The 56,464-nt window shown below is 56.1% G+C and carries 54 protein-coding genes, 18 tRNA genes, 2 rRNA genes and 3 pseudogenes (1 of these 77 cut by a window edge); 74 read left to right on the plus strand and 3 right to left on the minus strand.

Annotated features, from left to right (window positions below):
• The 20 genes from SD70_RS13715 to SD70_RS13810 all read left to right on the plus strand — a co-directional run.
• Positions 1-84: ribosomal RNA gene (locus SD70_RS13715) — 23S ribosomal RNA — on the plus strand; the annotation flags it as partial.
• A 61-nt stretch (positions 85-145) separates the two neighbouring features.
• Positions 146-262: ribosomal RNA gene (rrf, locus tag SD70_RS13720) — 5S ribosomal RNA — on the plus strand.
• Positions 263-308: 46 nt separating this feature from the next.
• A tRNA-Ile gene (locus SD70_RS13725) sits at positions 309-378 on the plus strand.
• 16 nt (positions 379-394) lie between these two features.
• A tRNA-Ala gene (locus SD70_RS13730) sits at positions 395-470 on the plus strand.
• 4 nt (positions 471-474) lie between these two features.
• Positions 475-550: transfer RNA gene (locus SD70_RS13735), tRNA-Asn, on the plus strand.
• Positions 551-558: 8 nt separating this feature from the next.
• Positions 559-634: transfer RNA gene (locus SD70_RS13740), tRNA-Val, on the plus strand.
• Between the two features lie 17 nt (positions 635-651).
• Positions 652-740, plus strand: a tRNA-Ser gene (locus SD70_RS13745).
• Between the two features lie 8 nt (positions 741-748).
• A tRNA-Ser gene (locus SD70_RS13750) sits at positions 749-840 on the plus strand.
• A 7-nt stretch (positions 841-847) separates the two neighbouring features.
• Positions 848-919 (plus strand) — tRNA-Glu (locus tag SD70_RS13755).
• A gap of 6 nt (positions 920-925) precedes the next feature.
• Positions 926-1,001, plus strand: a tRNA-Val gene (locus SD70_RS13760).
• Between the two features lie 3 nt (positions 1,002-1,004).
• Positions 1,005-1,081 (plus strand) — tRNA-Asp (locus SD70_RS13765).
• 8 nt (positions 1,082-1,089) lie between these two features.
• A tRNA-Phe gene (locus SD70_RS13770) sits at positions 1,090-1,162 on the plus strand.
• A gap of 5 nt (positions 1,163-1,167) precedes the next feature.
• Positions 1,168-1,242, plus strand: a tRNA-Thr gene (locus SD70_RS13775).
• Positions 1,243-1,246: 4 nt separating this feature from the next.
• Positions 1,247-1,329, plus strand: a tRNA-Tyr gene (locus SD70_RS13780).
• Between the two features lie 6 nt (positions 1,330-1,335).
• A tRNA-His gene (locus SD70_RS13785) sits at positions 1,336-1,408 on the plus strand.
• Positions 1,409-1,428: 20 nt separating this feature from the next.
• Positions 1,429-1,500: transfer RNA gene (locus tag SD70_RS13790), tRNA-Gln, on the plus strand.
• Between the two features lie 5 nt (positions 1,501-1,505).
• A tRNA-Lys gene (locus SD70_RS13795) sits at positions 1,506-1,578 on the plus strand.
• A gap of 17 nt (positions 1,579-1,595) precedes the next feature.
• Positions 1,596-1,678: transfer RNA gene (locus SD70_RS13800), tRNA-Leu, on the plus strand.
• 14 nt (positions 1,679-1,692) lie between these two features.
• Positions 1,693-1,776, plus strand: a tRNA-Leu gene (locus SD70_RS13805).
• 4 nt (positions 1,777-1,780) lie between these two features.
• Positions 1,781-1,852 (plus strand) — tRNA-Gly (locus SD70_RS13810).
• Between the two features lie 294 nt (positions 1,853-2,146).
• Here SD70_RS13810 and SD70_RS40360 read toward each other — a convergent pair.
• The 3 genes from SD70_RS40360 to SD70_RS13830 form a co-directional block, all read right to left on the minus strand.
• Positions 2,147-2,341, minus strand: a complete 195-nt coding sequence (locus SD70_RS40360; protein ID WP_197081036.1) for a hypothetical protein — start codon at positions 2,339-2,341, stop codon at positions 2,147-2,149.
• Positions 2,342-2,437: 96 nt separating this feature from the next.
• Entirely contained in the window at positions 2,438-2,848 is a 411-nt protein-coding gene (locus SD70_RS13825) for a VOC family protein (RefSeq protein ID WP_041048126.1), read from the minus strand.
• Positions 2,849-2,975: 127 nt separating this feature from the next.
• Positions 2,976-3,785 (minus strand): DUF6597 domain-containing transcriptional factor, encoded by an 810-nt coding sequence (locus SD70_RS13830; RefSeq protein ID WP_052487413.1) that lies wholly within the window; start codon positions 3,783-3,785, stop codon positions 2,976-2,978.
• Between the two features lie 709 nt (positions 3,786-4,494).
• Between SD70_RS13830 and SD70_RS13835 the strand changes: the two genes are divergently transcribed.
• From SD70_RS13835 to SD70_RS14085, 54 genes and pseudogenes are all read left to right on the plus strand, one after another.
• Positions 4,495-5,643, plus strand: a complete 1,149-nt coding sequence (locus SD70_RS13835) for an N-acetylglucosamine-6-phosphate deacetylase (RefSeq protein ID WP_041048127.1) — start codon at positions 4,495-4,497, stop codon at positions 5,641-5,643.
• Between the two features lie 122 nt (positions 5,644-5,765).
• A complete protein-coding gene (locus tag SD70_RS13840; RefSeq protein ID WP_052487414.1) occupies positions 5,766-6,866 on the plus strand; it encodes an alanine racemase in 1,101 nt (366 codons plus the stop codon).
• Between the two features lie 32 nt (positions 6,867-6,898).
• Positions 6,899-7,291, plus strand: a complete 393-nt coding sequence (locus SD70_RS13845) for a RidA family protein (RefSeq protein WP_041048128.1) — start codon at positions 6,899-6,901, stop codon at positions 7,289-7,291.
• Positions 7,292-7,314: 23 nt separating this feature from the next.
• Positions 7,315-8,787 (plus strand): M81 family metallopeptidase, encoded by a 1,473-nt coding sequence (locus tag SD70_RS13850; RefSeq protein ID WP_041048129.1) that lies wholly within the window; start codon positions 7,315-7,317, stop codon positions 8,785-8,787.
• A 26-nt stretch (positions 8,788-8,813) separates the two neighbouring features.
• Entirely contained in the window at positions 8,814-10,139 is a 1,326-nt protein-coding gene (locus SD70_RS13855; protein WP_041048130.1) for an aspartate aminotransferase family protein, read from the plus strand.
• A gap of 41 nt (positions 10,140-10,180) precedes the next feature.
• Positions 10,181-10,933: an SDR family NAD(P)-dependent oxidoreductase gene (locus SD70_RS13860; RefSeq protein WP_041048131.1), complete on the plus strand. Its 753-nt coding sequence runs from the start codon at positions 10,181-10,183 to the stop codon at positions 10,931-10,933.
• A 28-nt stretch (positions 10,934-10,961) separates the two neighbouring features.
• Positions 10,962-11,927, plus strand: a complete 966-nt coding sequence (locus tag SD70_RS13865; protein ID WP_041048133.1) for a Gfo/Idh/MocA family oxidoreductase — start codon at positions 10,962-10,964, stop codon at positions 11,925-11,927.
• 38 nt (positions 11,928-11,965) lie between these two features.
• Positions 11,966-12,799 carry an HpcH/HpaI aldolase family protein gene (locus SD70_RS13870; protein ID WP_156158019.1) on the plus strand — a complete coding sequence of 278 codons (834 nt, stop codon included), beginning with the start codon at positions 11,966-11,968 and terminating at the stop codon, positions 12,797-12,799.
• Complete coding sequence (locus SD70_RS13875) at positions 12,796-13,587, plus strand: SDR family oxidoreductase (protein WP_052487415.1); 792 nt, start codon at positions 12,796-12,798, stop codon at positions 13,585-13,587. The genes SD70_RS13870 and SD70_RS13875 overlap by 4 nt, the downstream gene beginning before the upstream one ends.
• Before the next feature lie 12 nt (positions 13,588-13,599).
• The gene (locus SD70_RS39240; RefSeq protein WP_269432469.1) at positions 13,600-13,935 is read left to right on the plus strand and encodes an SDR family NAD(P)-dependent oxidoreductase; all 336 of its coding nucleotides are present in this window, start codon (positions 13,600-13,602) and stop codon (positions 13,933-13,935) included.
• Complete coding sequence (locus tag SD70_RS39245) at positions 13,893-14,363, plus strand: SDR family oxidoreductase (protein WP_269432470.1); 471 nt, start codon at positions 13,893-13,895, stop codon at positions 14,361-14,363. The genes SD70_RS39240 and SD70_RS39245 overlap by 43 nt, the downstream gene beginning before the upstream one ends.
• A 57-nt stretch (positions 14,364-14,420) precedes the next feature.
• Entirely contained in the window at positions 14,421-14,855 is a 435-nt protein-coding gene (locus tag SD70_RS39250; protein WP_052487416.1) for an aldo/keto reductase, read from the plus strand.
• Positions 14,804-15,370, plus strand: a complete 567-nt coding sequence (locus SD70_RS13890) for an aldo/keto reductase (RefSeq protein ID WP_156158020.1) — start codon at positions 14,804-14,806, stop codon at positions 15,368-15,370. The genes SD70_RS39250 and SD70_RS13890 overlap by 52 nt, the downstream gene beginning before the upstream one ends.
• 188 nt (positions 15,371-15,558) lie before the next feature.
• Positions 15,559-16,616: pseudogene (locus tag SD70_RS13895) on the plus strand (threonine synthase); the annotation flags it as partial.
• A gap of 199 nt (positions 16,617-16,815) precedes the next feature.
• Positions 16,816-17,844 (plus strand): Gfo/Idh/MocA family protein, encoded by a 1,029-nt coding sequence (locus SD70_RS13900; RefSeq protein ID WP_041048137.1) that lies wholly within the window; start codon positions 16,816-16,818, stop codon positions 17,842-17,844.
• Entirely contained in the window at positions 17,841-18,572 is a 732-nt protein-coding gene (locus SD70_RS33305) for an MBL fold metallo-hydrolase (protein ID WP_052487418.1), read from the plus strand. Before SD70_RS13900 ends, SD70_RS33305 begins: the two co-directional genes overlap by 4 nt.
• 28 nt (positions 18,573-18,600) lie before the next feature.
• Positions 18,601-18,984 carry a succinylglutamate desuccinylase/aspartoacylase family protein gene (locus tag SD70_RS13910; RefSeq protein WP_041048138.1) on the plus strand — a complete coding sequence of 128 codons (384 nt, stop codon included), beginning with the start codon at positions 18,601-18,603 and terminating at the stop codon, positions 18,982-18,984.
• Positions 18,885-19,184, plus strand: coding sequence for a succinylglutamate desuccinylase/aspartoacylase domain-containing protein (locus tag SD70_RS40365; protein ID WP_082053345.1), 300 nt, complete (start codon positions 18,885-18,887; stop codon positions 19,182-19,184). Before SD70_RS13910 ends, SD70_RS40365 begins: the two co-directional genes overlap by 100 nt.
• Positions 19,069-19,623 carry a succinylglutamate desuccinylase/aspartoacylase family protein gene (locus SD70_RS13920; protein ID WP_082053346.1) on the plus strand — a complete coding sequence of 185 codons (555 nt, stop codon included), beginning with the start codon at positions 19,069-19,071 and terminating at the stop codon, positions 19,621-19,623. The genes SD70_RS40365 and SD70_RS13920 overlap by 116 nt, the downstream gene beginning before the upstream one ends.
• A 100-nt stretch (positions 19,624-19,723) precedes the next feature.
• Positions 19,724-20,662, plus strand: coding sequence for a dihydrodipicolinate synthase family protein (locus tag SD70_RS13925; RefSeq protein ID WP_041048141.1), 939 nt, complete (start codon positions 19,724-19,726; stop codon positions 20,660-20,662).
• Positions 20,663-20,910: 248 nt separating this feature from the next.
• A complete protein-coding gene (locus SD70_RS13930) occupies positions 20,911-21,723 on the plus strand; it encodes an IclR family transcriptional regulator (protein WP_041048142.1) in 813 nt (270 codons plus the stop codon).
• 503 nt (positions 21,724-22,226) lie between these two features.
• Positions 22,227-22,763 carry an ABC transporter substrate-binding protein gene (locus SD70_RS13935; RefSeq protein WP_041048143.1) on the plus strand — a complete coding sequence of 179 codons (537 nt, stop codon included), beginning with the start codon at positions 22,227-22,229 and terminating at the stop codon, positions 22,761-22,763.
• Positions 22,652-23,920, plus strand: a complete 1,269-nt coding sequence (locus tag SD70_RS13940) for an ABC transporter substrate-binding protein (RefSeq protein WP_041048144.1) — start codon at positions 22,652-22,654, stop codon at positions 23,918-23,920. Before SD70_RS13935 ends, SD70_RS13940 begins: the two co-directional genes overlap by 112 nt.
• Before the next feature lie 142 nt (positions 23,921-24,062).
• The gene (locus tag SD70_RS13945; RefSeq protein ID WP_041048145.1) at positions 24,063-25,019 is read left to right on the plus strand and encodes an ABC transporter permease; all 957 of its coding nucleotides are present in this window, start codon (positions 24,063-24,065) and stop codon (positions 25,017-25,019) included.
• A gap of 29 nt (positions 25,020-25,048) precedes the next feature.
• Positions 25,049-25,909: an ABC transporter permease gene (locus tag SD70_RS13950; protein ID WP_082053347.1), complete on the plus strand. Its 861-nt coding sequence runs from the start codon at positions 25,049-25,051 to the stop codon at positions 25,907-25,909.
• 28 nt (positions 25,910-25,937) lie between these two features.
• The gene (locus SD70_RS13955; RefSeq protein ID WP_041048146.1) at positions 25,938-26,945 is read left to right on the plus strand and encodes an ABC transporter ATP-binding protein; all 1,008 of its coding nucleotides are present in this window, start codon (positions 25,938-25,940) and stop codon (positions 26,943-26,945) included.
• Positions 26,946-26,974: 29 nt separating this feature from the next.
• Positions 26,975-28,000 carry an ABC transporter ATP-binding protein gene (locus tag SD70_RS13960; protein WP_041048198.1) on the plus strand — a complete coding sequence of 342 codons (1,026 nt, stop codon included), beginning with the start codon at positions 26,975-26,977 and terminating at the stop codon, positions 27,998-28,000.
• Entirely contained in the window at positions 27,997-28,935 is a 939-nt protein-coding gene (locus SD70_RS13965) for a hypothetical protein (protein ID WP_052487420.1), read from the plus strand. Before SD70_RS13960 ends, SD70_RS13965 begins: the two co-directional genes overlap by 4 nt.
• Positions 28,932-29,411 carry a hypothetical protein gene (locus tag SD70_RS13970; RefSeq protein ID WP_041048147.1) on the plus strand — a complete coding sequence of 160 codons (480 nt, stop codon included), beginning with the start codon at positions 28,932-28,934 and terminating at the stop codon, positions 29,409-29,411. The genes SD70_RS13965 and SD70_RS13970 overlap by 4 nt, the downstream gene beginning before the upstream one ends.
• A gap of 37 nt (positions 29,412-29,448) precedes the next feature.
• The gene (locus tag SD70_RS13975; RefSeq protein WP_041048148.1) at positions 29,449-30,912 is read left to right on the plus strand and encodes a hypothetical protein; all 1,464 of its coding nucleotides are present in this window, start codon (positions 29,449-29,451) and stop codon (positions 30,910-30,912) included.
• Positions 30,913-31,033: 121 nt separating this feature from the next.
• Positions 31,034-31,384, plus strand: a pseudogene (locus SD70_RS38020) (Gfo/Idh/MocA family protein); the annotation flags it as partial.
• A gap of 197 nt (positions 31,385-31,581) precedes the next feature.
• Positions 31,582-32,124, plus strand: coding sequence for a Gfo/Idh/MocA family oxidoreductase (locus tag SD70_RS38025; protein ID WP_231571213.1), 543 nt, complete (start codon positions 31,582-31,584; stop codon positions 32,122-32,124).
• 18 nt (positions 32,125-32,142) lie between these two features.
• Positions 32,143-32,940 carry an SDR family NAD(P)-dependent oxidoreductase gene (locus tag SD70_RS13985; RefSeq protein ID WP_082053351.1) on the plus strand — a complete coding sequence of 266 codons (798 nt, stop codon included), beginning with the start codon at positions 32,143-32,145 and terminating at the stop codon, positions 32,938-32,940.
• 63 nt (positions 32,941-33,003) lie between these two features.
• Positions 33,004-34,068 (plus strand): Gfo/Idh/MocA family protein, encoded by a 1,065-nt coding sequence (locus tag SD70_RS13990; RefSeq protein WP_041048150.1) that lies wholly within the window; start codon positions 33,004-33,006, stop codon positions 34,066-34,068.
• Positions 34,069-34,104: 36 nt separating this feature from the next.
• Positions 34,105-35,559, plus strand: a complete 1,455-nt coding sequence (locus SD70_RS13995) for a hypothetical protein (RefSeq protein ID WP_041048151.1) — start codon at positions 34,105-34,107, stop codon at positions 35,557-35,559.
• A 123-nt stretch (positions 35,560-35,682) separates the two neighbouring features.
• Positions 35,683-37,026, plus strand: coding sequence for an amidohydrolase family protein (locus SD70_RS36020; RefSeq protein WP_197081040.1), 1,344 nt, complete (start codon positions 35,683-35,685; stop codon positions 37,024-37,026).
• Complete coding sequence (locus SD70_RS36025; RefSeq protein WP_231571211.1) at positions 36,923-37,993, plus strand: aminotransferase class III-fold pyridoxal phosphate-dependent enzyme; 1,071 nt, start codon at positions 36,923-36,925, stop codon at positions 37,991-37,993. Before SD70_RS36020 ends, SD70_RS36025 begins: the two co-directional genes overlap by 104 nt.
• Before the next feature lie 437 nt (positions 37,994-38,430).
• Complete coding sequence (locus SD70_RS14005; protein ID WP_041048152.1) at positions 38,431-39,138, plus strand: GntR family transcriptional regulator; 708 nt, start codon at positions 38,431-38,433, stop codon at positions 39,136-39,138.
• Between the two features lie 12 nt (positions 39,139-39,150).
• Positions 39,151-40,653, plus strand: coding sequence for a sugar ABC transporter ATP-binding protein (locus SD70_RS14010; RefSeq protein ID WP_082053352.1), 1,503 nt, complete (start codon positions 39,151-39,153; stop codon positions 40,651-40,653).
• Positions 40,646-41,632, plus strand: a complete 987-nt coding sequence (locus SD70_RS14015; protein WP_041048153.1) for an ABC transporter permease — start codon at positions 40,646-40,648, stop codon at positions 41,630-41,632. The genes SD70_RS14010 and SD70_RS14015 overlap by 8 nt, the downstream gene beginning before the upstream one ends.
• Positions 41,633-41,711: 79 nt before the next feature.
• On the plus strand, positions 41,712-42,767 hold the full coding sequence (locus SD70_RS14020; protein ID WP_041048154.1) for a substrate-binding domain-containing protein: 1,056 nt from the start codon (positions 41,712-41,714) through the stop codon (positions 42,765-42,767).
• A gap of 114 nt (positions 42,768-42,881) precedes the next feature.
• On the plus strand, positions 42,882-44,597 hold the full coding sequence (locus SD70_RS14025) for a glycoside hydrolase family 20 zincin-like fold domain-containing protein (protein WP_041048155.1): 1,716 nt from the start codon (positions 42,882-42,884) through the stop codon (positions 44,595-44,597).
• Positions 44,594-45,088 (plus strand): hypothetical protein, encoded by a 495-nt coding sequence (locus SD70_RS14030; RefSeq protein ID WP_041048156.1) that lies wholly within the window; start codon positions 44,594-44,596, stop codon positions 45,086-45,088. The genes SD70_RS14025 and SD70_RS14030 overlap by 4 nt, the downstream gene beginning before the upstream one ends.
• Before the next feature lie 40 nt (positions 45,089-45,128).
• A complete protein-coding gene (locus SD70_RS14035; protein ID WP_041048157.1) occupies positions 45,129-46,280 on the plus strand; it encodes a M20 family metallopeptidase in 1,152 nt (383 codons plus the stop codon).
• A 47-nt stretch (positions 46,281-46,327) separates the two neighbouring features.
• Positions 46,328-47,065: an MBL fold metallo-hydrolase gene (locus tag SD70_RS14040; RefSeq protein ID WP_041048158.1), complete on the plus strand. Its 738-nt coding sequence runs from the start codon at positions 46,328-46,330 to the stop codon at positions 47,063-47,065.
• A gap of 36 nt (positions 47,066-47,101) precedes the next feature.
• Positions 47,102-48,229, plus strand: coding sequence for an aminotransferase class V-fold PLP-dependent enzyme (locus SD70_RS14045; protein ID WP_041048159.1), 1,128 nt, complete (start codon positions 47,102-47,104; stop codon positions 48,227-48,229).
• 22 nt (positions 48,230-48,251) lie between these two features.
• Positions 48,252-49,274, plus strand: coding sequence for a zinc-dependent alcohol dehydrogenase (locus SD70_RS14050; protein WP_041048160.1), 1,023 nt, complete (start codon positions 48,252-48,254; stop codon positions 49,272-49,274).
• Between the two features lie 14 nt (positions 49,275-49,288).
• A complete protein-coding gene (locus SD70_RS14055; RefSeq protein WP_041048162.1) occupies positions 49,289-50,299 on the plus strand; it encodes a Gfo/Idh/MocA family protein in 1,011 nt (336 codons plus the stop codon).
• A gap of 578 nt (positions 50,300-50,877) precedes the next feature.
• A complete protein-coding gene (locus tag SD70_RS14060) occupies positions 50,878-51,546 on the plus strand; it encodes a M15 family metallopeptidase (RefSeq protein WP_052487421.1) in 669 nt (222 codons plus the stop codon).
• Between the two features lie 268 nt (positions 51,547-51,814).
• Positions 51,815-53,214: pseudogene (locus tag SD70_RS14065) on the plus strand (ABC transporter substrate-binding protein).
• A 23-nt stretch (positions 53,215-53,237) separates the two neighbouring features.
• Positions 53,238-54,242, plus strand: coding sequence for an ABC transporter permease (locus SD70_RS14070; RefSeq protein WP_041048164.1), 1,005 nt, complete (start codon positions 53,238-53,240; stop codon positions 54,240-54,242).
• Between the two features lie 9 nt (positions 54,243-54,251).
• The gene (locus SD70_RS14075) at positions 54,252-55,127 is read left to right on the plus strand and encodes an ABC transporter permease (protein ID WP_041048165.1); all 876 of its coding nucleotides are present in this window, start codon (positions 54,252-54,254) and stop codon (positions 55,125-55,127) included.
• A 15-nt stretch (positions 55,128-55,142) separates the two neighbouring features.
• Positions 55,143-56,114 carry an ABC transporter ATP-binding protein gene (locus SD70_RS14080; RefSeq protein WP_041048167.1) on the plus strand — a complete coding sequence of 324 codons (972 nt, stop codon included), beginning with the start codon at positions 55,143-55,145 and terminating at the stop codon, positions 56,112-56,114.
• Positions 56,107-56,464, plus strand: partial view of an oligopeptide/dipeptide ABC transporter ATP-binding protein gene (locus tag SD70_RS14085; RefSeq protein ID WP_082053359.1) — the 5' portion only. 593 nt of this gene lie beyond the right edge of the window; 358 of the gene's 951 nt are visible here — the first part of the coding sequence; it begins with the start codon at positions 56,107-56,109; the stop codon falls past the right edge of the window. The genes SD70_RS14080 and SD70_RS14085 overlap by 8 nt, the downstream gene beginning before the upstream one ends.

Genomic DNA, 56,464 nt, shown 5'->3' on the forward strand with positions numbered 1-56,464 from the left:
TAGACGACGAGGTTGATAGGTTCGAGGTGGAAGCGCAGCAATGCGTGGAGCTGACGAATACTAATCGGTCGAGGGCTTATCCAAAACATAGAGCTTCTACTGCGCAACGTTTCGTATCTAGTTTTCAGGGAATAGCCCTGAATCGTTTGGTGACAATGGCGGAGGGGAACCACGCGTACCCATCCCGAACACGACCGTTAAGCCCTCCAGCGCCGATGGTACTTAGACCGCAGGGTCTTGGGAGAGTAGGACGTCGCCAAGCGGAGCCCACTCTGTGGGCTATTTTTATGTCATTTTACCCGGTTTAAGGGCCCTTAGCCCAGCTGGTTAGGGCTCACCCCTGATAAGAGGTCGGTGGTTCGGATCCACTAGAGCCCATCATCATAGAAATTATGGGGCTATAGCTCAGCTGGGAGAGCACCTGCCTTGCAAGCGGGGGGTCAGAGGTTCGATTCCGATTTGCTCCACCATTATTCCCTGATAGCTCAGTTGGTAGAGCACTCGACTGTTAATCGAGTTGTCACAGGTTCGAGTCCTGTTCGGGGAGCCATTTCCTATGGACGCTTAGCTCAGCTGGGAGAGCATCTGCCTTACAAGCAGAGGGTCGGCGGTTCGATCCCGTCAGCGTCCACCATTTACGTTTAAAAATACGGAGAGGTGTCCGAGCTGGCCGAAGGGGCACGATTGGAAATCGTGTAGGCGTCACAAGCGTCTCGAGGGTTCGAATCCCTCTTTATCCGTTGCGACTGGAAAGGTACCCAAGAGGCCCAAGGGGGCTGACTCGAAATCAGCTAGGCGGGTAACTCCCGTGCGTGGGTTCGAATCCCACTCTTTCCGCCATACATAAGGCCCGTTGGTCAAGGGGTTAAGACACCTCCCTTTCACGGAGGTAACAGGGGTTCGAATCCCCTACGGGTCATATTATGAACGCTTAGCTCAGCTGGGAGAGCATTACCTTGACAGGGTAAGGGTCAGCGGTTCGATCCCGTCAGCGTTCACCATGCGGAGCCGTGGTGTAGAGGCCTAACATGCCTGCCTGTCACGCAGGAGACCGCGGGTTCGAATCCCGTCGGACCCGCCATTATTTATGGCTCGGTAGCTCAGTTGGTAGAGCAGAGGACTGAAAATCCTCGTGTCGGCGGTTCGATTCCGTCCCGAGCCATGTTAGCCGTTGTGGCTCAATGGTAGAGCAGCTGAATCGTAATCAGCAGGTTGGGGGTTCGATTCCCTTCAACGGCACCATTTTGGAGGCTTAGCGAAGTGGCCAAACGCAGCAGACTGTAAATCTGTTCTCTGACGAGTTCGGTGGTTCGAATCCATCAGCCTCCATCTATGGCGGTCGTGGCGAAGTGGCTAACGCATCGGATTGTGGCTCCGACATTCGGGGGTTCAATTCCCCTCGATCGCCCTTAGTTTGACCAAACCTATTGGGAATTAACCAAGCGGTAAGGCAACGGACTTTGACTCCGTCATGCCTAGGTTCGAATCCTAGATCCTCAGTGTGGGAGCCATTAGCTCAGTCGGTAGAGCACCTGACTTTTAATCAGGGTGTCGAAGGTTCGAGTCCTTCATGGCTCACTTTAAAACCTAAATATGCGGTCGTGGTGGAACGGCAGACACACCATCTTGAGGGGGTGGCGGGCGCAAGCCCGTGTGGGTTCAAATCCCACCGACCGCATGATTTATTCATTTGCAGTCGTGGCGGAATTGGCAGACGCGCTAGATTCAGGTTCTAGTGGTGTAACAGCCGTGGAGGTTCGAGTCCTCTCGACTGCATCATGCGGAAGTGGCTCAGGGGTAGAGCATCGCCTTGCCAAGGCGAGGGTCGCGGGTTCGAATCCCGTCTTCCGCTTTTTTCTTTTTGGGGCTAAAGCCAAGTGGTAAGGCGAAGCTCTTCAAAAGCTTTATGCCCCAGTTCGAATCTGGGTAGCGCCTTAAGCCGGAGTTGCGGAATCGGCAGACGCACCGGACTTATAATCCTGCGGTAGGCGACTGCCGTACCGGTAAAGGCGAAAAGCACTAAGACCCACAGCACCTTGGCTGTGGGTCTCTTCCTGCTCAATTTGTACGATTTTATTTACCGCGGCCTTTTGCTAGCTAGTTTAAGCGGGTGATGGGAATCGAACCCACGCTACCAGCTTGGCGTTTAGAACCGGGCGCCAGGCGCGGACGAGGATGAGCGAAATTCGTCCTTACGAATGCGCTTCGTATTGACGGTCATGTAATGCAGTCGATGAAAATTCCGAGGGACGCTATAAATTTCCGGTTCAAATGTGGTTAACGCTTCACGCTCGTCTCTTGTCGTTTTGACGACAACAGATACCCCGTCCTTTTGAACCACGGCATAGATTTTCCCGTTGACCCGAAAAAAGACGGTTTGTCCCAATGTTCTGCTTCTTCCGTTTTCGGTAGGGAGAGCGCGATTTGGCGCACGCCGTCAATCGTAATAGCCACGCCCTTCACCACTTTGAAACGTTGCAATAAACCAACTGTTTCCGAATTCATCTTTGATACCGCCGTTTCTTTCTCCATACGGCATGTCCGCCGGTTCATACAGAGAAACCGCTCCTGCCTCCAATGCTCGCCTGTAGCACTCATCCGTGTTGCGAACAAAAACATGCAGTGAAGTTTCATTGGCCGGCCACATCTCATTAGCATCCGATACTTCGATGATCCCATGTCCGATACGCACCTCGGCATGCGTAATCGTTCCCTTTTCATCCGTCGTGCGGTGAAGCACTTCCGCATCGAAAACGGCTTGCAAAAAATCCAACAATCGATCGGCGTGTTCCGCACGCAGTGTCGGAACAACTGAAGAATAATTTTTAGGGGTCCACTCGTTTCCCATTCCTAATGTCCTCCTCGCGTTAAAGTGTGAAACGCATTCAGCGATAAGCTGCGTTTTTGTTATGTGCTTGTTCCTCAAATTTTACAGCAAAAATCACACACCGTATTGTAAATAATTGACCCTTTCGTCATAAGCGAACATGATTGTAATGCCTCCCGGGAATCGTCTCATAATCAGTCGGGTTCAATCCGGAAAAAGCGCGAAAATCCTTAATAAAGTGAGACTGATCGTAATACCCGCAATCGACTGCGATATCTGACCAATCTAAAATGTTTTGTCGTTCATTCATTTTCCTTAGCACCCCTTGAAATCTTCGGATGCGGCTGTAACGTTTTGGGGTATAGCCGGTTTCCCTCTGGAATAGTTCGATAAATCTTCTGTGACTGATACCGATTTGGCCAACAATGTGTCGAACGTGATCCGTCCGTTCGCTTTTCCTACCGAAATGCTCGATCGCATACTGAACAGCCGGATGGATATCAAGCGGTTTAACCGCCAACTGCAGCAATCGGTTGGTAAGCACACGAAACATTTGCTCGACAGTTGGCAAATCGATCAGTTCCTCACGCAGTTTTCCGGCTAAATGCCCCCAAATCGCATCCATCGATTGCATGACATTATGTAATTGATTTAGTGGGTAACCAAGAAACGGATATGCGCCGCCCGGTTTAAAATGGATTCCAATCACTCTCGTTTCAAGCGAATTGCAGATCACGAAATGTCTCGAATGAGGCCCGCAGACAAATACATTGTTGAGCCGCAATGTCTCGTTCGATGCAGTTGCCATGAGGACTTTATCCGCAGTTAAATCAATAATGAGATCAACGGAACCGTCCGGTATTGACAGCTCATTTTGACTTGCAGTATTTTGGCTTTCCATGTACCAAAAATAATCCACGAATGCCGATAATTGCCTAGTCGGTTTGCAGGTGAGCATGATTATACCGAAACTTCTCCTTTTCGTAACAGTTTTTTAACAGTCTTCAAATCGAACTTTCGTCTGTGAACTCCGATTTATAGCTTAATTATACCGTACATGGGAGTGCATATTATGGATGGAATGGAGGGGCGAGCCTAAATAGGCTACGCTCCGTTTTTAAGTGGGTTTTGGAAGTTGTAACTGAATTTGATAGAACCGTCTGCGTGAACATCTACACGATTAATTTTTTTATGAATCCTGTCACTCTGGATTTCCTTGTTATTTAAGTCTTGCGCGGCGAATTTCGTTAGCTCCGTCTTAAACTCCGATACTCGCGATTCAATCTGAAGTCGAGACGTTCGTATATAAATCAAATATTAGCCGAACAGAGGGTGTGTTGACAGGATTGGGATCTAATTTCCCCCGCTTTACTTTGTCGTAGCCAAATGGCGGCGTACCGTGAAATATTCCTTCACGTGATCGAAACTACTATAAAACAAGACCATAACCCACAGCACCCCGGAGGAAAGCCAACGGGGTCTTTTTTACGTTGTACGCCGCGGTACAAAGCGATGATTCTCGCGAAAAAAAATGGAAAAAAATCGGTTTACAAACAGGTTGAAATCATCTAGTATTGAAGTGAAACAATGGTTTCATTTTAATAAATGAACGGATTGCATTCTAACAATTGGCGGACACAAAAACGTGATTGAGGAAGGTGCGCAGAATGGGGAATGTGCTTCTCAAGAACGGAACGGTTGTGACTTCTGAACGGCTCATCGCGAACGGCTATGTATGGGTTCGAGATGGGCGTATTGCCGCTTATGGAACATGGGACGCGGAGGTGGAGAAAGCAACTGCCGGCGCTCCGGAGATCGATGCGGACGGTGCCTACATTGCACCAGGCTTCGTCGACATTCATTGCCACGGAGGAGGTGGTGTTTGGGCGTTCAGGCAGCCGTATGAATGTGCGATCGCTCACCTGCAGCATGGCACGACGAGTCTTCTCCCTACTTTATCGTACAACGAGAGCCGGGAGGAGACTCGTCAGGGCGTCATCGACATCGTTGCGGCGATGAATTCCGATGCATCTTACCGTGCGGCTATTGCAGGCATTCATATGGAGGGCCCTTATATTAATAAGAAGTACGGTGCGATTACGTCGCCGATACGTCCGGTTGATCCTGAGGAGTACAACGAAATTTTGAGTTTGGCCGGAGACCAGATCAAGCTGTGGACTTTGGCGCCGGAACTTGAGGGGCAGTACGAGTTTGCCGAAGCGGCCTCGCATTACGGCATCACGCTGTCCGTCGGGCACTCCGAGGCGAGTGCGGAGCAAATTTTCGCATTGGTCCCGAAGGGGTTGCGGGTCGGCTGCCACTGTACAAACGCTAGCGGTGCGACGCCGTCGCCAAGCCGCTACGGGGGTACTCGCGAGGTCGGTGTAGACGAGGCCGTTCTCGTGCATGACGATATTTATGCGGAAGTTATTCCCGACAAACAAGGCGTTCATGTCCGGCCGCTTATGCTTAAACTTATCCTGAAAGCAAAGGGAGCAGGACGTGTAATTATAATTACGGACGGCATGCCCGATTCCGGGTTGGCCGGATCCGACGAGCCGGACGTGAACTATAATCATAAGGGTGATCTTGCCGGCAGCAAGCTGACGATGGACGCCGCCGTACGCAACATGATGCTCCATACCGGTGCCGGTATCGTGGACGCCTTCAGGATGGCCTCATTAAATCCGGCGAAGGCGATTCGGATGGACCGGGAGATCGGAAGCATTGAGGTCGGCAAGTGGGGCAATCTGATCGTTTTGGATTCCGATATCAGGGTGCGTACGGTCGTGCTGCGCGGGATTCACGTAAAATGATGCGCCGGGGCAAAAAAAGCATTTACAAAACGGCGTGTATGGTTTATTTTAGTAATTAATAATAAAACCAAAGTATCAATAGATGAAACCTTCTCGTGAATTTTACAGATCGGAGATGGCCTATGTCGATAATGAACGACTTGCTGGAAACGCCAGCCGTCGTCGTGGATTGGGACGCGGTACTGGCCAATCTGCGGCGTACCGCGGACCGGGCCCGAAGGGCGGGCGTAAAGCTTCGTCCTCATACGAAGACGCACAAGAGCGTGGTCATCGCGCAGGAGCAAATCCGCAGCGGTGCGCACGGGATTACGGTGGCAAAGCTCGGTGAGGCCGAGGTGATGGCGGACGGCGGCATCGAAGATATTCTCGTCGCCTTCCCGATTGTCGGCAAAGCCAAGCTGGAGCGGCTCGGCAAGCTGATGCAGAGGGCGCGTATTACGGTAAGCACTGACGATTACGACGTCGCCCGCGGATTGTCCGATTTGGGCGAAACCCTGCGGCGGCGTGTGCCGCTTTACGTCGATGTCAATTCCGGCCTGAACCGCTGCGGCCGGGAGCCCGGTCAGGAGACGGGGGAAATGATTGAACAGCTCATCACGCTGCCCGGAGTTGAGGTCGTCGGCCTGATGACGCATGCCGGCCATGCTTACGGCGGACATTCGGACGACGACATTCGTCGCATCGCCGTCGGCGAAGCGGAGAGTCTGCTGCTAACGAAGGGATGGTTGAAGCGCCACAAGGGGATTGAGATCGCCGAGATCAGCGTGGGCTCGACGCCGACTGCAACATTCGTGGAAGCGCTGCCCGGAGTGACTGAAATTCGCCCGGGTGCCTATGTATTCGGAGACGTGTCGCAAATCGTGACCGGGACGGTCACAGCTGCCGATTGCGCACTGCGGGTTTATGCGACGGTAGTGAGCACGCCTCGCCCCGGGACGGCAATTATCGACGCCGGATCGAAGACGCTAACGAACGACGTCAATGGTTTTCGCAAAGGTTATGGGCTGTTGCCGGCATATCCGGACGTCATTGTCGAGCGGCTGAGCGAGGAGCACGGCATCCTTCGCTTGCCGGACGGCGTGTCGCTGAAAGTCGGGGATGTGGTCGAACTGATACCGAATCATTGCTGCACCGTCGTCAACCTTCACGACCGGCTGCTGCTCGCGAGAGGCGGCCGAATTGAATCGCAGCTGACGGTCGATGCGCGCGGCAAGATCCAATAACTTTCATCCTTTTAAACGCAGGAGGGGCCCTGATGTCCAAAGCTTATCATGTCAGCAATGCTCCCGAATTTCCGCTGCCTTTCTCGCACGCTGTCGTAGCCGGCGATTTTGTCTACGTCTCCGGTCAGGTCGGCGTCGATCCCCAGACCCGGGAAGTCGCGGGTACGACAATCGAAGCGCAAACCGAGCAATGCTTCCGCAATTTGGAAACCATTTTGCAAGGCGTTGGTCTGACTCTCGATCATGTCGTCAAAACGAACGCTTACTTGCTCCACCAATCCGACATTCCGGCGTACAACCAGCTGTACGCGAAAATCATGAATCAGCCTTATCCGGCGCGCACGACGATCCAATGCGGTATCGCCCCTTATCTGATCGAGGTGGATGTGGTCGCTTACATCGGCTCCACGCGCGAGCGAGCTTAATATCGGAAGCGGAGGAAGTCGGGATGAATGAGCACGGTCAGGAAGTTAGCTTAAAAGTAGCGGTCGTGGGCATTTTGCATGAGACGAATACGTTCGCTCCCGGACTTACTGGACTTGATGATTTTACCGGAGAGTGGATAGCCGGTAAAGAGGCGTTCTACGCTCGTTACGAAGGCACCCGCACCTCCATGGGAGGTGTAATCGCCAAAGCGCGGGAGCTGGGCATCGAGCTCATTCCCGGCTTGTACGCTGCAGCTACGCCGAGCGGCATGGTGGCGGCCGGGGCAATGGAGACGCTGATGGGCGAAGTGCTCCGCTCCGTGGACCGTACCGCCGACGCCGTCATTGTCATTATGCACGGAGCGATGGTCGCCGAGCATATACCCGATGTCGAAGGGGAGTTCCTCGAGCGTCTGCGCGGAATGGTCGGTTACGGCTTGCCCGTCGCAATGACGCTCGATCTGCATGGAAACATCAGCCGCCGTATGGTGGAGCTGGCCGATATCATCGTCGGCTACGATACGTACCCGCATGTTGACATGTTTGAGCGGGCGGAAGAAGCGCTGGAGCTGCTGTGGCGGACAGCAAGGGGCCAGATTCGCCCGGTGCGCGCGCTCGCTCAGCCGGCCATGCTGGTAGTGCCGCAGGCGATGTTAACGGAACAAGGCGCCATGCGCGAGCTGATGGAGGAGGCATTCGCGCTCGAGAAGCTGCCGGGCGTGCTGAACGTGACGGTAGCCGGCGGCTTCCCTTACAGCGACGTACCCGATGCGGGCATGGCCTTCGTCGTAACGACGGATAACGATCTGCCGTTGGCCGAGCGTTCGGCGGAGTGGCTCTCGGAGTTGGCCAGAAGCCGTAAGGAGAAATTCGCCGTTCGCTTCGTAACGCCGGAAGATGCCGTGCGGCTGGCGCTCGCCGAGCAGGAAGGTCCAATCGTGCTAACCGAAGGCTCGGACAATGTCGGCGGCGGCTCGCCGGGCGACGCCACACACTTGCTTGCGCTTCTCGTCGATCCGCAAGTGCCCGCCCTGGTCGTCATCCGCGACGTAGAGGCGGTGGCAGCAGCGTTCCGTGCCGGAATCGGCGGCATGTTTGAGACCGATGTCGGCGGCAAAAGCGATACGTTGCACGGATGCCCCGTCCGCCTTCACGGCAAGGTAAGAACGCTGTTCGACGGTATTTATCGCCATGTCGGGCCTTACATGACCGGGCAACTGGCGGATATGGGCCATACGGCGGTCGTCGAGTGCGGCAAGCTCACCGTCGTTTTGACGGAGAAGCGGCAAGCGCCTTGGGACCTGGGGCACGTCCGCTCCGTCGGCCTTTGGCCGGCCGATTTCCACATCATCGTGGTCAAGTCGGCCATAGCGTGGCAGACGGCATTCGGTCCGTTCGCAAAAAAGGTAATTCACGTCGAATCCCCGGGCTGCTGCACCTCCAACTTGCACCTCTTGACATATCGTCTTGTCCGGCGTCCGGTATATCCGCTGTGAAATCCATCTGGATGGGAGAAGGTAACATGACGATGACTTATCAGTACGAGCAATCGAAAATCAAATTCGAGGCATCGCGCAAGTACCTTGCTCAGGGTGTCGCCAGTTCGCTCAGAGCAGCGATGAAACCGGTTCCACTGTTTGTCGAGTCCGCTTCCGGCTCCCGTCTTCGGGACGTTGACGGCAACGAATACATTGATTATATGCTCGGCTACGGCCCGCTCATTCTCGGCCACTCGCACCCGGCTCTCGTGGAGAGCGTTCACGAAGCGATGCTCAAAGGCTCGACTTACGGACTGCAGCACGACGGGGAGATTACGCTTGCGCGCCGCCTCACGGAGCTGCTGCCTTGCGCCGAATCGGTGGCTTTGAGCGGCTCGGGCACGGAGGCAGTCATGCTGGCGCTGCGGCTGGCCCGGGCCTATACGGCCAAACGCAAGATCGTACGCTTCCACGGCCATTATCACGGGTGGTCGGATACGATTTTCACTTCGTTCCCGAGTTCGGACATGAAGCCCTCGGGTGCACAGGGACAGGCGCAGGCCGAAACGCGTCCGCTGCCCGGTACGGGAGGGCAGAGCGAGATCGCGCTGTCGGAGGTGATCTTGCTGCCATGGAATGATCCGGACTTGCTGGAGCGAACGCTGCGGGCCGGCAAGGACGAGATCGCGGTGGTCATTACCGAGCCGGTGATGTGCAATTCCGGGTGCATTTTGCCTCTGCCGGGCTATCTGGAACGAATGCGCGGGCTGACGAAGGAGCTCGGCATCGTTATGGTGATGGACGAGGTCATAACCGGCTTCCGCATTGGCATCGGCGGCGCGCACGGCCATTTCGGTCTAATGCCGGATCTCGTCACGGTCGGCAAAGCGCTCGGCGGCGGCGTCGCAGTCAGCGCCGTGGCCGGCAAATCGGAGATTATGAAGCTGCTGGACAATGGCGCCGTCAGCCACCTCGGCACGCTTAACGGCAACTGCATCGCGACCTCTGCGGCGCTTGCCACCCTGGACGTGCTGACGGCGAACGGCGGCGCGGTATACGGTTCGATGAACCGTGTCGCGGGCAGGCTTGTGCAAGGTCTGCGGGACGCGATGGCGAAGCAGGGGAAGAAGGGCATTGTTAACCAATTCGGTCCCGTTTTCCACATGATGTTTACCGCCGAGGAGCGGGTGGACAATTTTGCTTCCTTTAATAAAAGGGACGCCGGCGCCTATGGTTTGTTCGCCGAACGCATGCTGGAGGAAGGAGTCCTGCTGCGGCCGAACGGCTTGTGGTACGTATCCGTCGTCCATAATGACGAGGATGTGCGGCAGACGGTGGCGGCCGCCGAACGCGCAATGGCGCGAATGTAAATGCGGAAGAAGCCGGTAACGGATGAATGGGGGAACGAGCGATGAGATTGGCGGGGAAAGTGGCGCTTGTGACGGGCGGAACGACGGGGATCGGCGAAGCCATTGCGGACCGCTTTGTCCGGGAGGGAGCCAGGGTGGCGGTTACCGGGCGCGATCGGACGCGCCTCCATCAAGCGCTGCAGCGATTGAACGAAAACGGCGAAGCGATCGGCGTAGTCGGCGACGTGCAGTACGCCGCCGACGCCCGGCGTATGGCGGAGGAGACGCTCGGGCGCTGGGGCCGGATCGACGTGCTCGTGAGCAACGCTGGCATTTGCAGCCCGGCCCCGTTCCTGGAGCTGACCGAGGAAGAATGGGACCGCCACATGGCGATCAATTTGAAGGGCACGTTCCTGATAGGCCAGCTCGCAGCCCGGGAGATGGCCAAACAAGGCAGCGGCTCCATCATCAACATGTCCAGCGTCAACGGGCTTGCGGCGGAAGCCGACCAAGCCCATTACAATGCGACCAAGGGCGGCATCAATCTGCTCACCATGTCGATGGCGCTCGAGCTGGCGCCGCTCGGCATCCGCGTTAACGCGCTGTGTCCGGGCTTCATCGAAACGCGGCTGACGAAGTCTCTGATCGACAATCCGGCGGCGATCGGCCCGTATTTACGGACCATTCCGATGGGGCGCGTCGGAACGCCGGAGGACATCGCTTCGGCAGCGCTGTTCCTCGCCTCCGACGACTCCGTCTATATGACCGGCCATTGTCTGGTCGTCGACGGAGGACAGTTGATCAAATTATCTTGAAACGAATCCCGGAAGCGAGGTGCCGGCGATGGGCAAGCCCATAGTCGCGAAAGATCATATCCGCCTGGCCATGATCGGCTGGGTGGACGGCAACGGCCATCCTTATTCCTGGAGCGCAATATTTAACGGTTACGATCCCGAAGCGATGCGCCGCAACTGTCCGTACCCGGGCATACCGGCTTACCTCGACAAAGAGCCGAAAGATACGCTGCGCATTCAGGGAGCAAATGTAACCCACATTTGGACCGACGATCCGGAGGAAGCGCCCAAAATTTGCGAGGCGTCGCTCATTCCCAACGCCGTCACCCGTCCGGAGGATGTGATCGGCCATGTCGATGCTGTCATAATCGCTACAGACAAAGGGCACGAGCACGTCGAGCGGGCGCGTCCTTTTGTCGAAGCCGGTCTGCCGGTGTTTATCGATAAACCGATGGTCGACAACGAGGCCGATCTCGTCGTTTTCAGCGAATGGGTGAAGCAGGGAAAGGCGATTCTCTCGTCCAGCTGCATGCGCTACGGCAAAGAATTCATACCGTATCAGCTGTCCGTCAACAATCTGGGGCAGTTGCGTTATGCCGGCATAACTATGGCCAAATCGTGGGAGCGCTACGGTATTCATGCGATGGAGAGCGTATATCCGATTGTCGGACCGGGCTTCGTGTCCGTGCGCAATACCGGCACATCGGAGCGTAACGTTGTACATATGAAGCATTCCGGTGGTTTCGACGTGGTGGCGGTCGTTACGAAGGATTTGTTCGGCGGCTTCGGCCTTCTGCAGCTCGTCGGAACGGCGGACTACGCGTTCGTGCCGTTCCGGGACACGTTCTATTCGTTCAAGATGCAGCTGACGAGCTTTATCGAATATTTGCGGACCGGCGAACGTCCGTTTCCGTTCGAGGACACGGTGGAACTGATGAAAATCATCATCGCCGGTATCCGCAGCCGGGAGCAGCAGGGACGTAAAGTTTATCTGTCGGAAATAGCGCCGCATTAGCGGAAACTTCACGATCGTTCACTGGGAGGGGAACATTCATGCCGGGAATGTATGCGATGCGGCCGAGCCGCGTGCTGCGCAAGCTGCGTGCCGGACAGGTCGCGCTGTGCACGAAACTGAATTTGTCCGATGCAAGGGCGGCGGAGATCGCCGCCATGTCCGGCTTCGATTGCATCTGGACGGATATGGAACATGTAGGCAACGACTGGTCGGCGATCGAGAAGCAAATCATGGCCGGCAAAATGCACGACGTCGACACGCTGGTACGTGTCGCGCGCGGCAGCTACAGCAACTCGATTAGGCCGCTGGAGATGGATGCAGCAGGCATTATGGTGCCGCACATCATGAGCTTGGACGACGCGCGCACGGTCGTAAAGAGCACCAAGTTCCATCCGCTCGGAATGCGGCCCGTCGACGGCGGCAACGCGGACGGCGCTTACTGCAATATCGATTTGGCCGATTATTTACTTCAGGCCAACGAGCAGCGCTTCAACGTGCTGCAGATCGAGGATGTCGAGCCGCTTGAACAGCTGGAAGACATTATTGCGCTTCCGGGTCTGGATATGATCTTTTTCGGTCCGGGCGACTTCTCGCAGTCGATCGGCGCGCCGGGACAGATGGACCATCCCCTCATTGACGAGACGAGAAGGCGCATCGCCGCACTTGCCGCGAAACACGGCAAATTCGCCGGCACCGTCGGCGGCGTCGGCAATTTTGCCGAGCTGGTGGAGATGGGCTACCGCTTCATCAGCATCGGAGCCGATGTCATCGCGCTCGGCCAGTATTACAGGGACATTCTGGGTGAAGTGTTGAAGCTCGGCGGTACCCGGATCGGCAGCATATACGGCGCCGGCAAGGAGGAGAAGGCATGAGGGGCAACGTCATGGACTTTTTCTCGCTGCAAGGCCAGGTGGCGGTCGTGACCGGCGGGGCCGGCATGTACGGGCGGCAAATTGCGATCGCACTGGCGCAGGCCGGGGCCAAAACCTACATGACGACCCGAGACGGAGGGCGGCTGGATGAGCTGGAGCAAAGCTTCGCCCAAGACGGCGTGGAGGTAACCGCCTTAATCTTGGATCTGGAGCGGGAGGACTCGATTGCGGCTTTGCGCGACCGGGTGCTCTCCGATAACGGCGGCCGTGTAGACGTGCTTGTAAACAATGCGGTAGCGCGAACGATGGGGAGCTGGGACGACCCGCTCGACGCTTTTGCGAAAAGCATGCAGATCAATGCGACAGGGCTGTTCTCGGTCACCCGTGCTTTCGGCGACGTCATGGCCGAGCGGGGCGGCGGCTCGATCATCAATATCGGCTCGATTCAAGGCGTGGTCGGGCCGGACCCAACCCTGTACAAAGATATGGGCTTCCACGGGCTCGTTCCGGACTACTTCTTCCATAAAGGCGGCATGATTAACTTCACCCGTTTCGTAGCCAGCTATTACGGCGACCGCGGCGTGCGGTGCAACTGCATCAGTCCGGGAGGGCTGGCTTCGCAGCGGACGCCGCCGAAGTTTATCGAACGGTACAGCGAGCGGACGCTGCTCGGGCGAATGGCGAACGAGACCGATCTGATGGGCAGCATCGTGTTTCTCGCCTCGCACGCTTCCGCATACGTGACGGGTGCCAATCTCATGGTCGACGGCGGCTATACGGCAAAATAGGAGGAACCGGACATGTCCATCTTTTCGCTCAGCGGCAAAACGGTATTGATCACGGGCGGCAACGGTTATTTGGGCACCGCTGTCGTGCGGGGGCTTGCGGAGCATGGCGCAACGGTAGCCGTAGCCGATCTGGACGTTCGGGATCACGGTCATGAGCGCGTGCACGCTATCGCTTGCGACGTTTCCGACTCGGCTTCCATCCGCCGCGCTTTCCGTCAAGCGAGCGGGCTTGGCGGGCGCATAGACGTACTGATCAACTGCGCGACATACGGCGCGGCTACGGGCCGGAGGGGACCGTCGAGCGCATGTCCGACGAGGATTGGTTCAAAGGCGTGGACGGTGCGCTAGGTACGACGTTCCGCTGCACGCGCGAGGTTATTCCTTATATGGAAGCTGCAGGAGGCGGCAGCATCGTCAACTTCGCCTCCATGTACGGCATCGTTTCCCCGGATCCGGCGATTTACGGCGACAGCGGAGCCAACAACCCGGCCAACTACGGCGCCGGCAAGGCCGGCGTGCTGCAGTTCACCCGTTATTGTGCGGCTCATCTGGCAAGCAAACGGATTCGGGTCAACAGCATCACTCCGGGCCCTTTCCCGAATCCTGCCGTGCAGCAGAACGAACCGTTCTTGCGCGAGCTGTGCCGCAAAACGATGGCCGGCCGCGTCGGCCGCGCCGAGGACATTGTCGGGCCGGTGCTGCTTCTGGCCTCCGATGCGTCGGCCTATATGACCGGTTCGAACATTGTCGTCGACGGCGGCTGGACCGCTTGGTAACCTCGAAGGAACAACCTCGGGTTGGACTAACCGGATCGGAATAGGAGCGGAACGCACATGCGAATCATCGAAAAGAACGGACTGCGCCTCTCGCAATTGACGCTAGGCACCGTGCAGCTCGGCATGCCGTACGGCATCGCCAACAATAGCGGCATGCCGTCGGAGGAACAGAGCTTCGCCATTCTGGACGAAGCTTGGAACGGCGGCGTCGTTTCGTACGATACGGCTGCCGCCTACGGCCGGTCCGAGGAGATACTGGGCAGGTATTTTGCCGGCAAGAAGCCGACTCTCATTACCAAGCTGCACATCCGAATCGCTTCCGGAGCCGGAGCCGCCGAGGTGAAGAAGCTGATGTACGGGATGGTGGAAACATCGTTGAGCCGTCTTAACATCCCCTCCATCCCGCTGCTGATGCTGCATAACACGGATGTTCTTGGCTCTTGCGGCGACGCGGTGGCGGACGGCTTTCGGAGCCTGAAGCGAGATGCTTGATCGGCTGCGCAGGCATCTCGGTCGGCGCCAACACGGCAGAGGAGTACCGGACGATCGGCGAGCGGCTGTTTGACGATACTTACGAAGCCGTGCAGCTGCCCATGAACGTGTGCGATCACCGGCCGCTCCAAAATGGTGTAATGAAGCGGTTGAGAGACGCTGGCAAGACGGTGTTCGTGCGCAGCTTGTTTTTGCAGGGCTTGGTGCACCTTGCGCCTGAGCAGCTTCCCGCGCACCTGGAGGAAGCGGCGGCTCCGTTGTCGGCGCTGCACGGACTTTCCGAGCGGTACGGCATCTCCGTCGGTTCGATAGCCGTGGCTTTCATTCGCGATTTGCAGGGGGTCGACAGCCTTGTTGTAGGTGCGGAGACGCCGCAGCAGGTGCGCGGCAATATTCGCCTGCTGGAAGAGGCGCCGCCGTTGCCGGAGCGGCTGACGCAGGAAATCGTGCGGCTCTTCGCGGATATGCCGGAGCGGGTTATTACGCCGCATCTCTGGCCGCAAAACAAATCATAAGCGGCGGGCGACCCGCCGGAGGAAGGGACGCGGCAATGCTCTGCAACTTTTTGAACGGCTGGCGCCGTCATGAGGGGCCCTTCGGATCCGCGATATGCAAGGCTCCGGCGGGGCTGCGCAAGCTGGTGGCCAATATCGGCGGCGGGCTGCCGGAGGGAAAGGCCGCTACGGAATAGTGAGGTGAAGCGATGCTGACGGTATGTACGGAGTGCGGCAAAGAGCACCGCGATTCGGGTATTTATGAATGCCCGGCGTGCGGATGCATCGTGCTGCCGCGCTATGAAAGTCTGCAAGGTCCTCTGGCCGATCCGGGGGCAAGCGGCATATGGAAATACAGCCGGCTGCTGCCGCCGGTTGCCGCTGAGCACCGGATCTATCTAGGCGAAGGCTCGACGCCTCTCATCCCGAGTGTGCGGCTCGGCAAGCGGCTCGGCATAGGCGCGCTTTATTTCAAATATGAAGGCGGGAATCCGACCGGCTCTTACAAGGACCGCATTGCCGCCATGTGCTTGTCGTGGGCTCTCGCCCGCGGCCGCAAAGCCTGCATCGGCACGTCCTCCGGCAATGCGGGCGCGGCGACGGCGGCTTATGCGGCGAGAGCCGGCATCCCGTACCATCTGTTCGTGCTGGAGCATATGGCCGAAGCCAAGCTGGCCCAGGTGCTCGTGCACCGCGCCGCTGTGCGTAAAATCCGGGGCTTCGGCACGGAACCCGAGATCGGCGACGAGGTGTTCTCCCGCGTCTTCAAGGCGGCCGCCAAGCACGGCTGGGAAGTGACAGTTACCGCATACCGCTACAACCCGTACGCGATGGAGGGCGTGAAGACGATGTCCTTCGAAATTTTCGAGCAGCTTGGCGGGGAGGCCCCGACCCGGGTGTTCGCACCGGCCGGCGGCGGCGGCCTGTACTGCGGGCTATGGAAAGGCTTCGCCGAGCTGCACGCTTTCGGACTTTCCTCGGCCGTGCCGGACATGATCGCGGTGCAGCCGGACGCTGCGCCAACATCGTACGCGCTTACGAGGCCGGTTCGGCCGATCCGGCGCCCGGTCCGTCAACCTCCCTCATATCCGGCCTGCAGGTGCCGAATCCGCCTGACGGCCGGCTCGCGCTGCGGATCATGGCCCGCGGCGAAGGCGGCGCTCTTGCCGTATCGGATGCGGATATTTGGGAAGCGCAGCGGCAGCTTGCCGAGGAGGAAGGCATTTTTTGCGAGCCGGCCGGGGCTGCAGCGCTGGCCGGACTGATCCGGCACTGCCGCGCGTCCGCCGATCTCAAGGAAGAACGGATTGTATGCATCGTGAGCGGCTCCGGCTTCAAGGACGGCAGGCGGCTGGCGGAGATGACGGGCGGCGTGCAGGTTCCGCTTCTGCACGTGGACGAAATGGAGCTGTAACCGAACGTACTCCTTCATGAACAAAGCCTATGAACGGAAAGGAGTGACTTCTGTGGCCGGAATCCGTCTTGGGATCATAGGGCTTGGCCGCTTTGCCGAGCTGCATGCCCGCATTTATATGGGACTACCCCAGGTACAGGTCACGGCGCTCTGCGATAACAATCCGGAGCGGCTGGCGCGCTTCAAGGAATGGTTTCCGCAGGCGCGCTGCTACAACGATTGGTCGGAGATGCTGCAGTCGCAAAATTTCGACGCCGTCGACGTGCTGACGCCCGAGCATCTGCACGTCGAGCCGGTACGTGCCGCGCTGCGGGCAGGAGCCCACGTCTTCGTGGAAAAACCGCTCGCGCATACGCCTCAAGCGGCGGCCGAACTGGTGCGGGAAGCGGAGGCGTGCGGCCGGCTTCTGATGGCCGGACACGTGCTGCGCTTCGATCCGCGCTACGCGGCAGTCAAGCGGCGGCTGGCGGTGGGCACGGACGGCTTGGTCCGCTCGATTTACGCGAGGCGCAACAACGGGAAGGCTTACTTTCACCTATACAATCGCATCTCGCCGATATTCATTCTGGGCATTCACGACATCGATCTGATGCATTGGTATTTGGAGGACGACGTGCGCGAGGTGCACGCGGTGCAAACGTTCCCCGCCGGTTCGGCCGCGCCCGATCAGATCTGGGCGATGCTCCGCTTTGCGAAGGGCGCTGTCGGCATCGTCGAATGCAATTGGCTGCTGCCGGGGGGAGCCCCTTCGTTCCAGGACGTAAGAATGGAAATTACGGCTGAGGAAGGCAGCATTCAGGTACTTAATCCGGAGGTCGGCGTCATGTTCACCGGAGCGGTAAAGCCGGACATTCCGGCATTCGTGGACGGCTATGAGCTGCACGGTCACATAGGCGGTTCCTTGGCCGCAGAGCTGGCCCATTTTGCCGAATGCGCCGCCTCCGGCAAGCGCTCCGATATTTTACGGGCGGAGGATGCTCTTCGGGCGGTACGCGTTGCCTGGGCGATCGACCGTTCCGCAAAGCTGGGAAGGCCGGTGGAGCTTGCTTCCATATCCGCCTTGGAGGATGAGGCGCCGTGAGGCTGGCGGACGATGTGTGCGTCATCGGCGGCGGCAGATTGGGCTACGGCCTAAGCAGCGATTATGACTGCAACGTTTTTGCCGTGGATGACGGGGATAGCGTCGTGCTTATCGATGCCGGGTCCGGTCTCGGCGAGCAGGCGATCCTGAAATGGCTGCGTCAAGACGGCATCGCCGGGCGGGTCGCCGCCCTGGTGCTGACGCACGCGCATGCCGACCATGCCGGCGGCGCTTGCGGCTTGCGGGAGCGGCTCGGGATTCCGGTGCTTGCTTCCGCGGCGACGGCGGACATCGTCGAAAGCGGTGACGAAGAGCGTCTCGGTTTGCGGCAGGCGAGAAAAGACGGAGTCTATCCCGAATCATACCGCTTCAAGCCCTGCCGGGTAGACCGGGTGCTGGCCGCCGGCGATACGATCCGCCACGGCTCGCACCGGCTGCAGGTTGTGCCGGCGCCGGGCCACAGCAGCGATATGATTGCCCTGTACGATGCCGGCTCAGGCACCCTTTTCGGCGGCGATGCGATTTTTGCCGGGGGCAGGCTGGCCGTATTGAACACGGAAGATTTCAGTATGCATGATTACCGCGATACGATCGTGCGTCTGGCGGCGTTAAAGGTCAGGCGATTGTTCGCCGGCCATCTGGAAGCGGTGCTGCAGGGAGCCCAAGCCTGTTTGCTGGACGCCAGAGACCGTTTCGAGCGCGGCGAAGCGCCGCTTAGCATTGTTTAGCGCGAACAAAAGAAGGGCGGGTTGCGCGATGACGAAGGAGCAGACGGTTCGTTTGCCGATCGGATGTTACGAATGGGATAAAAACGCCCGCGCCAACAAAAGAAGCTTGCTCCTTGCGGTGGACGACGACGGCAAGATGGAAAGGGAACCCGTAGCTCTGCCTGTGCTGGAGCTGGCGGGCGAACGGGAAGGGCCGGCGCTGCTCATTTTGGCCGGCGTGCACGGCGACGAGTACGAAGGGATCGAGACGATTTTGCGGCTGTTCGCCGACCTGCAGCCGGAGCATGTGTCCGGCAATCTGCTGATGATCCCGTGTGCAAATCCGTACGCCTATCGCGGCGGAACGCGTTCGAGCCAGAGGACGGGGTCAATCTCGCGCGCGCGTTTCCCGGCAGACAGGACGGCAGCGTGACGGAGCGGATTGCCTACGAGCTGCATCACCGCTTCCTGGCCAACGCGGACTTTTTGCTGGATCTGCATAGCGGCGGCACCCACTATGCCGTCTCGACGCTTGTCGGCTATTACGACGACCCCGGAGCGAATACGGCCGGGCGTGCCGGGCGGCCGCGGAGCGTTCGGCGCGGAGCTGCTGTGGGCGCATGCGACGGTTAACCCGGGACGAAGCGTGGCGTCGGCGCAGGAGTTGGGAGTGCCATGGCTTTATACGGAAGCGTACGGAGGGCGTCGCATTCGGCAGGAGGACCGCGAGTTGTTTTACAAAGGAACGCTGCGGCTGCTTCGCCATCTCGGCATGCTCGCCAACCCCGAACGGTGGAGTCTGGATCTGGGCTCGTCGGTTCGGCGCACCATATACGGTGACGGCAATTTCGACCGCTCCTCGGAAGCGGATGCCGACGGTTTCTTCGTCCCCCAAGCTGCGCTCGGAGCGGAAGTAAGGCGCGGCGACTCGATCGGGACGATTTACAGTCTCGATGGCGCTGAGCAGCAGCGCATTTGCGCCGAAGCGGACGGCTATCTGGTCATGCTGCTCGGCACCCCCGTCGTGCGCAAGGGCGATCCCATTTATTTGCTCGCATCGCTTCGGCAATGATTATCACGAGGGCGCCGCCGGGGAGCGTGTCCTGCCGGAAGCAATGCTGATTCACGTTGGTGTCATAAGACAATCCATCAATAGGAGGAGTCTAACCGAAATGAATGTCGAAGCGAGCAAGTTTCGAGGAATTATCGTCGCCACGAATTCGTGCTACGACGCTGACGGCGAGGTAAGTCCGGCGGCATTGAAGCGGCTCGTTCGCTTCCTGATCGGCAAAGGTGTGCGCGGCATCTATCTCGGAGGGAGCACAGGCGAAGGGCTGCTGCAGAGCGTTGAAGAGCGCAAGCGAATGTTGGAGGCTGCTATCGAGGAATGCAAGGGCGAGATCGCGGTCATCGCCCACATCGGGGCAATCAATACGCGGGACAGCATTGAGCTGGCGAAGCATGCCGAACAGGCCGGCGCCGATGCGATATCGGCGGTGCCTCCGTTCTATTACGGGCACAGCCAGCAAGCGGTGAAGAAGCACTGGACGGCTATCATGGACAGCGCCCGGCTGCCGTTCATCATCTACCATATCCCGTCGACAACCGGATTCCGGCTGTCGGCCAGCCTGCTGCGCGAGATAATCGAGAATCCGCAGGTGATCGGCGTCAAAGCTTCGTCGGGCAATACGTACGAGCTGGAGCGTTTTAAGGAAATCGGCGGTCCCGATTTTTTAGTATTCAACGGTTCCGACGAGCAGTATTTGGCAGGGCGCGTCATGGGGGCCGACGCCGGCATTGGCGGCACCTACGGAGCGATGCCGGAGCTGTTCGTGCGCCTGGAACGTCTGTACGCCGCCGGTCGGCTGGGCGAGGCGCAAAAGCTGCAGACGGAGATTAACGGCATCATCTCTGACATGCTAAGCATACCGATTCATTTCGGCGTCATTGAAGGAGCCTTCCTTCGCTTGCGCGGCCTCGATTGCGGTTCCGTTCGTCCGCCGATGGAAGAAGTATCGGACGGCATGCGTTCGCAAGTCGCAGAAATTCATGACAAAATTATGCGTCTTGTCGCCGAGAACGAGCGGACCGGCGGTACAACGGCGGAATAATTGCCGTTCGCTTCCGATATAAGCTCAGAGGTGCGCAATGGTCCTCCGACCGGCCAAAGCATATCGCAGAGAACGCGCTGCAGCATATCCGTACTTCGAAAGATACGCTGTAAAAGCTTGGCATTTGCAAAAAACGTCTTGCTGCGCCAGGCCTCTTGCTGTCCCTTACAATTGGTGCTATATTCGGGAGTGAAACCACGGTTTTAGTTGTTTCGCTTTCAGAATGTGTTTGAAATGGGAGGCAAAGAATGAGCAAGGAAACGGATGATAAACAGGAAAGGTACACGATTCAATCGATCGACAAGGCATTGGATTTGATTGAGCTTCTCGCCGAGCGCGGTTCGCTCAGCTTAATCGAGCTGACGGAGCTGCTTAATCAGCCGAAATCCTCGACATATCGCATCGTGCTCACACTGGAGAACCGGGGATTCATCAGCCGGAGCGACGAGGATGGAAAGTATTGTCTCGGTTACAAGCAATTGATCATTACGAGAAATTTGCTGGAGCGCAACAATTTTCGCACGGCCGCCCTGCCGGAAATGAAAAGGCTGTCGACTTTGTACGGAGACACAGTCAATCTGGGCGTTCTTGTGGACGGGCAAATTTTGTATGTGGAAATCATCGAGAGCACGCACGCATTGCGCATGACCGACACCGTAGGTTCCAGGGCCCCCTTCCATGCGACGGCGATGGGCAAGTCGATAGCCGCGCATTTGACGGATCAGGTCGTGCGCGAGCTTGTGAAGCAGTACGGCATGCCGGCACTGACGAAGAATACGATCACCACCTACGAGAAGCTTACGGAAGAGCTTAATAAAATACGCCGCAACGGCTATGCGCTGGACGATCAGGAAATCGTCGAGGGCGCACGCTGCATTGCGGCTCCGGTTTTCGGCATGTTCGGCAACGTGTACGGAGCGATCAGCGTGTCCGGACCGATGCACCGCTACACCCCCGAGAAAATTCCGGAGCTCGCCCGCCAGGTCATGGCCGCTGCCGCCGCAGTGTCTCTGAAGATGGGCCATGGGGAGACCGGTGTTTCCTCCGATCAAGTGCTGTAAAGACTGTAGAGAAAAAAACCAAGTAACTGGATCCGCTGGTTGCTTGGTTTTTTTTCAACGGAATTCCTCTGGCTGCTCCGCCTATTTTGGATAATTGAGGATTTACAAAAATAGGTGGTATGTTGTCAAGAAACGAAACTTATGTATCACACAATAAAACACTTTATTCGTTTCGTTTGCAACATAAATTGAGCTGGATGGGACACATATCAACCTTCTCATCGGTGGAAAAGCACTGTTCAAATACGATTATAATTTAAATTTTCATTTAATTCGGAAAATAAGTGTTGCAATCGCCGATATGGTCATGTAAAAATAATATTAAAACCATGGTTTCAAAATTACACGTTACATAAACGCAAAGATTTGAAATCACGTAAAAACGTTACATGCAATGTAAGCGCTATTATATGTCTTCCTCTGTCTGTCTGCGGAGATCGGTTGTGACGGCCCCGGCCCAAACCGGGAGCTTAAAAATAAAATTTTAAACGGGGAGGCAAGACATGAAAAAAGCTTTAGTAATGATGCTAACGGTTGTATTAATGGCTGGCGTGTTGATTTCGTGCACCAAGTCGAACGGCGGGAGCACGGGAACTTCGGGCGGCAGCCAAGCGTCCGGCACCGCGGATACTAAGCCGGCTGAGCCCAAGACGTCTTCGGCGGCTGTTCCGGCACCGATGGGCGAAAAGATTTTGCTCGAGGGTTACGGTCCCGACGAGAAGTTTGGCGCTGCATGGGCGGATTACGGCGGCTTTTTTAAGACACAGGTGTTCCGTCGTCTGCTGATGCTTGACGAGAAAATGGGGCCCGTCTACAAAGATCTTGCCTCGGATTATTCCGTTTCCGCCGACGGCCTTACCTACACTTTTACGCTTCGCGACGACGTCAAGTGGCACGACGGGGTGAAATTTACGGCGGACGATGTCAAATGGAGCTCGGCATGGCGCTCAAATCGGCCCAAATCAACGCCACTTTCTCCGGCGCTTTTTCCAAGATCGAAGGCGCTGCCGAATGGAAGGAAGGCAAAGCGAAGGATTTGAAGGGCGTTACGGTTGACGGCAACAAAGTAACAATCAAATTGACTGAGCCCGTCGGCATTTTCCTCCTCGTCATGGCCCAGTGGCCGCCGTATCCGAAGCATTTGCTGGAAAATGAAGACCCTGCCAAGCTGCATCTGGCCAAGTTTTGGGAAAAGCCGATCGGCAACGGGCCGTATATGGTTACGGAAGTGAAGCCGAACAATTATGCGATTCTGGAAGCATTCAAAGATTTTTACGGTCCGAAGCCCAAGATCGATAAAATCAAACTGCAGACTATGACTGAAGACAAGATCGTGACCAACGCGCAAGCGAACCAGCTTGACTATTATCCGGTCATGAGCTTGGACCAGGTCAACGAAGCGCTGAAAAACCCGGCCTATCGGGCCTATCCGGTCGATATCCTCTACATTCGCTATCTGCAAGCCAATATTACGGGGCCTGACGGCAGCGGGAACAAAAAGATCGGCGATCTTAGAGTCCGCCAGGCGCTGGAATACGCGATCGACCGCAAGGCGATTGCCGACAAGCTGTTCAAAGGCCAGGCATCGCTGATCGACACCAAAATTCCGAAGGCGCTTCCCGAATTCAACAAAAACGCCAAGACATACGACTATAATCCGGACAAAGCGAAACAAATGCTGAAGGAAGCCAATTTCGATTTCAATCAAACGATCAAGCTGCAGTATTATTACACGGATCAGCAGACGGTCGACCTCATCGATACGATCAAATATTACTGGGAGCAAGTCGGCGTGAAGGTAGAGACGTCGCTCATGAAGGGCAATCTTCTGGAGCTCATCTACAATAAGCGGGACTACGACTTCCTGTACGCCGGATTGTCGGGAATGTCGATGGAAGAGGTGTACGGTTTGTTCCATACGGATAGTCCGCTCGGCATGAACGTATTCGGAGGCGCCAAGGATAAATGGGATCCGTTGATCGACGAGCTGAGAAAGACGTCCGATCAGCAGAAGCGCATCGAAATCGTCGGCAAGCTTCAAGACATGGAGGCAAACTTCCTGTGGCACATGCCGCTGTTTTCCATGAAGCAGTACATCATCGTCAACGAAGCCAGACTGAAAACGGCCGGTATTTACGGCAACGAGTGGACCAACTACGACCGCAAGGTGCAGGATTGGGAGCTTAAAGTGAAATAATTGCAGACGTGAGCAAAACGGTGTAAGGCGCCGCTTCGCGCCGGCCGCCTTGCACCGTTTCATCGTGAAAAAAGCCGGCGGTTCATCCGCGGTTCAACATACACGACTGCATAAGAACAAAAAGCACTAGGAGTGGGTTCATTTGTTGAAATACTTTACATTCCGCTTTTTGTCCATCATCCCGATGCTTTTTGTCGTGACAATTATCATCTTTATCGGTCTGCAGCTTACTCCGGGGGATCCGCTCACCTATTTGATCCCGCCGGAACTGCTGGCATCGGCAAATTTCGATTTGGCAAGCTATAAGAAGGCGATGGGGCTGGATGCACCGCTGTATGTGCAATTTTTTCGCTGGTTTTCCGGCATGCTTCAAGGCAAGCTGGGCTACAGTCTAGTTGACGGCACCAGTATAGCGACCATGCTCGGCCACCGGCTTCCGGCCACGCTGGAGCTGGCTGCGGCCGCTTTGATCATCTCGTCCGTGCTCGGCATTGTGCTCGGTCTCATCTCTTCCGTGCGGCAAAATTCGGCGGCCGATTACGGTAACACGGTGATCGGCATCATCGGCATCTCCATCCCGGAATTTTTCCTCGGCATTATCGCCATCCAGATTTTTTCCATCAAGCTGGGGTGGCTCCCGGTAGGCGGACGGCTTGACTACGGAGAGAGCGGATTTCTTAGTTTGCTGAAGCACGTAGCCATGCCTGCGCTAGTGCTTGGCTTTTCGCTGACGGCTGCGCTCATGCGCTATACGCGCGGAACGATGCTGGATGTACTCGGCAAGGATTATGTCAAGACAGCCCGCAGCAAAGGGCTTCCGGAATGGAAGGTGATCGTCAAGCACGCTTTCCGCAATGCGTTAATGCCGGTCATTCTGCTTCTTTGCTTCCGCTTGCCGATGCTGATCGGCGGAACGGTCATCATCGAAAGCGTATTTGGCTGGCCAGGTATGGGCGGGATGCTCTTAAACGCCGTATCGGCGAAAGATTACCCCGTCGTTATGATTGCGACGATGCTTACCGCCTTCATGGTGCTGCTCGCCAGCTTTCTTGTCGACTTGCTTACGGCTCTGCTCGACCCCAGGGTACGTTTCGATTGACGCCAATTACAGCAAAGGAGGAAATCGATATGGTGACCAAAGCCGTAAAATCGAGTCTGGCGCTTCGAAACTGGGAAAAGCTGAGAAGAAACAAGCTGGCCATGATCGGCTTCTGCATCGTAGCGTTCATGATTTTATGCGCTGTATGCGCGCCGCTGCTCACCCCTTATTCTCCTACCGATATCGATCTCGGCAGCCGCATCAAGCCGCCGTCGCTGTCCCATCCGCTGGGCACCGATAAGCTTGGCCGCGACGTGCTGTCGCGCCTATTGTACGGCGCCCGGGTCTCGATACTGATCGGTCTCAGCGGCGCCCTCGGCGGTGCGGTAATCGGCACGATTATCGGCTGCATCAGCGGCTACTTCGGCGGCTGGTTCGACAAAGTGATGCTGCGCGTTTCCGAGATCTTTATGACGTTTCCCCAAATCATTCTGGTCCTGATCCTCGTCGTGTACTTCGGGCAAGGCCTAATGAATCTGATTTTCATTTTCTCGATATCCGGCTGGCCCGGAACGTACCGGCTCGTGCGCGGGAAATTCTTTTCGCTGCGCGAGGAAAACTATGTCGAGGCATGCCGGGCTTACGGCATCGGCGAGCTGTCGATCATGTTCCGGCACATACTGCCGAATACGTTCAGCCCCGTCATTGTAACCGTCACATTATCGACAGCGGGTTACATCTTGGCCGAATCCGGACTGAGCTTCCTCGGTCTAGGCGTTCCTTCCGGGATCCCGACCTGGGGCAATATTATCAATTCCGCCAAAGCTATCGACGTCATTTCCAATAACCCGTGGCTGTGGCTGCCGCCAGGCCTGGCCATCTCCCTGTTCGTGCTGGGCGTAAACTTCTTCGGCGACGGCCTGCGCGACGTCCTGGATCCGAATCAATAATTCGACGACGCAGCGAGGAGGTATCCCTTTGAACAGCGAGAGCGACCTTATCTTGAAGGTTGATAACCTGCAAACCCAATTCCATCTCAGCCGGCGCGTCGTCAAAGCCGTGAACGGCGTTTCGTTTCAAATGAAAAGAGGAAGAACGCTCGGCGTCGTAGGCGAAAGCGGCTGCGGCAAGAGCGTCACAGCCCATTCCATCGTTCAGCTGCTGCCCAAGATGGGGCGCATAGTGGACGGCAGTATTACGTACTATTCCTCCAACGGCGCGGTTGAGCTGAGCAAGCTGAAGCGCAACGGGAGCGAAATGCGGGCGATCAGGGGCAAGGAAATCGGCATGATTTTCCAGGATCCGATGGCCTCGCTCAATCCGGTGTTTACGATCGGCCACCAAATTGCGGAGAACATTACCCAGCATGAGAAAATATCGCGGGCTGCGGCAATGGAACGGGCGGTGGAAATGCTGACCATGCTCGGCATTCCGCAAGCCTCGACCCGTATCAAGGACTATCCCCATCAGTTCAGCGGGGGGATGAAGCAGCGGGCCATGATCGCACTGGCGATGGTCTGCAATCCTAAGCTCCTTATTGCCGACGAGCCGACGACCGCTCTCGACGTGACGATTCAGGCGCAGATTCTGGAGCTGATGAAGGAGATGCAGCACAAGTACGGCACCTCCATCATCCTCATTACGCATAACATGGGAATCGTCGCCGACATGGCCGACGATATCGCGGTCATGTATATGGGCCGAATCGTCGAGTTCGGTACCGTGCGTCAGGTGCTCGGCTCGCCTCGGCATCCGTATACGAGAGCGCTGCTGCAATCCGTACCGGTGCTCGGTATCGCCAAAGGCGAGCGGCTCAAAACGATCCGGGGAAGCACTCCCGATCCGTCGGATATGCCGGAGGGCTGCGAGTTTGCGCCACGGTGCGACTTCGCCACCAAGCAGTGCAAAACGGTTCCGGCCGATACCGATCTCGGGGGCGGACATCGCGTCAGATGCTGGAACTGCATGGGGGGCTTGACGACATGACAAAGGCTTCACCGGCTGTACAGCCGAACATGAACGACGTCATTCTCGACATTCGCCATCTGAAAAAATATTACCCGGTTTACAAAGGCGTGTTCAAAAAGGTCACGGGTCACGTGAAAGCCGTGGACGACGTCAGTTTGTACGTGAGGCGGGGCGAAACCCTCGGGCTTGTCGGGGAAAGCGGCTGCGGCAAAACGACGTTGGGCAAGTGCATTGTCCGCCTGCAATCGCCCACCTCGGGCGAAATGCGTTTCCGGTACGGCGAGGGCGGCATGCGCGACATCCTGTCCCTGAACGCGAAGGAAGGTTTCGACGTACGAAAAAAAATCCAGATCGTGTTTCAGGATCCTTATTCGTCGCTAAACCCCGTTAAAACGATCTATGAGGCGTTCGACGAACCGCTGCGCGTTCACCGCATGGGAAGCAGGGCCCAGCGTAAGGAGATCATCGCGCAGATGCTCGAGGTCGTCAACTTGCGCTCCGATTACATGTACCGGTATCCGCACGAATTTTCCGGAGGGCAGCGGCAGCGGATCAGCATCGCCCGGGCGCTCTGCATAAAGCCCGAGCTGATCGTTTGCGACGAGCCCGTGTCGGCGCTTGACGTATCGATTCAGGCGCAGGTTCTGAACCTGATGAAAGATTTGCAGCAGCAAATGAACTTGTCGTACGTATTCATCGCCCACGACCTCAGCGTCGTGGAATATATGAGCGACCGCATCGCCGTCATGTATCTCGGCCAAGTGGTCGAGCTGGCGACCTCGACGAGCTTGTACCGTACGCCCCGCCACCCGTATACCGAAGCGCTGCTGTCGGCCGTGCCGACGCCGGAGCTGGACGCAGTGCGGGAACGGATTGTACTAAAGGGCGACGTACCGAGTCCGATCAATCCGCCATCGGGCTGCCGGTTCCATCCGCGCTGCTCGAAGTGCCAAGAGATATGCCGGGTGGAGATGCCGCAGCTGCGCAAGGTTTCCGGCACCGAGGATCACTATGTGGCCTGCCATCTGGCCGATACCGAATCTGTGCCTCAGGAGGCGAGAATGGAGCTATGAGCGGCAAAGGGAAACAGGATCCGCTGAGCATCGGCAATCGGGTGGAATTGTTAGTCGACCACTATTTGATCGACCGCATGGAGAAAGCGTACCTGAAGCTGAATCCGCCCGAGCGGAAGGAGATCGTGCTGCGCATGGACCGGCCCTGGGAAGGGCCCGGAAGCGGCATCTATTCCGGCGTATTCAAGGACGGCGACATTTTCAAAATGTACTATCGGGCCACGTTCGACAATAGCTCCGACAAATCCGAAGGACAGTCGTGCTGCTATGCGGAAAGCCGGGACGGGATTCACTGGGAACGGCCGGAGCTCGGCTTTCACGAGTTTAACGGCTCGACCGCAAACAATATCGTCATGCTGGGGCATATTGCCCACAATTTCAGCCCTTTTATCGATAAGCGGCCCGGATGCCCCGCTGAAGAGCGGTATAAGGCCGTAGCCGGCTATGCGCCTGAAGGGCTATTCGCCTTCGTTTCCGAGGACGGGCTGCATTTCAAGCCGTTTCGGGAGGAGGCCATTATCAGGAAAGGCGCCTTCGACTCGCACAACCTCGCATTCTGGGATCCGAACCGGAACAGCTACGTCTGCTATTCGCGCTACTTCGCCTCCAACCAGGAACCGAATATCGAAGCTCCCGAGGACTCCGCCATATTCCTCGGCGTGCGGGCGATCCAGAGCAGCTTGTCGCCGGATTTCGCTCAATGGACCGAGCCGCAGCCAAACGTCTACGACCAAAACGTGCCCCTGGAGCATTTTTATACGAATGCGACGCTGCCCGTTCCGGGTGCCGAACACATCTATCTGTCATTCCCGATGCGGTTCATGCCGGAGCGGCATAAGATAACGGAGCACAGTAAGGTGGGAGTATCGGACAACGTCATGATGTCGAGCCGGGACGCGTCAAGTGGGACCGGCCGTTCGTCGAAGCGTGGATGAGGCCGGGCCTTGACCGCCGCAATTGGACGCAGCGCAATTTGATCCCTGCATGGGGCATCGTCGAGACGTCGCCGGAGGAATTTTCGATGTACGTGAACGAGCATTATTACTGGGATGATTCGTATATTCGCAGGGTAACGGTTCCCCGCCACCGCTTTGCGTCGGTGCACGGCGATTACAGCGGCGGGGTGTTCACGACGAAGTCGATCATGATGGAGGGGAACTCGCTGGTGCTCAACTATGCGACCTCGGCGGCCGGTTCGGTCCGCGTCGGCATTATCGACGAGACCGGATGGCCGGCCGCCGGCTTCGGCATCGAGGATTGCGACGGCATTTACGGCGACGAGCTGATCTGTACGGTGACATGGCGGGGCAAGTCCGATCTATCGAATTTTTTCGGCAAACCGGTACGTTTCAAGTTTGAGCTGAAGGACGCCGACATTTACGCGCTGCGGCTCGGCGGAGGCACCGAGTAGCCAATCGCTCGACAGCGGGAGGGAGGATGGGAGCGCCATGGGGAATTCCAGCAGCTGTGTGAAGTTTCTGTTTTTTGATAACCGTGCGTACGAGTATGTGCACGGCTTCAGGCGGGAAGCGGGCCAGGCTGAGAAATATGAAGCCAATCCGATCGTCCGGCCGGAGCTGGCGCATGAATTCAAGCGTGTCCATTATTACGGAACGGCGATTTACGACGAGGAAGAGAAGCTGTACAAGACGTGGTACTCTTCGCATTATTACGGTCCGGCGTTCGGCGAATCGGATTCGCGGGCTTACGCATATTTGAATTATGCGTTCTCGGAGGATGGGGTTCATTTCGTCAAACCCGAGCTGGACGTCGTGTCCCGTACGAATATTGTGCTTGACAACGACTGGAAAACGCACGGCCCGACGGTGATCAAGGACGTGGCGGATCCCGATCCCTCGAAGCGCTATAAGCTGGCCATGTCGCCCTATACCTACAAAAGCAAAATCGCCGTCTACGCCTCTCCGGACGGCATTCACTGGCGTCCGCTGTTCGACAAGCCGGTGTTGGAGGTGGAGAGCGACTGCCACACCGGGTTTTACCGCGACCCCGATTCCGGCATGTACCGGCTGTCGTTTCGCACCCGGTGCCCCGACCGCCGGGTATGGGTGGCGGAAAGTGCCGATCTTGAGCATTGGACGAAGCCGATCCTGGCTCTCGAGCCGGACCAGTCCGACCCGTGCCATACGCAATTTTACGGCATGCAAATGACCCCCTACGGCGTTTATACGGTGGGGCTTATTTCCATGTACGATACATACGGTTATACGGTTGATCCGAATTTCAACAAAATGGCCGGCACGATGGACATCCAGCTGGCGTATAGCCGCGACGGCTTCGGCTGGCACCGCTCGATGCAGGGGCAGAAGCTCGTTTCGCTCGGCGCCGAAGGGGAATGGGACTCCAAGTGCATTATGCCGTCGTCGACCGTCATCTACAGGCCGGACCGCATGGAGCTGTTTTATTCGGCGGTTCCGATCGACCATTCCGGCTTCCGTAACATTCCTTATGAGCAGGTGCCCGCGGAAAATATCGGCGTCGCCTACTTGCGCCCGGACGGCTTCGTCAGCCTGAAGGCGAACCGGGATTGGTGCGAGCTGATGACGCGGCCGTTCGCCGTTACCGACGGCAGGTTGTATGTCAATGCTTCAGCGACGGGCGGCTACGTAAAGGCCGAATTATGCGATACGGCGGGTAAGGCGATTGAGGGCTTCTCGTTCGACGACTGCGTCCCTTTCACGGCCGACAGTTCGGCGGCACACATTTCGTGGAACGGCCTCTCGGATTTCTCCAAAGTCGAGAACCGGATCATTCGGGTCAAGCTTCGGGCGCTTAACGCCCAAGTATATTCGTTCTTTTTCCCGCATGGGGAAGATGCGCGCGAATATTGGAGATTCAAAGAAATTTCTTGTCTGGATCCGCTGCGGTTCGATATCGGACCCGAGGCGAAATAGTGTCAATTGAAGAGGGCATTCGGGGCAACGCTAGATGGAGTCCGGGATGCCCTAGTACTATATGGGTGCCGAAAACGGGACGGGAACCCGCTGTTCAGCCCCAAAATAGAAGGAGATCGATATGCAGCGGAACGTTCGATTTGGGATCGTCGGATGCGGTTACTTCGATTCGGGGCTGGCGCATTTGCTGCACGGCATGGAGCATGCGGAGGTAACGGCCGTGTTCGGCGGCAGAGGCGCACAGCCGCTGGCCGAGCAGATTGGCTGCAGGCAGGCGGAATCGCTGGAGGCGTTGTTGCGCATGGACGGCATCGATGCGGTGATTGTCGCCGCACCAAGCTATGTCCACCGCGATTCGGTCGTGCTGGCAGCGCAGCACGGCAAGCACGTATTTTGCGAGAAGCCGGTGGCGCTGTCGCTGCGGGATTGCGAGGATATGCTGGCTGCCTGCCGGGAGGCGAACGTGCTGATGATGGCAGGGCATATTTATTATTTCTTGGACGGTTTGCGCAAGGTCCGGCAGTGGATTGCCGACGGCGCGATCGGCCGCCCGATCGTCGTCCACTCCGAGCGGACCGGATGGGAGCCGAGGCAAGCTGAGGTCAGCTGGAAAAAAAGAACGAGACGTCCGGAGGCCATCTGTTCCATCATATCCATGAGCTGGACCTGCTGCAAACGATCATGGGTCAGGCGCAGGCGGTCTGTACGGCCGGGGGAAATTTGGCGCACAACGGAGAAGGCTACGGCAACGAGGATGACGTTCTGCTCGTCACGCTGCAGTTTGGCGGAGGCGCGGTCGGCAGCATGCAATACGGGTCCGGCTTCCGCTGGGGAGAGCATTACGTCAAGATCAACGGCACGGAAGGCGCGGTTTTGATCGATTTCAAAACATCGAAGGTGCTGCTGAATATGGACGGCTGTGTAACGGAGCATTTCCTGCACGAGAGCGAGGAGGAGAACCGCGAGCGGGCTGCCTTCAACGCGGGCGGCAACGGCGGCGTCGCTTACGGCAAAGGAACCGCGAAGCTGCCGGGCTTTAACCTGACGATCATGAGGCGCGAATTGGAAGCGTTCCGTGATGCGGTGCTCGGCTTGCCCATTCCGGCCGAAATTCGGCCGTTGTTCGACGGCACGGCCGCGCGCTCTTCCGTAGCGACCGCCGAAGCGGCGCTAACCGCGTTGAAGGAACGGCGCTGGATACCGGTATCGTAAGAAATGGAGGGTGACAGGATGCATACGCAGCATCTGTTTCGGCTGGACGGTCAAGTTGCGGTCGTAACCGGCGGATCGGGACTGTACGGCAAGCTGATTTCGCGCGCGCTCGGCGAAATGGGAGCGACGGTGATCCTGGCGTCGCGCAGCGCCGAAAGCTGCGAACGGGCGGCCGAGGAGCTTAGGCGCGACGGTCTGCGGGCCGAAGGCCGGAGCCTCGACCTGGAAAGCGAGGAAAGCGTTCTTGGCTTTGCCGCACAGACGGCAGCGGACTATGGGCGTATCGACATGCTCGTTAACAACGCGGTGTCGCGCGTCGGGCTCGCCGATTTGGAACATACGAGCAAAGAGGGCTGGGAGGCGGCGCAGCGGGTCAACGGCACGGGGCTGATGCTCATCACGAAGGCGGTTGTGGCTCACATGAGAGAACGGCGGAGCGGCTCCATCATCAACATTTCGTCGATCCAAGGCGCAGTCGGACCGCACTTTCCGGTATACGGCGATACGGGCATGACGAGCGGCATCGAATATACGTTTTCCAAGTGGGGTATGGTCGGCTTCACCAAGTGGCTGGCCAATTATTACGCCAAGTACAATATCCGGGCCAACTGCATTAGCCCAGGCGGCTACAACCCCGGTCTTCTTGAGGATGAGAACAGAAAAGAGTTCGTCGAGAATTACAAGGCGCTGACGCCGATGGGACGGTTTGCGGACGAGGAAGACATAAAGGGGCCGGTCGTGTTTCTGGCTTCGCGCGCTTCGCAGTATGTCACCGGCCACAACTTGCTGGTCGACGGCGGCTGGACGAACTGGTGACACTTCGGGGCGTATGCGCCGGCCCGAGGAGCGGGCCGGTTCTCATACCGGGAGCCGGACGTTATGCAAAACAAAGGGGGAATGGATGTGCTTCAAGCTGCGGTCATTGGTCTGGGAAAAATCGGGCTCATGTTCGATGTACCGCCGAAAGGCAAGCCGTTGAGCCATGTGTCGGCCTATCATTTGAACCCGGAGATCGAGCTCGTGGCTGCCGTCGGCACCCGGCCGGAGCAGGAGAAACCCCTTTCGCTCACGGCGCCGGAAGCTGCGTTCTACACCGATGTCGAGGCTATGCTGCGCGCTCATCGGCCGGACATCATCAGTATTTGTACGCCGACGTCAGTGCGGTACGAGCTGATCGAGACAGTGCTGAAGAAATCCGGGGCACGGATTATTTTCCTTGAAAAGCCGGTAGCCGGAACGTTGGAAGAAGCGGAGCGAATAGCGGGATTGGCGGCCGGGCACAAGCATCAGTTCGTGGTCAATCTGTCCCGCAGATGGAGCGACGGAGCCGCCGAGGTCCGCGATGCGGTGCGGCAACTGCGCTACGGCCGGCTCCGAAAGGCGCATATCCGCTACACGCGGGGAATTTACAATTACGGCTCACATATGTTCGATCTGCTGCGCTTCATCGCCGGCTCGATCGATACGGTTCGGGTGCTGGAGCGGATCCCGACGAATATGGACGAACACGGCGATTTGTCATACACGTTCACGTTCGCTGCAGCTGCGGCCGAGGAGGCTGGCGGCGGCGGCTTCACCGGCTATGCCGAGGCGTTCGACGATCGTGAATATACGATGTTCGAGCTGGATTTGTTTTTCGAGCACGGCAAAATCGAAATACTACAGGGCGGAGACGAAATCCGCTATTTCGGAACAGAGGTGCATCCGCTCATGAACGGCATCCGGCGCCTTGTGCTGGAGCAGACGAATTACGGCATGTTGAACCGCTCGAGCACGATTCAAAACGCCGTAAGTCACCTGGCGGACGTGCTGCTCAGGGGCGCTAAGCCGATCTGTACGTTGGAGGATGGGCTTTATCCTTCGTATGTGGCAGAAGCGTTGAAGGATTCCTGCCGCAGCGGCGGGAACGCACAGAAGGTGCGGATCGGCGGCCGGCTATCGTAACGGTTGGAGCATGAAATAGGAAATGGAGGGTTCGATATGGAGCAGACCAAGCTTTGCTTTTTCGACGACTACTGGATAGATTTCAGAAAAGGTACGGTGCGCAGGTGGTTCGAGCCGACGTTCGCTTCTTCGTTCCGCGATCCGGATTTCATGGCCAATTCGTACTGCTCGGCGGCGTGGTGCCCGGAAGCGGGAAAGTACCGGCTATGGTACGAGGTATCCCCGGACTTGGCCGACGACGGAGTGCGGTATCTCGCGCTTGCGGAAAGCGATGACGGCATTCATTACACAATTGCGGAAACCAATAACCGGGAAGAGAAGCGCATGCGCCACATCGTGTTCGATGGCGTCAACGGTCTGCACGGCACGTCCGTCATCCGGGATTCATATGAGCAAGACCCGGCGAAGCTGTACAAATGTGTAACTATGACCCGCATGGGCGACCGCAAGCTCAAGCGGGCTTCAAACGAACCTGCCGGAAGCACGGATGCTTTCCCGGTCGTGCTGGCGTTTTCCCCGGACGGCATTCATTGGACGGAGCGCCGTGATTTGGTCGCCCATCCGTACACGAGCGACGCGTTTAACGGTCTCTTTTATAATCCGTTAAAGCAGCACTACAGCTTAATCTTGAGGGGCGGGTACGTGGATCGGCGCATCGCGATGCGCACCTCCAAAGATCTCCAAGCATGGTCGGATCCGTTTGTGATTATGCATCCGTCGCCGTCCTACAACAGCGATGCGACCGAGATGCAATTTTACAGTATGTGGGCCGGCTGGATGAACGGCACGTTCTTAGGGCTGCTGTGGCGGTTTTACACGAGTCTGACGGATATGGACTTCTCCAAAATGTGGGGCTACATGGAAACCGAGCTCGTATACAGCTATGACGGACTTTACTGGATGCAAACCTCGGGCAGGCCGGTGGCGGAACGTCCACTGCCCCCCCAATACGGCTGCGCGCAGCTGTCGTTAATGGGGATGCACGAAAACAGGACCGGCGATGAATATATTTTGTACGGAAGCGGCGCCAGATTCATACACGGCACTGCGGCAACGAACAGGCAGTTCACGGATAGGCTGAAAGGCGATTCTATGGCGACCGTCTTTTTCCGCATCCGGAAGGACGGCTTCTGCGGCATCGAGGGACTAGGCGTAGGCGCAAACGTCATCACCAAGCCGATGCAGTTCGTCCGGCCGGAGCTGAGCATGAACATCCGCGCCAATGTCGGGTATGTCCGATTCGGCTTGATGGAAAAGGACGGAACGTTCTTCGAGGGCTTCTCCTTCGACGACTGCATTCCGTTTGAGGGTGACAGTTGCGCCGTCGTGCCAATGTGGAAGGAGCATAAGCTGGAGGAGCTGCTGGGCGAGCAGGTACGGGTTGCGGTCGAGCTGAACGGAGCCATCCTGCACGCCATGAACGTATGCGCAAGGCCTTACATCCGCCAGCCGCAAGCCAGCTTCAGCGATCCGATGGCCGTTTCCGAATAAGCGAATAATCGGAGCCGACCCGATATATGGAACATCGCTGATTCATGCGCGCACGGGATTGATTGAGCATGGGGATGCGCTACACCTATATGCTCGACGAGCTGAACCCGGGAGGGAACCGTCATGGACAAAAACTGGACATTGAACGAGCGGGGCCGCCGCGCCGCACAGGAGCTCCTGCCGCAGCTGCCGGTCAAAATATTTGATATCCATGCCCATATTTACCGGACTCAGGATCTTAAAGCGGCAGGGGACAGCCTGTGGGCGGAAGGACCGAAGGAAGTACCGATTCGGGAATGGCGCGCCGGCTGGGAAGAGGTCGTGGGAGGGGAACGCTTGGCTGGGGGGCTGTTTTTTCCAGTCCCCATGCTTGCGGCGGATTTGCGGAGCCAGAACGATTATATCGTTAGCCAGCTGGAAAAGGAGCCGTCCAGCAGGGGGCTCATCATCGTCACCCCCGATGATAATCTGCAGCAGATAGCCGCTTACTTGGAGCACCCCCAAATTGCCGGTTTCAAAGTCTATCATATTTACAGCAACGAGAAGCCGACCTGGGGATCTTCAATTCGCGGCTTTTGCCCCGAGTGGGTATGGCAGGAGGCTGACCGACGAGGCATGGTCATCATGCTGCACATGGTAAAAGACCGGGCCATCGCGGATCCGGACAATGTGCGTGAGATTCGGGATATGTGTACGCAGTACCCGCACGCGAAACTCATATTGGCTCATGCCGCGCGCTGTTTTCATGCCCCCAATGCGAAAGGAATCTCCGCTTTGCGAGGGCTGGAAAATGTGTATTTTGACTCTTCGGCGGTATGCGAGCCTGAAGCCCTTAAAGTGATTCTGCAGCAATTCGGGCCGCGGAAATTGATGTGGGGCAGCGATTACCCCGTTTCCCAGATCAGGGGCAAGTCCGTTACTGTGGGCGACGGCTTCGTATGGCTGGAGCCGGGCTTCGGCAAGTGGGATCAAACCGCGCATCTGGGCCGCCCGATTCTTGCCGGCATCGAATCGTTGCGGGCGCTGCTAACTGCAGCAGCCGATGTGGGACTAAACGAACAGGACCTGGAACATATTTTTTATTGCAATGCGGCGAGGCTGCTGCGGCTGGAGCCTGAACCCCGGAATGCGACGCAGGAGCTGTATGCGCACGCCAAGAAACGCATTCCCGGCGGCGTCCAGCTCCTGAGCAAGCGTCCCGAGAATATGGCTCCCGGAAAATGGCCGGCCTATTTCAGGGAAGCGAGAGGCTGCGAGGTTTGGGATATGGACGGCGTTCGTTACTACGACATGTCGACGACGCGTCGGATCTTGCCTGCTTGGATATCGCGACCCCGATGTGACCCGGGCCGTCGTCCGCAGAGTGAATATGGGAAGCATGTGCTCTCTGAACCCGCCGGAGGAAGTCGAGTTGGCCGATATGCTGTGCGGGCTTCACCCCTGGGCCGATCAAGTCCGTTTCACTAGGGGCGGCGGAGATGCAAGCGGCGTAGCGTTGCGAATTGCCCGGGCGACAACGGACCGCTCCGTTGTGGCGATCTGCGGGTACCATGGCTGGCAGGACTGGTATCTTGCCGCGAATCTGGGGGAGAATGACGCCCTGCGCGGCCATCTGCTTGCCGGTTTAAATCCGCTTGGCGTCCCCCGCGAGCTGCGCGGCACGGCTGTAACCTTCAAATATAACCATCGGGATGAGCTAAGCGCGATTATCGATCAATTCGGCGACAAGCTCGCAGCCGTTATTATGGAACCTTGCCGCAACAAGGAGCCTGATCCGGGCTTCCTCCAGTTCGTTCGCGAGTCGACCCGGCGCTGCGGCGCGCTGCTCATTTTTGATGAAATTACGATTGGCTGGCGCTTGGCGTACGGGGGTGCACATTTGAAGCTCGGCATTACCCCGGACATTGCTGTCTTCGCCAAAGCTTTAGGCAACGGGCACCCGATCGGTGCGGTCATCGGTACGAAAGCAGCTATGCGGGGAGCTCACGAATCGTTCATCAGCAGCACTTATTGGACGGAGAGCGTAGGACCCGCTGCCGCGGTGGCGACGTTACAAAAGCTGGGCAGTACGGATGCACCTGCACATGTGGCGCGGATCGGCAGCATGATCATGGAAAGCTGGCGACGTCACGGCGAGTCGAGCCGGCTTCCCGTACATGTTGAAGAAGGTTTTCCGTGCCTGGCCCATTTCAGCTTCAAACATCCGGAATCCGAGAAGCTGCGCACGCTGTATACCCAATTGATGCTGGAGCGCGGCTTCCTGGCGGGAACATCCATTTATCCGACCTTGGCCCATGAGAGTGATACGGTCGCTCTGTACGATCGGGCAATTGAAGAGGTGTTCGAGGAAATCGCCATCGCTTTGGATTCCGGAAATTTGGACGGGGCCATGCGGGGAGCAGTCGCCATGAGCGGATTTCAACGTTTAATCTAATCTGATTGTTTATGGTGCGAAACTGGCCGATCTATTCGCATGGATAATCCGGGCGCTTATTATTTCGACTTATCCCGAGATTCTGATCGGAACTTTGTTCAGAGAGAACTGAAAGGGTTACTGGACAAGGCTCGGTCTCTTTCAAGTGATTCTTGGAACCTCCCCAATTCAATTGGTGGAGGCTTTTTGCCATGGAGTGCTGAATCGCAAGGTGTGGAATATGTAGGAAACGAGCTGTTAACAGATTCCAGTAAACCCTCATCCAAATCCGCATACAGAAGAACCGCACGAACTCAAAAAGGGTGCACGTGGTTCATTACATGATCCCCAACCTTAAAAAAACATTTACAAAGCATATTGTCAGAAAATTATATATAATATAGAATACATAATATAAAATATACAATCGACTGATTGAATTGAAAAGGTGATAAGAAATGTCCGAATCGATTAACAAACAATTCTTTATGGATAAACAAAATTTTAGCCATGATATCGTAGCGCTTATTAAACAGCAGATTTTGAACGGCGAGCTAAGTCCCGGCGACCGCATCGTGGAGACAAGGTTGGCTCGGGAACTTGGCATCAGCCAAACGCCGGTGCGGGAAGCGATACGCCATCTGTCCGGGGAAGGAATCATCACGATCGTTCCCAACAAAGGACCTATTGTCAAAGCCCTCGAGAAAAGGGACGTATTTGAAATCTATTCCTTGCGCGCCGTAATCGAAGGTCTGGCCATGAGGATGGCGACTCAGCTGGCGTCGGATCAAGACATTGCCGAGTTGGAAGCGTTTTATGACGAGATGAGGGCGAAGCTGCACGATGATACTGTAGATTCGCTGCTTGCAGACTCCCTCCATATTCATCAGACCATCATGAGATTATCGAATCATTCCAAGCTCATGAAAACGTACGAATCCATCTCTTTTCAAATTTCGATGGTCAACCGGATACTGGGCAAAGAATCGACCAAACAAAAAGAAGTCGATCAGCATCTGGAGTTAATCGAGGCGCTCGCTGCTAGGGACCCCGATCAAGCCGAGAAAACGATGAGACGGCATATTTACCGCTCCTATCGGGAATTTATCGATATGAAAGAAGAAGATCGTTGGGAGTACGGAGAACATTTATGGTTCGAGAAATAGGAGGGACGTAAATTGGCCGATTCCGTTCTTGAAATGCGCCACATCTCCAAGGCGTTTCACGGGGTTCATGCGCTGAAAGGCGTTCATTTTGAAGTGAGGCGGGGTGAAGTTCATGCATTGATGGGGGAGAACGGGGCGGGAAAATCGACCCTGATGAGAATATTGACGGGTCTCGTTCAACCGGATGAAGGGGACATCGTTTTTTACGGCCGGCCGCTTCCAATCGATTCGCCGCAAACCGCATTACGGCACGGTATCGCCATGATCCATCAAGAGCTTAATCCCATTCCGGAAATGACGATCGCTGAAAATATTTTTCTGGGCAGGGAGCCCGAATACGGAAAAACGGGATTCGTCAATAAACCGCTGCTCTTCCGCCAAACGGCGGAATTGCTCGATGAATTCCGGTTGAAGCTGGACCCTCGAACCAAAGTGAAGCAATTAAGCGTCGCCCAGAAGCAGATGCTGGAAATTGTAAAAGCGGTTTCTTATAACGCCAGGCTGCTGATCATGGATGAGCCAACGTCGGCCTTGTCCGAGGAAGAAGTACAGACGCTGTTCCATACGATTGAGAAGTTGAAGCAAAGAGGCGTCCCGATTGTTTACATCTCGCACCGGCTGGAGGAAATTTTCAAGATTGCGGATCGCGTGACGGTCCTAAGGGACGGCGAATACATAAGCACGACACGTATTGAAGCTTTGTCCAAAGACGAATTGATTACGATGATGGTGGGAAGACCTTTAAGCAATATATTTCCCAAAGAGGCGGCAAAAATCGGCAAGCCGATTCTGGAAGTGGAAAACTTGTCGCGGAGCAACGTATTCAGCGACATTCAATTCAACGTCCGCAGCGGGGAAATTTTGGGGATCGCCGGTCTCATGGGTGCCGGCAGAAGCGAAGTGATGAGAGCGATATTTGGGATCGACCGGTTTGATGCGGGAGAAATTCGAGTAGACGGTATCCCTGCTCACATTCGCAAGCCTGCGGATGCGATTCGGTTAGGAATAGCATTGGTAACGGAGGACCGGAAGGAGCTTGGATTGGTGCTCTGCCGGTCGGTCAAGGAAAATATGACGTTGGCGAGCTTGAATGCGCTTTCCAATGGACTGTTCATCAACCGGCTTAGCGAGATCGCTGCGTGCAGCAAAATGACCGGGGACATTACCGTCAAAATGAGCGGCCTTGACCAGACCGTTCAATCGTTAAGCGGCGGAAATCAACAAAAGGTCGTTCTCGCAAAATGGCTGATGCGGAAACCGAAGGTGCTCATTCTGGACGAACCGACGCGCGGCATCGACGTAGGCGCAAAGGCGGAGATCTATAGATTGATGTCCGATTTGGCTCGGGACGGAATGGCCATCATCATGATTTCCTCCGAGCTTCCGGAAATTATGGGGATGAGCGATAGGATCCTTGTTATGGGTGAAGGACGAATTAAAGGCGAGTTTATGAGAGGGCAGGTCACGCAAGAAGAAATTTTGGAGTGTGCCATCGGAGGTGCCGGCATTGTATAAACCATCGGTAGTTTCTGTTGTAAAACAAAGCGTGCATTCCATGAAAAGCAAACGCTCATCCTCGATTGTTCGAAAATACGGATTAGTTCTCGTTCTTCTTGCGGCTATTGTTTTTCTAAGTCTATTCTCTGATGCTTTCCTAACCTTGGATAATATCATGAATGTGCTTAGGCAAGTCTCCATTAACGGAATTCTGGCCGTTGGAATGACGCTCGTCATTCTTACCGCAGGAATCGACTTGTCGATCGGTTCCGTTATGGCGGTTGCGGCTGTCATCGCGGCAAGTATCGTTCACGTGAATCCGGGGTTAACCATCGTTGCAGTCATCGCCGGAATGATTGCCGGGGGACTGCTGTCCAGCGTTAGCGGCACGATGACGGCAAAGCTGAGCGTTGCCCCCTTCATTGCCACGCTCGCCATCATGACGGTCGCACGCGGCATCGCTTTAATTTACACGAACGGGAGGCCGATCGTTATCGAAGCGCCGTCGTTTTTGTTTTTAGGTCAAGGATCGATAGGGCCGGTACCTTTCCCCGTAATCGTATTTGCCGTTATTTGTGCCCTAGTGGCGATTCTTCTTAATAAGACCAAATTCGGCAGATATGTATACGCCATAGGCGGCAATGAAAATGCAACCAAGATATCCGGAATTAACGTGGCCAAAGTGAAGATTCTCGTCTATATAGTAAACGGCTTCTTGGCAGGCCTGGCAGGGGTGCTTCTGGCATCGAGAATCAGTTCCGGGCAGCCCAACAGCGGTCTAGGGTACGAGCTTGACGCCATTGCGGCGGTCGTCATCGGAGGCACCAGCTTATTTGGCGGGGTCGGTACGATTACAGGAACTATCGTTGGGGTATTGATAATCGGCGTCATTAATAACGGATTGAATTTGTTGGACGTGTCCTCCTATTACCAACAAATTGTGAAAGGATTAATCATTGCGGGAGCGGTCATTTTGGACCAGCGATCCAAAAGGTGACGGTTACGGTGTCAGGTTATAATCGGATCGTTTGCAGATCCGCTTATACATATCACTCTTGGAGGAAGGGGTTTTTCCGGTGAAACGTAGTAAATGCTTCAAGTCCCTACTGTTCGTCTCGCTGCTGCTTCTCGTCATGGCAAGCTTGATGGGATGTGCAAGCAAACCGGCAAGCGGAGGGGCGCAAGGCAGCGCTGCAGGCGGTTCCAACGGCAAGACGGACAATGGGGCGAGCGGTGCGGGAGATGCGAAGAAGCAGTACAAAATCGGAGTCGCTGCGCAAGGGTTATCCCACGAATTCATCAAAGCTTTGGCCGAGTCCATGCAAAGCAAGGCGAAGGAACTTCATGTGAATCTGCAAATCATGGACAGTGAAGACAAAATCGAAACCCAACTGAGCCAAGTCGACAGTCTTGTTTCGCAAAAAGTGGATGCACTCATATTGAACTCGGTCGACTTCGTCGGCTCTGGCCCCGCCGTCGACAAAGCCAAGAAAGCCGGTATCCCCGTAGTTGAAGTGATCACGTTTACCAAGAACGAGAATTACGACGTGTTTGTCGGAACGGATCCCAAGCAATCGGGGGTCATGATGGGAGACTATTTGGCTAAAGCGTTAAACGGTAAGGGCAAAGTGGCATTGCTGCAAGGCCAGATCGGCCATTCGGCGGAAATTACAAGGGGTGCGGGGCTGAAGGAATCGTTGTTCGATAAATATCCCGACGTTAAGCTTGTCACGCAGCAAACGGCGAACTGGAACCGGGACGAAGCGCTGCGAATTTCGGAAGACTGGCTGCAAAGATTTCCGGACATCAATGCCATTGCCGCGCAAAACGATGAAATGGCCATGGGAGCCTTGCAAGCCGTCAAAGCATCCGGACGAAAAGACATTATCGTGTGCGGAATCGACGGAATCCCCGACGCCTTGCAAGCCGTCAAGGACGGACGCCTTGGCTCGACCATTCTGGATAACGTAACCTCTGAAGGAAAACGAGCCGTCGAAGTCGCCGTAGGCCTGATCGAAGGCAAGAAGTTTAATAAAAAAAGAACTGGTAGACTACGTCCCGATTACGAAGGACAATGTCGACCAGTATCTAAAAAAATAAAACAAAAAATATCATCCCAACCCATTATATGATTTTCGCCATTTTTTTACAACAGGCATGCTTTCCGCGGTTGCTCCTCCAAACGGAACGGGAAGTATGCCTGGCATCATTCCCGAGATCGGGATGTCTGTGTGAGGAGGGCGATCATGACAGCTGGCTTGAATCTGAATCGTTATCCGCTTCTGCCTAGCGTAAAGCAGGTGGAATCGCTAGGCGGGGAATATCGAACGGACAAATCCGCGTTTCGTGTCAGGCTGCAGAAGGCCGTGAACGATATCGGCGATGTAGTCCGCTCGGAGCTGGAATCTATGGGATTTCGCAACGTAATTATGGACGATTCCACTGCTGATAAAACAGACTTGCAGCTCGATGCGCTTGAATCGTTGTCTGAAGCGGAGCAAAAGACCCTTGCATCGCTGCCGATACCGGATCAGGCCTATATGCTGACAGTTAATCCCGACGGAATTCGTATTGGCGCCTTGTCCAAGCAAGGGATTCTTTACGGATTAACCACTCTCGGCCAACTAATATCCAATGGGTCGGAAGGACGCATCCCGTGTCTTCGGATTATTGACGGGCCGGACATAGCAAAACGGACTATTTCTCCAACTCTTGCTTGGTATGCAGGCTTCGCCCGGGCCGGCTTTGGCATGCAGCTATGGGACGGTCCAAGGTGGATGCAATTCATGGATTGGTGTTTCCGCCACAAAATCAATGCTTTGAACGTGGTGATGTACGGGTTCTGGCCGTTCGATTTTCCCGAATATCCGGAGACCGAGCTGAAGGGGATCAAAGTTCGTACGTGGTCCAAAGAAATCAACGATTGGCTCGAGGTTTCGTTTACCCACCCGAACTTAAACAAGCCTTTCCTCAGCGACATGATTCGGTATGCGAACAAGCGGGGAATCGACGTATATGCATATATCGGGCTCAATTCCTACAGCGGGGGTTATCCGGTCGTCCATCCCGAGAGCCGCGCCGTTTTGTCCGAGCAATTAAAATCGCAAGGCCACGTAAACAGCTACGACTCGATGTGTCCTTCCCGGGAAGACGTCAGACGGTATTTGATCGCCAGCGTCAAGCGTATCGAGGAACTCGGGTTTAACGGACTCGTATTTGAAGAAAGCGAAGAGGTACAGTGGTTCTGCCAATGCGAGGAATGCCGCACCCGATACGGCCACCTTGCCCCGAACGATGCGAAGCATACCGTTTCCGTACAATTGCTGCAGGAATATGAGAAAGTGCTTCGCCCCGATACGCTGATCGGCATCAGGTGGCTGCGCGAACCGCCGATAGTGAAATCCGATACGTATTTGCGGCAATGGGCGGATCGGTTGCCTGCGCGCGTGAAGCTGTTCTGGGCCCCCGGGCTGGAAGATGACGACCGCGAGTTTTTGAAGTGGGTCGGCATTTTTGGCCGAGATCGCATCTATTCGCGTAACTGCGAAGGCAGCGGATTTGCCGCCAGCTTGGGACGAATTCCTTATTTAATTCCAGACACGTTCCCCGAAAGTTTGAAAAATTACACGTTCCAGCATCTGTGGAACGACATCTCCCAATTCCAGGGCGCGGTCAATCAACGCTGCGCCGGCATCAACGGCTACGGCTTCGAGTGGTACGGCCACGAGCATTATTTTATGGCCACCGCCCAATTCGGCTGGAATTGTTGGGAGCTCGGCCACTACGAATATTTGAAGCTGGCTTCCCGGCATCTGTTCGGCGAAGAGAACGGCGCGAGATATGAAACCATCGTTCGAACCATTCCGTGCATTCACGAAACGCAAATTGCGACCGGCTGCCGTCCTTTCCTTTTATGCCGGACAAATATGTGGGCAAAGAGGGCAGACGGTATCTGGAAATGATGGCGGATCAAATCGACGCCGTGCTTTGCGGCATCGAAGCCATTATGCAATCGCCGCGTTTGCCCGCTGCTGCGGTCGAATGCGCGCAAGCCACGCAGCTGATGGCCCGAAGGATGAAGGAAGTGATTTGGGCGGGCATTTACTATAACCGTTTTCTTGAAGCCCGGGAAGACGGGATAACCGATGCGGAGCTGCTCCGCCGCCTTGCGGAAAAGGCGATCTTCCACGCGGAGGAAGACTACCGGCTCATTAAGGAGAATTATTTCGACTCGGGCGATCACACTTGGACGGGCGTGGCGATTGGCGAGTACTACATACCGCAGGTAATCAACGAGTATAAGAACGTCTTTCATCCGGTCGTAGGAGCCGGCTTCGAACCCGATCCGGCAGTGAGCAGAATTGTAGGCGGCGAAAGCCTTCCTTGGGAATGGCTGCTCGAGTGGGGGCCTAGAATCGCCAAAGCCAAGCCGACGGCCGCCATTCGCAAATAAGTATTCGATAGCCCGGATCCACGGTTAAGGAGGAAGGGAATTGAAAAGCCGCGTGCTGCAAATATTGGAGGATTTGATCCGAATTGAGAGCGTGAATCCTCATTTCGACCAACAAGCTTCCGGCGAGGGAGAGATTGTGCGGTACATCGAGCGTTTTTGCCGCGAAGCGGGTTTATCGGCGGCAAGGCAGCCGGTGTTCCCCGGGAGGGACAATGTGCTCATCGAGTTGAAGACAGGACATCCCGACCGGGTGCTTCTGTTCGAGGCTCATATGGATACCGTCTCGCTCGGAAGCATGCCCGATCCGTTGGTGCCCGTCATGTCAGGCGACCGTTTATACGGCAGGGGCGCATGCGACACGAAAGCATCTTTGGCAGCGATGCTGTCCGCCTTCGAATATCTTGTCCATCAACAGGATTCCTTGTCGTGCGATCTGGTTCTTTGCGCTTCCGTCGACGAAGAGCACGCGTACCGGGGGCTGATGGCGTTCCTTGAATTTGACTTGCCGATTAGCGGGGCGGTTGTAGGCGAGCCGACGAATTTGGAACTTGTCGTCGCGCATAAGGGCTGCGTCCGCTTTGCCGTGGAAACGCATGGCAAGGCGGCTCACAGCTCCGTTCCGCATCAAGGGGACAACGCCATTAAGCAGATGTGCAAAGTGATCGATTATTTCAGCCGTATAGTGGAACCGAAATTGTCTGCCTCCGTTCATCCGTTATGCGGATCGCCTACGATTTCCGTTGGGATTATTCAAGGAGGAAGCCAGATCAATATCGTGCCCGAACGTTGCCGCATTGAAGTAGACCGGCGAATTATTCCCGGAGAGGACCCTGAACGGGTCATGGAGGAAATTGGAAACGAGCTGCAGACGAATCTGTCTCCACTGGGCGTATCGCTCCAAACTCGGGAGCTGCTGCTGGATTGGGCCTTGAATACGCCGATCGACTCGGAAATCGTACTCAGTGCGCAGCGTGCAGCCGAACAGCTTTCTCTAAATTGTGTTCCGTCCGGTGCGACTTACGGCAGCGATGCCAGCAAACTGCAAGCATTAAAAGGGATTCCGAGCATCGTGCTTGGGCCAGGCTCCATTCATCAGGCGCATTCCGTCGAGGAATGGGTTTCCATGAAGGAAGTCGAGTTGGCGGAAAAATTATATATCCGGCTAGCGCAACAGTTCGGCAAAAGATCATGATCGGTTGGGAGTCGTCCCGGAATGAGGCAAATAGGCGGGAGGATACGATGAAAATATCGGATCGAGTATATTTGGTGGGAAGCGGCAAATACGGAATGGAGCTAAGCCACTCCACGGACTGCAACGTATATTTGCTGGATGGCGGCGGCGAGTACGCCCTTATCGATGCCGGCGGCGGTGTCGAGCCGGAACGAATCGTTCAAAACATCGAAAGTCACGGCATTGCCATGAAAGATGTCGCCCACTTGCTTCTGACCCACGTTCATGGCGATCATGCGGCTGGAGCGCAATATTTTCATCATCGATATGGTTTGAATGTCGTCGTTTCGGCGGAAGCCGCTCCATGGCTCGAGCAAGGAGATATGAACAAGACCAGCTTAACACATGCGATCAGAGGCGGTGTATACCCGGCAGATTTTTCGTTTCAGGCATGTCCGGTATCCCGGCGGGTTCAGGAGCATGACCTTATCCGGATTGGACATATGGAACTAACGGTCTATGAGACGCCGGGTCATTCCCGCGGCCACGTTTCCTACTTGTGGGAGCAAGACGGTCGAAGAAGCTTGTTTTCAGGGGATGTCGTGTTCGCGGGCGGCAAAGTGGTGATCCAATATATATGGGATTGCAGCATCCCTGAATATGCCGACTCGATGGCTAAGCTTCATTCACTAGGACTACACCGCCTATACCCAGGTCACGGCCCTTTCCTTTTAGCCAATGCGGCGAAACATATCGAAACCGCGCATCGGTATTTCACCAGGTTGGAGGTACCGCCGAATTTTTAGATTTCAAACTTGATGAGCAGAGGAGTTCGGTCGCTTATGAATTCACTTTTGGCGAAACAATTGTTTGTCGGACTGGACCGATGCACCTGGCTTTACAGCGGGGCGGAAACCCCCCCTCTCCGCGGAAGTTTGGACGCGATGACCGATTACATGCATGCCCGCAGCTTGGGGCCTATCGGCAGGGAAAAAAATGCGGAAATCGAGCTCAGCTGCAGACGAAACGCAGCGGCATTGATGCATGGGAAAAGCGAAGACATCGCCTTTCTGTCCAATACGTCCGAAGTCATCTCCATGCTGGCTCAGGCCCTTGATTTGCGTAAAGGAGATAACGTCGTCGTTCATACCTTAGAGTTTCCATCCGGAATTTTGCCTTGGCTTGCGCTTAAGGAACGCGGGGTGGAAATCCGCGTAGTTGAGCATGAGCAGTGGCAGGTCAGTCCTGAGCATATTCTCAACGCGGTTGACGCTAGAACTAAACTGGTTATGACTAGTCACGTCAGCTATTTGTCGGGCGCCCGGCTTGACTATCGCGAGCTGTATCGCGAATTGCGAAACACCGACACGCTGCTTTTGCTTGATGTCACGCAGTCGCTGGGCGTCGTCCCCGTCCATATGTACGAATCGGATTTTACCGTCTGCAGCTCTTATAAGTGGCTGCTGTCTGTTCATGGGGCCGGTATTCTTGGCATTAATTCCGCGAGAACGGCTGACATCGTCCCGAAATATGTAGGGTGGCGCAGCGTTCGGGACATGTTTAGCCCCGATCGATTCGAATCGTTCTCCTTTCACGCCGATGCCAAAAAGTTCGAGCTGGGATACCCCAGTTATCCCACCATGTACGCTATGAATTATTCTACAAATCTGCTGCTGCAGACCGGCATCGACAATATCGAACGGCATGTACTCGCGCTTGGCGGCTATTTAATCAACGAATTAAAGACGCGCGGCTATAAAGTGATGACCTCGTCGGAACCGGATCGGAGAGCCGGCAACATTTGCATCCTGCATGACCGGGCGGAACAGATCGCGCAGTTCCTTTTATCGGAAAATGTGTACGTTTGGGGCGGCGACGGGCGCTTTCGGGCATCCATTCATGCGTTCAACGATATGGACGATATTCGTACTTTGCTCGGCCTGCTCTCCAGATTTGAGAAAGAATGCTGATCGTATGGGAGGGAATTAAGCCATGAAAGCGCTCATGTGGACGGCACCAGAAAGGATGGAATTTTGCGAAGTGGAGGAACCTGCCATTCTGGAGGGCGATGTGCTTCTGCGCGTAGAGGCCGTCGGAATATGCGGTTCGGAAATCGAAGGGTATTTGGGCCACAATAGCCTGCGTGTGCCGCCCCTTGTTATGGGACATGAGTTTTGCGGAATCGTCGAACGTGCAGGGCATCAAAGCCAGGCTAAACTAATCGGGCAAAAAGCGGTTGTCAATCCGCTGCTGTTTTGCGGCAAATGCCCGTCTTGCCGTAAAGGCTTAACCAACTTATGTGCGAGCAGGAGAATTATCGGCATCCACCTTCCCGGCGCGTTCGCCGAATACGTGGCTGTTCCAGCGAGCGCCGTCGTTCCGGTTCCGGAGCGGTTGAATTCCTTCCGGGCAGCTCTGGCGGAGCCTTTGGCTTGTTCGCTAAGGGCGGCCCGACGCGCCATGGAGCGCCATCCGTTTGCCAACGTCCTCGTGATCGGCGCCGGCGGGATCGGGCTGCTCTGCGCAATGGTCGCAAAACTGTTGGGAGCCTCGCTCGTCATGATGGCGGACACGAACGAGATGAGGCTGGAGTCCGCTTCGCGGTGCGGAGTTGACTATACGTTCAATCCGAAGAATACGGCATTGGCCGAGGCGGTAAGCTCGATTGCCGGTGAAAAAGGGGTGGACGTCGTTATCGATGCGGCGGGCTTTCAGTCGACTCGCGAAAGCGCCCTTAAGATCGTCAATCCGGGCGGAACGTTCATGAATATCGGCCTCGGCGTCGACGATACGAGCTTGCGGATCAATCACCTTATACGCAACGAGATCGAAATTCTCGGTTCTTTCTGTTATACGGCTCAAGACTTTTACGAGAGTGTGCAGCTATTGATCAGCGGAAAAATTCAGGAAGACGGTTGGACGGAGATCCGGTCGCTGCGAGATGGAGGAGCTGCGTTCTCCGACCTTGTCGCCGGGAAGGTCAATTCCGGAAAAATATTGCTGCAAACGACTTGAGCGGAGGCGCACACATGAACAAAGTAAAGGTAGGTATCCTCGGCCTAGGCAGCTGGGGGGAATGTCATCTTCAAGCTTATCAATCCTTGCCTCATGTGGAAGTGGCGGCGATTTGCGATATCAATGCGGAACGGGTGCGGACGATTGCGGCCCAGTATGGCATCGCTGACTATTACACCAACGAAGACGATCTTATCGGGCGTGCCGATATCGAACTAGTGAGTGTCGTCACCTTCGAAAAAGAGCACTTGAAATCGACTGTGAAGGCATTGGAAGGAGGCAAGCACGTTCTTGTCGAAAAGCCGGTCACGACCGACTTGCGGGAGGCGGTCGCGATGCGGGAAACGGCGGAACGCACCGGGAGATGGCTTATTCCCGGCCACCTGCTCCGCTTCGAGCCGAAGAGCATCGAGGTGTATGAAGCTATCCGCGACGGGCGAATCGGCCGTCCCGTATCCATGTATTTGAGGCGCTCCAGGCAGCAGTCGTTGTTTGCAACGTATCAAAGGACTCACACCGTATACGAATTGATGATTCACGATCTTGATTTGGCCATATGGTATGCCGGAAGCCGCGTGCGAAACGTGAGGGCGTACGGGAGATCGGTGTCCGGCGCGGACGTTCCGGAAATTTTGTGGGCCAATCTCGAATTTGCCAACGGGACGCTGGCCGTACTGCAAAGCAACTGGATGACTCCGGATGAAGCGGGCATCGAAATTCACGATGCCGCGGAAATTATCGGCGTTAACGGCATGGCCCGGTTCGAAACAGAGCCGGCCGGCGTGCAAATCTTGAATAGGCAAGGGCGAAGAACGACGGATCTATCGGTGCACAACCGGTTAGGCGGAAGAATAGCAGGCGCTTTGCGCGAACAATTGAACTTTATTACGCAATGTCTCATGCACAGACAAGAACCGGTCCATACTTCGTTCGCGGATGCCGTTCACGGCGTACAGGTGGCGGATGCCATCATCAAATCGGCGAAACTGAACCGGGACATCCGGATTGAAGATTTGGATGTATAAACACATATCGGTCGCCGCGGCAGTGAAGCGAATTTTTCAGAGGGCATGCAACTTCGGGCTCGGCGAAGAGGATGTGAGCGCGGTGTACAAATACTACTCACAAAGCGCCAATATAGACCGGGAGTAAGGCGGTTGACCGCCGGCCAGCCAGTATAATAAAACGGAGCCATGCGCCGCCAACGCGCATGGCTCCGTTTTATTCTTTCAACGAACGACGATCGTAACGCATCGATAACGAGCTCGGCTGTCCGTTTCGGCTTGGTAACTATTATCACGGAGCCGGAGAGCTTATGAAGGTTGGAACATTGTTGGTTAATAGTTGCGTGATGAAATATTACACAAATAACCCGAGGGAGGCACGATTAATAGCAAGAGACGAGGCGTAACAAAAGGATGAAAGCGGAAACATGTAAAGTAATATAACATAATCACAAATTTTTTTCACTAAACTATAAAAATTTCACTTTACTAAAACGCTTTCTCGAGTTAATATAATCTTAAGAAAGTCATAAAATATGACACATTTCATTCTTGATCGACATTAAACGACATAATTGAGGATCGTTCCGGAGGTACACATGGATCTTCATCTGCAGGCAACGCCGTCTCGCGAATCGGGAGAACCTTTGGTCCCGCTGTCGAACCTGTCTCCCCGAATCAAGGTGTTTCCGTATTATTATCATCACAATGTTACAGGGGCGATGAACGAATGCTATTTGCGCGCTGGGGCGGCACAGCGGCTCGTACAAGCGGCCGGGAAGCTCCCGAAGGGACTGCATTTCCTCGTTTTGGACGGCTGGAGGCCATACGAGGTGCAAAAAGCGCTGTACGATATGACAAAAGAAGCTTTTGAGAAAAAAGGCATGAGCGAAGACGAGGTTCGCCGCGAGATTTCCAAATTTGTCGCCTATCCGTCGGACGATGCGGATGCCCCTTCTCCGCATATGACCGGCGGTGCGGTCGATCTTACGATCGCCGGAGCGGACGGCTGGCTCGACATGGGAACGGGCTTCGACGAATTTACCGAAAAAGCGAGAACGGACTGGTACGAAACGGCCAAAGCTCTAAGCGAAGCCGAACGCGCCGTCCGGGACAACAGAAGGCTGCTCAAGCAAGCGATGACGGAAGCCGGATTTCGCAGCTATGACGAAGAATGGTGGCATTTCGACTACGGGAATATACCGTGGGGGAAAGCGACCAATCAAGTCGCCATTTATAAAGGTGTGAAGCAAGTTTCAATATATTAAATTAAAATTTAATATATTGTGACTTTATATAAACTTATCATCATATTTATTTAGGAGGGTTCCCATGAAGTCAAGATTTGTGCAAACCTCTCTTTTGCTCGTTCTGGCAGCGGCGCTGACGGCTTGCAGCAACAAACCGAGCCAGCAACCCGCGCAGCAAAATCCCGCGCCGTCCCCCGCAGCGGCCGCAAGCAGCTCTGCCGCAGGCAAAGACTCCCTGGTCGTGGCCATGACAGCTGACGAAGGCACCCTTGATCCCGCCGTGACGATGGACAACGCAGCCTGGAAAATTACGTATCCGACGTACGAACGGCTGGTCGAATACAATGGGGCGTCAACGGAAGTGAAGCCGGGGCTCGCCAAGGAATGGAAAGTTTCTCCGGACGGCCTCACCTGGACGTTCATCTTGAACGAAGGGCACAAATTCGCCGACGGAACGCCGGTCGACGCGCAGGCTGTCAAGTTCACGTTCGACCGCATCCTGAAAATCGCCAAAGGGCCGGTCGATGTGTTCGGCGTCATTCAGGATATCAAAGTGCAGGACCCGAACACCGTCGTGTTCACGCTCAAGAAAAACTTCCCGCCGTTTCTGTCCACGCTGGCCGCGAACTACGGCGGCATCGTCAATCCGAAGGTGATGGAGCACGAATCGAACGGCGATTTGGGCCAAAATTATTTGGCCAGCCATACGATGGGCAGCGGTCCTTACCAGCTGGCGGAATGGAAAAAAGGCGAGTATTTGAAGCTTGAGCTCAATCCGAACTCCGCCGGCAAGCCTGCGCTCAAAACCGTATATTTCAAAATCGTCGCCGACTCCTCGGCGCAGCGCCTGCAGCTGGAAAAGGCGATATCGACATCGCGGAAGGCATCCCGGTCGAGCAGCTGAAAAGCGTCTCCGCTCTGCCGAACGCGCAGGTCGTACAGAAGCCCAGCCTGTTTGTCGACATTGCCTACATCAATGCGAGCAAGGGCAACCCGGCGCTGCAAAACCCGAAAGTGCGGCAGGCGATCAGCTACGCGGTCGATTACGGCTCCCTGACGAAAGCGGTGCAGCAGGGCTACGCCACGCAAATGCGCGGGCCTATCCCGCAAGGGCTGTGGGGCCACGACGACCAGGCGAAGCAGTACACGCACGATACGGCGAAAGCGAAGTCGCTGCTCGCCGAAGCGGGAGTGAGCAACCTGTCGCTGGATCTGCTGTATTCGGACAAGTGGCCGTGGTGGGAGACGGAAGCGCTGACGCTGCAATCGTATTTGGCCGAAGCGGGAATCAAGCTTAACCTGAAAAAAGTGGCTTACGCGACGCAGCGCGACATGATCGACAAAGGGCAGTTCGATCTGTCCCTCGGCATTTGGAGCCCGGACTTCGCCGACCCGTTCATGTTCATGAACTACTGGTTCGATTCGAAAAACTTCGGCCTGTCCGGCAACCGCGCCTTCTACAAAAACGACAAGGTGGACGAGCTCGTTCGCAGCGCCGCTTCGAGCAACGACCAGGCGCAGCGCGAAAAGCTGTATAAAGAAGTGCAAAACATCGTCATCGACGACGCTCCGTACCTGTACCTGTATCAGAAAGATTATTTGCTCCCGATCAGCAAAGGCGTTAAAGGCTTTAACTACAATCCGATGCTGGAAGGTATTTACAATCTGGCAGAGATGTCGAAATAGATGAAGGAGCGAGGTGTTTCCACATGAGGCAAATGATTGCCAAACGTCTTGTCATGCTTGTCCTCGTGGCGTTCGGCGTGACGCTGATCACCTTCTTCCTATCCCACATCATTCCGGGAGATCCCGCGAGGATGCTGGTGGGACAGCGCGCGAACGAGGAAACACTGCAGCAAGTCCGCCATCAATTGGGCCTAGACCAGCCGGTCTGGGTCCAATATTTTACTTATCTTAAAGGACTTGCTTCAGGTGACCTCGGAACCTCGATACGAACGCAGCAGCCGGTCGCGCACGATTTGCTGACGTTTTTCCCGGCGACGGTGGAGCTCGCTTTGTGCGCTTTTGTCATCGCGATCGTCGTCGGCGTTCCGCTCGGCGTCCTGTCCGCCGTGAAGAAGGACACCGGCTGGGACCACGGGGCGCGCGTGTTCTCGATCGCGGGCGTATCGACGCCGGTATTTTGGAGCGGACTCGTCATGATTTTGATTTTCTACGGCTATTTGGGCTGGTTTCCTTCCACCGGGCGGCTCGATCTGAACATTCAGCCTCCTGCGAGCATTACCGGACTGTATTTGCTCGACAGCATATTGACCGGCAATTGGCCCGCTTTCAAAAACAGCTTGTGGCACATCGTCATACCGGCGGTTACGCTCTCTTACGCGCAGCTCGCGATCATTACCCGGCAGGTGCGGGCCAGCATGCTGGAGGCGCTCGGACAGGAATATATCCGCACGGCGCTGGCCAACGGCATCAGCGGGCCGCTCCTGCTGTTCCGGTATGCGCTGCGCAACGCGCTCATCCCGACGGTAACGGTCGTCGGGCTGTCGTTCGGCTCGCTGCTCGGCGGTGCCGTCGTCACGGAAACGATATTCGGCTGGCCGGGCATGGGCAAATATGTGGTCGATTCGATCGCCAATCTCGATTTTCCGGCGATCATGGGCTTTACCCTCGTCATTTCCATCGGGTACGCCCTGATCAACCTCATCGTGGACTTGACGTATTACATCCTCGATCCGCAAATCAAACCGTAAGGGGGAATCATGATGGAGTTGCAGACGGCCGAAGCGGTCCTCCCCGCGAAAGAGATCCATCCGTTCTGGTACAAGCTCAAGAAGAACCCGATGACGCTCGCCGGTTTGGCGGTGCTTGCGGTCATCGTCCTGCTGTCCTTGGCGGCGCCGCTCATCACCTCGTTCGACCCGAACAAAATCAACGTCGTCGAGCGGTTCCAAGGCCCGTCGGCGAAGCATTGGTTCGGTACGGACGAAGTGGGCAGAGACATTTTTACCCGCATTCTGTACGGCACGCGCCTGTCGCTCGGCATCGGCGTCGCCATCGTCGTGGCGGCCGGCGCCATCGGGACGGTGCTCGGTACGGTGTCCGGCTATTTAGGCGGCAAGATCGACCAAATCATGATGCGGATTATGGACATGATTCTCGCTTTCCCGACGCTCATTTTGGCGATGGCTTTCGCCGCTGCGCTCGGTCCGAACCTGCAAAACGCGATGATCGCCATAGCGGTCGTGAAAATACCGGTATATGTCCGTCTGGCGCGCGGGGAGACGCTGGCGCTGCGGGAGAAGCTGTTCGTGAAAGCGGCGGTGACGTTCGGCATCAAGCCTTGGCGCATTATCGCGCGGCACATTGTGCCTAACGTCGTGTCGCCGATCGTGATTCAGGTGACGCTCGACATCGGGGACGCGATTTTGCTCGTGGCGACGCTCGGCTTCCTCGGGTTGGGCGCCCAGCCTCCCACTCCGGAATGGGGGGCGATGATCAGCGTCGGGTGGAAATATTTGCTCGACTATTGGTGGTATCCCACGTTTCCGGGGCTGGCGCTGTTTCTCGCATCCGGCGCTTTAAATCTGATCGGGGACGGCATCCGGGACATTCTGGATCCGAAGTCCGGCCGCTAGGAGGAGGGACTTAAGATGCTGCTGGAAATCAAAGATTTGTCCGTGGAATTCCACGGAATGCGCGGCACGATGAAAGCCCTGCACAACGTCAGCCTCTCCGTCGACAAAGGTGAAATTGTCGGCATCGTGGGGGAATCGGGCTCCGGCAAATCGGTGACGGCGCTGTCCGTCTTAGGCCTGCTGGACAAAAACGCGGTGGTGACAAGCGGAGAAATCCGATATGCCGGCCGCAATTTGCTCGCCCTAGGCAAGAAGGAAAAGCAGGCAGTCCGGGGCAAACAAATCGGCATGGTGTTTCAGGAGCCGATGACGGCGCTGCATCCGACGATGCGCGTCGGCAAGCAGCTGGCGCAGGTGATCAAGCGGCATCGCGGCGTATCCGGGCAAGAGGCGGAGCGTCTGGCGGTGCACGCTTTGCGGGAAGTCCATATTCACGATCCCGAGCTGGTGGCGAGGAAATATCCGTTCGAGCTGAGCGGCGGCATGAGGCAGCGGGTCGTGATCGCTTTGGCGATGGCCGCTCCTCCCGAGCTGCTCATTGCGGACGAGTCGACTACCGCACTCGACGTAACCATTCAGCACGAAATATTGAAATTGATGAAGGAGCTGTCGGAGCGGCGCGGTACTTCGATCGTATTCATTACGCACGACCTGGGCATCGTGGCGCAATTGTGCGACCGGGTCGCCGTCATGTACGCGGGGGAAGTCGTCGAGACGGGAAGCACGGCCGACGTGCTGCGCTCGCCGCAGCATCCGTACACGCAAGCGCTGCTGCATGCGCTGCCGGATCTGGCCGATCCGGACGAGCCGCTCTTGGCGATCGGCGGCGAGGTGCCCGATTTGCGCCGCAGGCCGGCAGGCTGCAGCTTTGCTTCGCGCTGCAGCCGGGCTACCGAAGAATGCAGGCTGGGCAAGCCGAGATTGGAAGAGCGGAAGCCCGGACACGAAGTCGCATGCTGGAAGGGGGCGGATGGAAGCCATGGATGACATGATTCGGCTGCAGCAAGTGCACAAGCAGTTCGGCAAAGGCAAGCAGCTCGTTACGGCGGTGAAGGAAGCGGATCTGGCGATCCGGAGGGGGGAAGCGTTCGGGCTCGTCGGCGAATCCGGCTCCGGCAAAAGCACGATCGGCAAAATGCTGATCGGCCTCGAGTCCCCGACGGCCGGCGCCATTACTTATCTGGATCGTCCTCTCTGGGACAAAGGGCAGTATCGCAGTCCCCGTCCGGGCGAAATCCAGATCGTGTTTCAAGACCCGCAGTCTTCGCTCGATCCGAGAATGACGGTGAAAGATATTATCGTGGAGCCTCTCCATGCGCTGCCCTCCGCGGAGCGGA

Origin of the sequence: Gordoniibacillus kamchatkensis, assembly GCF_000829455.1 — a bacterium.
GTDB lineage: Bacteria > Bacillota > Bacilli > Paenibacillales > NBRC-103111 > Gordoniibacillus > Gordoniibacillus kamchatkensis.

Excerpts from the sequence above, each read along its gene's own strand:
- SD70_RS14055 (WP_041048162.1), top strand. The coding sequence starts at position 49,289 with ATGAACAAAGTAAAGGTAGGTATCCTCGGCCTAGGCAGCTGGGGGGAA.
- SD70_RS13965 (WP_052487420.1), top strand. The coding sequence starts at position 27,997 with ATGAGCGGCAAAGGGAAACAGGATCCGCTGAGCATCGGCAATCGGGTG.
- SD70_RS14050 (WP_041048160.1), top strand. The coding sequence starts at position 48,252 with ATGAAAGCGCTCATGTGGACGGCACCAGAAAGGATGGAATTTTGCGAA.
- SD70_RS13990 (WP_041048150.1), top strand. The coding sequence starts at position 33,004 with ATGCAAAACAAAGGGGGAATGGATGTGCTTCAAGCTGCGGTCATTGGT.
- SD70_RS36020 (WP_197081040.1), top strand. The coding sequence starts at position 35,683 with ATGGACAAAAACTGGACATTGAACGAGCGGGGCCGCCGCGCCGCACAG.
- SD70_RS13875 (WP_052487415.1), top strand. The coding sequence starts at position 12,796 with ATGAGGGGCAACGTCATGGACTTTTTCTCGCTGCAAGGCCAGGTGGCG.
- SD70_RS14045 (WP_041048159.1), top strand. The coding sequence starts at position 47,102 with ATGAATTCACTTTTGGCGAAACAATTGTTTGTCGGACTGGACCGATGC.
- SD70_RS13835 (WP_041048127.1), top strand. The coding sequence starts at position 4,495 with ATGGGGAATGTGCTTCTCAAGAACGGAACGGTTGTGACTTCTGAACGG.
- SD70_RS13910 (WP_041048138.1), top strand. The coding sequence starts at position 18,601 with ATGACGAAGGAGCAGACGGTTCGTTTGCCGATCGGATGTTACGAATGG.
- SD70_RS14075 (WP_041048165.1), top strand. The coding sequence starts at position 54,252 with ATGATGGAGTTGCAGACGGCCGAAGCGGTCCTCCCCGCGAAAGAGATC.
- SD70_RS13830 (WP_052487413.1), bottom strand. The coding sequence starts at position 3,785 with ATGCTCACCTGCAAACCGACTAGGCAATTATCGGCATTCGTGGATTAT.
- SD70_RS14080 (WP_041048167.1), top strand. The coding sequence starts at position 55,143 with ATGCTGCTGGAAATCAAAGATTTGTCCGTGGAATTCCACGGAATGCGC.
- SD70_RS14040 (WP_041048158.1), top strand. The coding sequence starts at position 46,328 with ATGAAAATATCGGATCGAGTATATTTGGTGGGAAGCGGCAAATACGGA.
- SD70_RS13935 (WP_041048143.1), top strand. The coding sequence starts at position 22,227 with ATGAAAAAAGCTTTAGTAATGATGCTAACGGTTGTATTAATGGCTGGC.
- SD70_RS13950 (WP_082053347.1), top strand. The coding sequence starts at position 25,049 with ATGGTGACCAAAGCCGTAAAATCGAGTCTGGCGCTTCGAAACTGGGAA.
- SD70_RS39245 (WP_269432470.1), top strand. The coding sequence starts at position 13,893 with ATGTCCGACGAGGATTGGTTCAAAGGCGTGGACGGTGCGCTAGGTACG.
- SD70_RS39240 (WP_269432469.1), top strand. The coding sequence starts at position 13,600 with ATGTCCATCTTTTCGCTCAGCGGCAAAACGGTATTGATCACGGGCGGC.
- SD70_RS13850 (WP_041048129.1), top strand. The coding sequence starts at position 7,315 with ATGAATGAGCACGGTCAGGAAGTTAGCTTAAAAGTAGCGGTCGTGGGC.
- SD70_RS13860 (WP_041048131.1), top strand. The coding sequence starts at position 10,181 with ATGAGATTGGCGGGGAAAGTGGCGCTTGTGACGGGCGGAACGACGGGG.
- SD70_RS13870 (WP_156158019.1), top strand. The coding sequence starts at position 11,966 with ATGCCGGGAATGTATGCGATGCGGCCGAGCCGCGTGCTGCGCAAGCTG.
- SD70_RS13825 (WP_041048126.1), bottom strand. The coding sequence starts at position 2,848 with ATGGGAAACGAGTGGACCCCTAAAAATTATTCTTCAGTTGTTCCGACA.
- SD70_RS13930 (WP_041048142.1), top strand. The coding sequence starts at position 20,911 with ATGAGCAAGGAAACGGATGATAAACAGGAAAGGTACACGATTCAATCG.
- SD70_RS14005 (WP_041048152.1), top strand. The coding sequence starts at position 38,431 with ATGTCCGAATCGATTAACAAACAATTCTTTATGGATAAACAAAATTTT.
- SD70_RS13985 (WP_082053351.1), top strand. The coding sequence starts at position 32,143 with ATGCATACGCAGCATCTGTTTCGGCTGGACGGTCAAGTTGCGGTCGTA.
- SD70_RS13865 (WP_041048133.1), top strand. The coding sequence starts at position 10,962 with ATGGGCAAGCCCATAGTCGCGAAAGATCATATCCGCCTGGCCATGATC.
- SD70_RS13920 (WP_082053346.1), top strand. The coding sequence starts at position 19,069 with ATGCCGTCTCGACGCTTGTCGGCTATTACGACGACCCCGGAGCGAATA.
- SD70_RS39250 (WP_052487416.1), top strand. The coding sequence starts at position 14,421 with ATGCGAATCATCGAAAAGAACGGACTGCGCCTCTCGCAATTGACGCTA.
- SD70_RS14070 (WP_041048164.1), top strand. The coding sequence starts at position 53,238 with ATGAGGCAAATGATTGCCAAACGTCTTGTCATGCTTGTCCTCGTGGCG.
- SD70_RS13855 (WP_041048130.1), top strand. The coding sequence starts at position 8,814 with ATGACGATGACTTATCAGTACGAGCAATCGAAAATCAAATTCGAGGCA.
- SD70_RS13970 (WP_041048147.1), top strand. The coding sequence starts at position 28,932 with ATGAGGCCGGGCCTTGACCGCCGCAATTGGACGCAGCGCAATTTGATC.
- SD70_RS14030 (WP_041048156.1), top strand. The coding sequence starts at position 44,594 with ATGATGGCGGATCAAATCGACGCCGTGCTTTGCGGCATCGAAGCCATT.
- SD70_RS13960 (WP_041048198.1), top strand. The coding sequence starts at position 26,975 with ATGAACGACGTCATTCTCGACATTCGCCATCTGAAAAAATATTACCCG.
- SD70_RS14060 (WP_052487421.1), top strand. The coding sequence starts at position 50,878 with ATGGATCTTCATCTGCAGGCAACGCCGTCTCGCGAATCGGGAGAACCT.
- SD70_RS14025 (WP_041048155.1), top strand. The coding sequence starts at position 42,882 with ATGACAGCTGGCTTGAATCTGAATCGTTATCCGCTTCTGCCTAGCGTA.
- SD70_RS13845 (WP_041048128.1), top strand. The coding sequence starts at position 6,899 with ATGTCCAAAGCTTATCATGTCAGCAATGCTCCCGAATTTCCGCTGCCT.
- SD70_RS13840 (WP_052487414.1), top strand. The coding sequence starts at position 5,766 with ATGTCGATAATGAACGACTTGCTGGAAACGCCAGCCGTCGTCGTGGAT.
- SD70_RS13975 (WP_041048148.1), top strand. The coding sequence starts at position 29,449 with ATGGGGAATTCCAGCAGCTGTGTGAAGTTTCTGTTTTTTGATAACCGT.
- SD70_RS13925 (WP_041048141.1), top strand. The coding sequence starts at position 19,724 with ATGAATGTCGAAGCGAGCAAGTTTCGAGGAATTATCGTCGCCACGAAT.
- SD70_RS13995 (WP_041048151.1), top strand. The coding sequence starts at position 34,105 with ATGGAGCAGACCAAGCTTTGCTTTTTCGACGACTACTGGATAGATTTC.
- SD70_RS13940 (WP_041048144.1), top strand. The coding sequence starts at position 22,652 with ATGGAGCTCGGCATGGCGCTCAAATCGGCCCAAATCAACGCCACTTTC.